Origin of the sequence: Amantichitinum ursilacus (assembly GCF_001294205.1) — a bacterium.
GTDB classification, from domain to species: domain Bacteria; phylum Pseudomonadota; class Gammaproteobacteria; order Burkholderiales; family Chitinibacteraceae; genus Amantichitinum; species Amantichitinum ursilacus.
The window spans coordinates 1-57,671 of sequence record NZ_LAQT01000005.1; the positions used below are offsets into that span (position 1 = coordinate 1).

At 60.9% G+C, this 57,671-nt stretch carries 51 protein-coding genes (1 of these 51 running past the window's edge); 32 read left to right on the forward strand and 19 right to left on the reverse strand.

The window, feature by feature from the left end; genetic code table 11:
• The 3 genes from WG78_RS07410 to WG78_RS07420 form a co-directional block, all read right to left on the reverse strand.
• The coding region (locus WG78_RS07410) for a beta strand repeat-containing protein (protein WP_201782389.1) at positions 1-5,824 on the reverse strand (5,824 nt) is incomplete at its 3' end.
• A 307-nt stretch (positions 5,825-6,131) separates the two neighbouring features.
• Positions 6,132-6,743 (reverse strand): Spy/CpxP family protein refolding chaperone, encoded by a 612-nt coding sequence (locus tag WG78_RS07415; RefSeq protein ID WP_083458862.1) that lies wholly within the window; start codon positions 6,741-6,743, stop codon positions 6,132-6,134.
• Between the two features lie 164 nt (positions 6,744-6,907).
• On the reverse strand, positions 6,908-7,267 hold the full coding sequence (locus WG78_RS07420; RefSeq protein WP_053937173.1) for a hypothetical protein: 360 nt from the start codon (positions 7,265-7,267) through the stop codon (positions 6,908-6,910).
• Between the two features lie 213 nt (positions 7,268-7,480).
• Here WG78_RS07420 and WG78_RS07425 point away from each other — a divergent pair, with 213 nt between their 5' ends.
• The gene (locus WG78_RS07425; protein ID WP_053937174.1) at positions 7,481-8,167 is read left to right on the forward strand and encodes a response regulator transcription factor; all 687 of its coding nucleotides are present in this window, start codon (positions 7,481-7,483) and stop codon (positions 8,165-8,167) included.
• Positions 8,164-9,603: an ATP-binding protein gene (locus tag WG78_RS07430; protein ID WP_053937175.1), complete on the forward strand. Its 1,440-nt coding sequence runs from the start codon at positions 8,164-8,166 to the stop codon at positions 9,601-9,603. The genes WG78_RS07425 and WG78_RS07430 overlap by 4 nt, the downstream gene beginning before the upstream one ends.
• A 102-nt stretch (positions 9,604-9,705) precedes the next feature.
• On the opposite strand, the gene WG78_RS07435 is transcribed toward WG78_RS07430, so the two are convergent.
• From WG78_RS07435 to WG78_RS07470, 8 genes are all read right to left on the reverse strand, one after another.
• Complete coding sequence (locus WG78_RS07435) at positions 9,706-10,161, reverse strand: acyl-CoA thioesterase (protein ID WP_053937176.1); 456 nt, start codon at positions 10,159-10,161, stop codon at positions 9,706-9,708.
• A gap of 7 nt (positions 10,162-10,168) precedes the next feature.
• Positions 10,169-11,134: a lipoyl synthase gene (gene lipA, locus WG78_RS07440; protein WP_053937177.1), complete on the reverse strand. Its 966-nt coding sequence runs from the start codon at positions 11,132-11,134 to the stop codon at positions 10,169-10,171.
• 72 nt (positions 11,135-11,206) lie between these two features.
• Positions 11,207-11,824 carry a lipoyl(octanoyl) transferase LipB gene (lipB, locus tag WG78_RS07445; RefSeq protein ID WP_053937278.1) on the reverse strand — a complete coding sequence of 206 codons (618 nt, stop codon included), beginning with the start codon at positions 11,822-11,824 and terminating at the stop codon, positions 11,207-11,209.
• A gap of 84 nt (positions 11,825-11,908) precedes the next feature.
• Complete coding sequence (locus WG78_RS07450) at positions 11,909-12,220, reverse strand: YbeD family protein (protein ID WP_053937178.1); 312 nt, start codon at positions 12,218-12,220, stop codon at positions 11,909-11,911.
• Positions 12,217-13,095 carry a D-amino acid aminotransferase gene (locus WG78_RS07455; protein WP_053937179.1) on the reverse strand — a complete coding sequence of 293 codons (879 nt, stop codon included), beginning with the start codon at positions 13,093-13,095 and terminating at the stop codon, positions 12,217-12,219. The genes WG78_RS07450 and WG78_RS07455 overlap by 4 nt, the downstream gene beginning before the upstream one ends.
• 213 nt (positions 13,096-13,308) lie before the next feature.
• Positions 13,309-14,832, reverse strand: a complete 1,524-nt coding sequence (locus tag WG78_RS07460; RefSeq protein WP_201782390.1) for an ATP-binding protein — start codon at positions 14,830-14,832, stop codon at positions 13,309-13,311.
• Positions 14,825-15,538 (reverse strand): response regulator, encoded by a 714-nt coding sequence (locus tag WG78_RS07465; protein WP_053937181.1) that lies wholly within the window; start codon positions 15,536-15,538, stop codon positions 14,825-14,827. The genes WG78_RS07460 and WG78_RS07465 overlap by 8 nt, the downstream gene beginning before the upstream one ends.
• The gene (locus WG78_RS07470) at positions 15,513-16,838 is read right to left on the reverse strand and encodes an ABC transporter substrate-binding protein (RefSeq protein ID WP_083458853.1); all 1,326 of its coding nucleotides are present in this window, start codon (positions 16,836-16,838) and stop codon (positions 15,513-15,515) included. Before WG78_RS07470 ends, WG78_RS07465 begins: the two co-directional genes overlap by 26 nt.
• A 462-nt stretch (positions 16,839-17,300) precedes the next feature.
• On the opposite strand from WG78_RS07470, the gene WG78_RS07475 reads away from it, so the two are divergent.
• From WG78_RS07475 to WG78_RS07495, 5 genes are all read left to right on the forward strand, one after another.
• Positions 17,301-18,554 (forward strand): ABC transporter substrate-binding protein, encoded by a 1,254-nt coding sequence (locus WG78_RS07475; protein WP_053937182.1) that lies wholly within the window; start codon positions 17,301-17,303, stop codon positions 18,552-18,554.
• A gap of 284 nt (positions 18,555-18,838) precedes the next feature.
• Positions 18,839-19,753: a carbohydrate ABC transporter permease gene (locus tag WG78_RS07480; protein WP_053937183.1), complete on the forward strand. Its 915-nt coding sequence runs from the start codon at positions 18,839-18,841 to the stop codon at positions 19,751-19,753.
• Positions 19,754-19,763: 10 nt separating this feature from the next.
• Positions 19,764-20,612: a carbohydrate ABC transporter permease gene (locus tag WG78_RS07485; RefSeq protein ID WP_053937184.1), complete on the forward strand. Its 849-nt coding sequence runs from the start codon at positions 19,764-19,766 to the stop codon at positions 20,610-20,612.
• Between the two features lie 58 nt (positions 20,613-20,670).
• On the forward strand, positions 20,671-21,801 hold the full coding sequence (locus tag WG78_RS07490; RefSeq protein ID WP_053937185.1) for an ABC transporter ATP-binding protein: 1,131 nt from the start codon (positions 20,671-20,673) through the stop codon (positions 21,799-21,801).
• A 178-nt stretch (positions 21,802-21,979) separates the two neighbouring features.
• Positions 21,980-22,960, forward strand: a complete 981-nt coding sequence (locus tag WG78_RS07495; RefSeq protein WP_053937186.1) for an aldo/keto reductase — start codon at positions 21,980-21,982, stop codon at positions 22,958-22,960.
• Positions 22,961-23,680: 720 nt separating this feature from the next.
• On the opposite strand, the gene WG78_RS07500 is transcribed toward WG78_RS07495, so the two are convergent.
• Positions 23,681-24,973, reverse strand: coding sequence for a carbohydrate porin (locus WG78_RS07500; protein WP_053937187.1), 1,293 nt, complete (start codon positions 24,971-24,973; stop codon positions 23,681-23,683).
• 853 nt (positions 24,974-25,826) lie between these two features.
• On the opposite strand from WG78_RS07500, the gene gmk reads away from it, so the two are divergent.
• The 4 genes from gmk (at position 25,827) to WG78_RS07520 (ending at position 30,266) form a co-directional block, all read left to right on the forward strand.
• Complete coding sequence (gene gmk, locus WG78_RS07505; RefSeq protein ID WP_053937188.1) at positions 25,827-26,441, forward strand: guanylate kinase; 615 nt, start codon at positions 25,827-25,829, stop codon at positions 26,439-26,441.
• An 84-nt stretch (positions 26,442-26,525) separates the two neighbouring features.
• Positions 26,526-26,732, forward strand: a complete 207-nt coding sequence (rpoZ, locus tag WG78_RS07510; RefSeq protein ID WP_053937189.1) for a DNA-directed RNA polymerase subunit omega — start codon at positions 26,526-26,528, stop codon at positions 26,730-26,732.
• Positions 26,733-26,796: 64 nt separating this feature from the next.
• Positions 26,797-29,007 (forward strand): RelA/SpoT family protein, encoded by a 2,211-nt coding sequence (locus WG78_RS07515; protein ID WP_083458854.1) that lies wholly within the window; start codon positions 26,797-26,799, stop codon positions 29,005-29,007.
• Between the two features lie 335 nt (positions 29,008-29,342).
• Positions 29,343-30,266, forward strand: coding sequence for a DMT family transporter (locus WG78_RS07520; RefSeq protein ID WP_161805082.1), 924 nt, complete (start codon positions 29,343-29,345; stop codon positions 30,264-30,266).
• A 59-nt stretch (positions 30,267-30,325) separates the two neighbouring features.
• Here the strand turns inward: WG78_RS07520 and WG78_RS07525 are convergent, their stop codons facing one another.
• A complete protein-coding gene (locus WG78_RS07525; RefSeq protein ID WP_053937191.1) occupies positions 30,326-31,243 on the reverse strand; it encodes a DUF2628 domain-containing protein in 918 nt (305 codons plus the stop codon).
• Between the two features lie 226 nt (positions 31,244-31,469).
• On the reverse strand, positions 31,470-32,324 hold the full coding sequence (locus WG78_RS07530; protein ID WP_308417194.1) for a YicC/YloC family endoribonuclease: 855 nt from the start codon (positions 32,322-32,324) through the stop codon (positions 31,470-31,472).
• 209 nt (positions 32,325-32,533) lie between these two features.
• Between WG78_RS07530 and WG78_RS07535 the strand changes: the two genes are divergently transcribed.
• The 14 genes from WG78_RS07535 to WG78_RS07600 all read left to right on the forward strand — a co-directional run bounded on the left by WG78_RS07535 (position 32,534) and on the right by WG78_RS07600 (position 43,639).
• Positions 32,534-33,502: a serine/threonine protein kinase gene (locus WG78_RS07535; RefSeq protein ID WP_053937193.1), complete on the forward strand. Its 969-nt coding sequence runs from the start codon at positions 32,534-32,536 to the stop codon at positions 33,500-33,502.
• The gene (locus WG78_RS07540; RefSeq protein WP_053937194.1) at positions 33,499-34,410 is read left to right on the forward strand and encodes a PP2C family protein-serine/threonine phosphatase; all 912 of its coding nucleotides are present in this window, start codon (positions 33,499-33,501) and stop codon (positions 34,408-34,410) included. Before WG78_RS07535 ends, WG78_RS07540 begins: the two co-directional genes overlap by 4 nt.
• A 100-nt stretch (positions 34,411-34,510) precedes the next feature.
• Positions 34,511-35,227 carry a ribonuclease PH gene (gene rph, locus WG78_RS07545; RefSeq protein WP_053937195.1) on the forward strand — a complete coding sequence of 239 codons (717 nt, stop codon included), beginning with the start codon at positions 34,511-34,513 and terminating at the stop codon, positions 35,225-35,227.
• Positions 35,228-35,411: 184 nt separating this feature from the next.
• Positions 35,412-36,464, forward strand: a complete 1,053-nt coding sequence (gene dusA, locus WG78_RS07550) for a tRNA dihydrouridine(20/20a) synthase DusA (RefSeq protein ID WP_269082654.1) — start codon at positions 35,412-35,414, stop codon at positions 36,462-36,464.
• A 104-nt stretch (positions 36,465-36,568) separates the two neighbouring features.
• Positions 36,569-37,162 carry an RdgB/HAM1 family non-canonical purine NTP pyrophosphatase gene (rdgB, locus tag WG78_RS07555; RefSeq protein WP_053937197.1) on the forward strand — a complete coding sequence of 198 codons (594 nt, stop codon included), beginning with the start codon at positions 36,569-36,571 and terminating at the stop codon, positions 37,160-37,162.
• Positions 37,163-37,165: 3 nt separating this feature from the next.
• Positions 37,166-37,387 carry a hypothetical protein gene (locus WG78_RS07560; RefSeq protein ID WP_053937198.1) on the forward strand — a complete coding sequence of 74 codons (222 nt, stop codon included), beginning with the start codon at positions 37,166-37,168 and terminating at the stop codon, positions 37,385-37,387.
• 23 nt (positions 37,388-37,410) lie between these two features.
• Complete coding sequence (locus tag WG78_RS07565) at positions 37,411-38,154, forward strand: metallophosphoesterase family protein (protein WP_053937199.1); 744 nt, start codon at positions 37,411-37,413, stop codon at positions 38,152-38,154.
• Between the two features lie 60 nt (positions 38,155-38,214).
• On the forward strand, positions 38,215-39,408 hold the full coding sequence (gene hemW / locus WG78_RS07570) for a radical SAM family heme chaperone HemW (protein WP_201782391.1): 1,194 nt from the start codon (positions 38,215-38,217) through the stop codon (positions 39,406-39,408).
• A gap of 57 nt (positions 39,409-39,465) precedes the next feature.
• Positions 39,466-40,197 carry an aspartate/glutamate racemase family protein gene (locus WG78_RS07575; RefSeq protein ID WP_308417195.1) on the forward strand — a complete coding sequence of 244 codons (732 nt, stop codon included), beginning with the start codon at positions 39,466-39,468 and terminating at the stop codon, positions 40,195-40,197.
• Between the two features lie 92 nt (positions 40,198-40,289).
• Positions 40,290-40,673: a Rid family detoxifying hydrolase gene (locus WG78_RS07580; RefSeq protein ID WP_053937200.1), complete on the forward strand. Its 384-nt coding sequence runs from the start codon at positions 40,290-40,292 to the stop codon at positions 40,671-40,673.
• A 32-nt stretch (positions 40,674-40,705) separates the two neighbouring features.
• The gene (locus WG78_RS07585; protein WP_053937201.1) at positions 40,706-41,119 is read left to right on the forward strand and encodes a CoA-binding protein; all 414 of its coding nucleotides are present in this window, start codon (positions 40,706-40,708) and stop codon (positions 41,117-41,119) included.
• Positions 41,120-41,186: 67 nt separating this feature from the next.
• Positions 41,187-42,017, forward strand: coding sequence for a diaminopimelate epimerase (gene dapF, locus WG78_RS07590; RefSeq protein ID WP_053937202.1), 831 nt, complete (start codon positions 41,187-41,189; stop codon positions 42,015-42,017).
• Between the two features lie 39 nt (positions 42,018-42,056).
• On the forward strand, positions 42,057-42,746 hold the full coding sequence (locus WG78_RS07595) for a DUF484 family protein (protein WP_053937203.1): 690 nt from the start codon (positions 42,057-42,059) through the stop codon (positions 42,744-42,746).
• A 5-nt stretch (positions 42,747-42,751) separates the two neighbouring features.
• A complete protein-coding gene (locus WG78_RS07600; protein WP_053937204.1) occupies positions 42,752-43,639 on the forward strand; it encodes a tyrosine recombinase XerC in 888 nt (295 codons plus the stop codon).
• A gap of 48 nt (positions 43,640-43,687) precedes the next feature.
• Here the strand turns inward: WG78_RS07600 and WG78_RS07605 are convergent, their stop codons facing one another.
• On the reverse strand, positions 43,688-45,022 hold the full coding sequence (locus WG78_RS07605; protein ID WP_053937205.1) for a DUF6445 family protein: 1,335 nt from the start codon (positions 45,020-45,022) through the stop codon (positions 43,688-43,690).
• A gap of 214 nt (positions 45,023-45,236) precedes the next feature.
• On the opposite strand from WG78_RS07605, the gene WG78_RS07610 reads away from it, so the two are divergent.
• The 5 genes from WG78_RS07610 (at position 45,237) to WG78_RS22370 (ending at position 51,659) form a co-directional block, all read left to right on the forward strand.
• Entirely contained in the window at positions 45,237-47,327 is a 2,091-nt protein-coding gene (locus WG78_RS07610; protein ID WP_053937206.1) for an ATP-dependent helicase, read from the forward strand.
• Positions 47,328-47,481: 154 nt separating this feature from the next.
• Positions 47,482-48,561 carry a calcium:cation antiporter gene (locus WG78_RS07615; protein ID WP_053937207.1) on the forward strand — a complete coding sequence of 360 codons (1,080 nt, stop codon included), beginning with the start codon at positions 47,482-47,484 and terminating at the stop codon, positions 48,559-48,561.
• A 112-nt stretch (positions 48,562-48,673) separates the two neighbouring features.
• Positions 48,674-49,372, forward strand: a complete 699-nt coding sequence (locus WG78_RS07620) for a GNAT family N-acetyltransferase (protein ID WP_053937208.1) — start codon at positions 48,674-48,676, stop codon at positions 49,370-49,372.
• Positions 49,373-49,488: 116 nt separating this feature from the next.
• Positions 49,489-50,931: an aminotransferase-like domain-containing protein gene (locus tag WG78_RS07625; protein ID WP_053937283.1), complete on the forward strand. Its 1,443-nt coding sequence runs from the start codon at positions 49,489-49,491 to the stop codon at positions 50,929-50,931.
• A 524-nt stretch (positions 50,932-51,455) separates the two neighbouring features.
• Positions 51,456-51,659: a hypothetical protein gene (locus WG78_RS22370; protein WP_152969112.1), complete on the forward strand. Its 204-nt coding sequence runs from the start codon at positions 51,456-51,458 to the stop codon at positions 51,657-51,659.
• Between the two features lie 42 nt (positions 51,660-51,701).
• Here WG78_RS22370 and WG78_RS07630 read toward each other — a convergent pair whose 3' ends face one another.
• Entirely contained in the window at positions 51,702-52,394 is a 693-nt protein-coding gene (locus WG78_RS07630; protein WP_053937209.1) for a type VI secretion system tube protein Hcp, read from the reverse strand.
• 242 nt (positions 52,395-52,636) lie between these two features.
• Between WG78_RS07630 and WG78_RS07635 the strand changes: the two genes are divergently transcribed.
• Both WG78_RS07635 and rsgA read left to right on the forward strand, forming a co-directional pair.
• A complete protein-coding gene (locus tag WG78_RS07635) occupies positions 52,637-52,855 on the forward strand; it encodes a DUF1653 domain-containing protein (protein ID WP_053937284.1) in 219 nt (72 codons plus the stop codon).
• Between the two features lie 339 nt (positions 52,856-53,194).
• Positions 53,195-54,265: a ribosome small subunit-dependent GTPase A gene (gene rsgA, locus WG78_RS07640; protein WP_053937285.1), complete on the forward strand. Its 1,071-nt coding sequence runs from the start codon at positions 53,195-53,197 to the stop codon at positions 54,263-54,265.
• Positions 54,266-54,362: 97 nt separating this feature from the next.
• On the opposite strand, the gene WG78_RS07645 is transcribed toward rsgA, so the two are convergent.
• The 3 genes from WG78_RS07645 to WG78_RS07655 all read right to left on the reverse strand — a co-directional run.
• The gene (locus WG78_RS07645) at positions 54,363-56,405 is read right to left on the reverse strand and encodes a M3 family metallopeptidase (RefSeq protein WP_053937210.1); all 2,043 of its coding nucleotides are present in this window, start codon (positions 56,403-56,405) and stop codon (positions 54,363-54,365) included.
• Positions 56,406-56,535: 130 nt separating this feature from the next.
• Positions 56,536-57,459 carry a tetratricopeptide repeat protein gene (locus tag WG78_RS07650; RefSeq protein ID WP_053937211.1) on the reverse strand — a complete coding sequence of 308 codons (924 nt, stop codon included), beginning with the start codon at positions 57,457-57,459 and terminating at the stop codon, positions 56,536-56,538.
• A 23-nt stretch (positions 57,460-57,482) separates the two neighbouring features.
• Positions 57,483-57,671, reverse strand: partial view of a M13 family metallopeptidase gene (locus WG78_RS07655; protein ID WP_053937212.1) — the 3' end only. 1,839 nt of this gene lie beyond the right edge of the window; 189 of the gene's 2,028 nt are visible here — the last part of the coding sequence; its start codon lies off the right edge, out of view; its stop codon occupies positions 57,483-57,485.

Below are 57,671 nucleotides of genomic sequence, written 5' to 3' on the forward strand. Positions count from 1 at the left end.
TCAGGCGGTTGAAGGTCTGGTTGCTGTTGCCCAGCGCCACCGTCGCGCCAGCGGCCACCGTCACCGCGCTGCTCTGCAGGATGCTGTCGGCCATGGCCAGTTGCAACTTGCCCGCGTTGACGACGGTGGCGCCGCTGTAGCTGTTGAGCGCCGACAAGGTCAGCGTGCCCGCCCCGGCTTTGGTCAGCGTCTGGCCATCCCAGCCGGTGTTCGGATTGGCGGCCTGGTTGGCCAGCACCACGTCGACTTCAAACGCATCGGTGGGCTGGGTCAGGGTAAAGCTGCCGTTGGCGGATGCGCCATTGGAGGTCCACGCCAGCGTGGTGCCCACGCTGTAGCTGTTGTTATCAGGCGACTTCGCCCCTTCCACCACCAGATAATCGCCGCCGGCCGACGCGCCACCCAGGTTGACGCTGGCAAAGTCGCCGCTGATGCCACCCGTGGTCTGCAGCACGGTGGTGCGGCTGTCGCCGAGGTCGCTGGCCTTGTTGGAGGTGTCGGCGGCAAAGCCCGCCACATTCAGCGCCGAATTCGCGCCCAGGGTGGCCGTCGCGGCGGTGATCAACGGCGCGCCGGTGGCAACACTCACGCCCAGCGTGCCGTCGATATTGACCGCGCCGGTGGCATTCAGAAACGCCGCGCCCCCGATCGTGGCGGTTGCGCCGGTCGCCACAGTGAGACTGGCCGCGTTAAAGGTGCCCGTCTGCCCGAACGTCAGCCCGCCCGCATTGACGTTGACCGCCCCCTGCGTGCCGACCTGCGCCAGCGTGGTGGTGCCGCTGCCGTTCTGGTTGAACACCCCGGTGCCGGACAACGCCCCGGCCAGCGTATAGGCATCGCTGCGGTTAACGACCAGCGTCGCGGCGTTGTTGATCGCCCCCGCCACGCTGCCCGAGGTGCCGCCGTTGCCGATCTGTAGAGTGCCGGCGCTGACGGTCGTGCCGCCCGTCCACGCGTTGGCCCCGGTCAGGCTGAGCACACCCGCGCCGGTTTTAAGCACATTGCCGCTGCCCGCAATCACCCCGCCAAACGTATCGGCCACCGCGTTGTTAACGGTCAGCGTGGCGCTGCCCAGCGTGACATTGCCCGCCCCGGTCAGCTGCTGCAGGCTCTGATTGAAACCGGCCAGATTCAGCGTTGCGCCACTGGCCACCGCCACGCCGCTGCTCTGCCCCAGATTGTTGGCGACGCCGGTCTTGAGCGTGCCTGCGTTGATCTGCGTTGCGCCGGTATAAGTATTAAGCGCCGACACGTTGAGCGTGCCCGCGCCCGCTTTGGTAAGCGTCTGGCCATCCCAACTGGTGAGCGGATTGGCGCTCTGGTTGGCCAGCACCACATCCACTTCGAAGGCATCACTGGGCTGCGTTAACGTAAACGTGCCATTGGCCGCGGTGCCTGCCGAAGTCCACGCCAGCGCAGTGCCCACGCTATAGCTATTGCTATCGGCCGATTTTTCGCCTTCCAGCACCAGGTAATCCGCAGGCGCGGTCACGCTGCCCAGGTTAACGCTGGCAAAGTCGCCCGTAATGCCGCCGGTGGTTTGCAGCACGATGGTGCGGCTGCCCGACAGCATGCTGGCCTTGTTGGAGGTATCTGCGGCAAAGCCTGCTACCGTCAGCGCCGAACCCGCACCCAGCGTGGCCGAGGCGGCCGTGATCAGCGGGGCGCTGGTTGAAACGCTTACGCCCAGCGTGCCATCAATATTGACCGCGCCGGTGGCGGCCAGGCGCGCGTTATTGCCCAGCGTTAATGTCGTGCCGCTGGCGGCGCTGACATTGGCCGCGTTAAAGCTGCCGGTCTGGCCGAAGGTCAGCGCGCCTGCGTTGACGTTGATATCGCCTTGCGTGCCGACTTGCGCCAGCGTGGTGGCGCCGCTGCCGTTCTGGTTAAACACCCCGCTACCCGACAGCGCGCCCGCCAGCGTATAGGCGTCGCTGCGGTTGATGGCCAGCGTGGCCGCATTATTGATCGCACCCGCCACGCCACCGGACGTACCGCCATTGCCGATCTGCAGCGTCCCTGCCGTCACGTTGGTCTGGCCGCTGTAGTTGTTGTTGCCGCTCAGCACCAAGGTAGCGCTGCCCGTTTTGCTCACACCGCCGGTGCCACTGATTACGCCGGCAAACTCGTCGGCGGCGGCGGCGTTATTGATAGTCAGCGTGGCGCTGCCCAGCGCAACCGCGCCGGTGCCCGTTAACGCCTGCACGCTCTGATCAAAGCCATTGAGATTCAACGTCGCGCCACTGGCCACAGCCACGCCGCTACTACTGGCGATGCTGTTGACGATGCCGGTGCCAAGCGTGCCCGCATTGATCTGCGTTGCGCCGGTGTAGCTGTTGGCGGCGGACAAGGTCAGTGTGCCCAGGCCTGCTTTGGTCAAGGTCTGGCCATCCCAGCCGGTGACGCCATTGGCGCTCTGGTTGGCCAATGCCACGTCCACATTAAATGCGGCACTGGACAGCGGCAGCGTAAACACGCCATTGGCGGCTGGGCCAGCGCTGGTCCACGCCAGGCCGGTGCCAACGCGATAACTTTTGCTATCCGCCGACAGCGCGCCGCTGTTAACCAGATAATTCGCGCCCGGACCGCCCAGATTGACCGTCGCAAAGCTGCCGCTGATGCCGTTGGTGGTTTGCAGCACCAGGGTCTGCGTGGCGGCCAGATCGCTGGCTTTGGCAATCGCGCTGGTCAGACCGCTGACATTAAGCACCGAGGCCGCGCCCAGCGTGGCGCTGTCGGCGCTGATCAACGCTGCGCCACTGGCGGCGGCCACGTTCAGCGTGCCATCCACCGTCACTGCGCCCGTCGCGGCCACGCGTGCAGCGCTGCCCAGTTCGGCGATGGCGCCGCCCGAAACCGCCAGCGTGCCGGTGTTAAATACGCCCGTCTGACCAAACACCAGCTTGCCTGCGTTGGCGTTGATCGCGCCTGCCTGGCCGCCGCTCAACGTGGTGGTGCCGCTGCCCGCCTGGATAAAGCTGCCGCCGCCGAACACCGTGGCGGCATAGTCACTGCTCAGGTCTACGATCAACGTGCCGCTCAAGGTAAAACCCGGGTGGGCCCCGCCGATGCCGCCCGTTGCGCCACCGTTGCCGATCTGCAACGTGCCATCAGCAATATTGGCGTTGCCGGTGGCGGTATTGGCGCCACTCAGGATCATCTTGCCAGCGCCGACCTTGGAGATCGGCCCCGAGCCACTTAATACGCCCGCAAACTCGGTATCCGCCGTGTTGCGCAGCACCGTGGTGTTGCTTCCCCCCACCACGTTGCCTGCGCCACTGAGGTTATTCAGAAACTGATGGGTGTTATTGGTATTCAGCGTCGCGCCGCTGGCGACCACCACCGCGCTGGTGCTGTTGATATTGTCGGCACGGGTTAGCGACAGCGTGCCTGCGTTGACGCGGGTTTCGCCGGTATACGTGTTGGCGGCGGACAGCGTCAGCGTGCCCGCCCCGCCCTTGGTCAAGGTCTGGCCATCCCAACCGGTATTGGCGTTGGCGGACTGGTTGGCCAGCGCCACATCCACTTCGAAGGCATCGGTCGCGTCTTGCAACGTAAACGTGCCATAGCCGGAGGGATCACCCGCGGTCCAGGCCAGGGCGGTGCCGACGCTGTAGCTTTTGCTGTCGCTCGAAAGCTCACCGCGCGCTACCAGGTAATCATGGTTGGCGGTCGCACCATTAAGGTTAACCACGCCGAAGTTGCCGCTGATGCCATTGGTGGTTTGCAGCACCAGAATGCGATCCCCCGCCAGCTCGCTGGCCTTGGCGGGCGAAATGGCGGAGAAGCCGCTGATGTCCAGGATGGAAGAGATGCCCAGCGTGGTCGTGTCGGCCGTCACCAGGGGCACCGCGTAGTTCGACCCCACGGTCAGCGTGCCTTCGAGCGTCAACGCGCCACTAAAGGCCAGTTGCCCGGCGCTGCCCAGCACGGCCTGGCCGCTACTCCCCACATTCATGCTGGCGCCGTTGAATACGCCACTCTGGCCAAACACCAGCTTGCCATCGTTGACGTTGACCGCACCGGCGCTGGTGGCGCGGCTGAGCGTGGTGATGCCGCTGCCGTTCTGGTTAAGCGTGCCAGTGCCGGTGAGCGCGCCGGACAACACGACGGCGTCGCTGCGATTGATAGTGAGCGTGCCGGCATTGACGATATCCCCGGCCACCGCGCCCGTGGTGCCGCCCGCGCCCAGTTGCAGCGTGCCGCTGCTGATGGTGGTGACGCCAGTGGCGGTGTTATTGCCGGTCAGCGTCAGTACGGCGTTGCCGGACTTGGTGAATGCGCCGGTCCCCGCGATCACGCCGTCAAACGAGCCGTCCACATCCGCCGAATCCGTCAGCGTGCCCGAGCCCAGCAGCACGCTGCCGCCGCCTGACAGGTTATGCACGCTTTGCGCTTTGCTGGTCAGGTCCAGCGTCCCGCCAGACGCCACCTGCACACTGCCGCTATTGGCCAGCGCGTCGACTACGCCCAATGCCAGCGTCCCGCCCGCGACGGTGGTCGCGCCGGTATAACTCTGCGCGGTCAATACCGTGAGTGTGCCGGGGCCGGACTGGGTGACATTGCCTGTTCCGGTAATACCGGTGATCAGGCCCATATCCAGGCTGCGGTTAAAGTAGATATCGCCATCGTTGGCGATCGCGCCATTGACCGAGCCGCCGGCCGGGCCATCAACCAGCTTGAGCACACCGCCGGATGCAATGGTGGTGCCGCCGCCGCTGCCGTTTTGCGTAACCGCGCCACCCAGCGTGAGACTGCCTAGCACATTGAGCGTACTGGCGCTGGTGCCGCCCAGGCTGACGTTGCCGGTGAGCGTCCAGTCGCCGCTGGCGGCAACGGTGAGCGACGAAAAACCGTTGGCGGTGGTGTCGCTGGTGAAATCGCCCGCTTGCGTGTTGACGCCAGTCAGCGTGAGGGTATTGCCGGTGCCCTGACTGCGAACATTGACGTTGGACGGGCTGCTGAGCACCGACCCCGCGCCCAAGGTCACGGCATTGTTTGAACCCGTCAGCAAAATAACGGGAACACCCGTCCCGCTGGTCGAAATCGCGCCGTAATTGCTGACCTGGCTGCCGCTAGCCAACATGATCGCTGGCGCCACGCGCGATGAGATTGAACCGCTCACGCTATTGGTCAGTGTGGTGGTTGCCGCATTGGTCAGATAAATGGCCTCACGCCCAGTGGCGATGACGCCGTCGTTCTGCACTACGGTTTGCCCGGCGCTCTGGTTGAGGCCCCGATTGAAGGAATTGGCCGGGCCCGAGTTCATGATGGCGCCAGCGTGGTTATTGATGGTGACCAGATTACTCGACACATCAAGCACGACGTCGGCGGTGCTGGACGCTGGCGCACTCTGGTTGATGGTGCCGTAATTGTCGAATTGCCCGCTGGTATTCGCGCCGTAATACACCGGATTGGAAGATATTGCGTAAATCTCACCGTAATTGATCAGATTGGCATTCAGGCTGCTCATCTGTACCGCGTAGCCGATGCCGCCGATCACGCCGCCGATTTCATTGGTGATTGTGCCTTGCGCCGCCAGTTGCAAACCCGCGCCCAAGCCATAAGTGGCCACCAATGTGCCAGCATTCGAGAAACTGACCGGGGCGACGCCATTGACGATGACGGCGCTATTACCGGAGATGGAGGTGCCCGCCAGCACCTGGTAGGCAGTATCGCTATTGACAGTCTGCTGCCCGCCGCTGGGCAAGGTGGTGATCGCCAACGCCTGGCCGCTGAACTCCACCAGCAAGGCGCTGGAAATGGCGCGCAGGGCAAAATGACGTATGGATGGGCGCGATGCGCGGCGGCTGGTTGTTTTCATGATGCGTCCCGGAAGCGGCTTGTCGCTGTTTGATCGCGAGCACAACCTCGGGCCCGCCAGTCTCTATCCACTTACCATCCACATCAACAGAAAGTAAGTTTTATTGGATAAATTGCGTTATAGCGGCAAATTTTTTGAATTCCAGGGCATTTGCTTGATTTGCGGGCGGTAACGGCCAGCCGATATTCGTAATACTTACAATAGAAATTGCTCCAGTCGCGATTGTTACGAGCGTTGCAGGCATAAAAAAACGGAGCTAACCGGCTCCGTTTTTTTGCGTGGATTACAGTGCTGCGCTCAGATCGACTTAATCGTCGTTGGGCAGATCCTGCGGGCCTTGCGGGCCGCGTGGGCCATCGTTATCGGCACGCTTGTCCCAGCCGCCAGGGCCGCCGTGTTCCGGGCCATGTTCGGCGCGGTCTTTCATGCGCTCTTGCAGCTTCTGCTTTTGCTCCGGCGTCAGCAGCGCCAGCACGGCGCGTTGCGTCTTGATGCGGTTCAGTTCCAGCGTGGCCTGCGCCTGGGCTTGTTGCTGCACCAGTTGCTGCGCCTTGGCATCCGAATAGTCGTTTGATTGCAGCAGATCACGCAGCGCCTTATGCGTTTTACGCAGCGTTTCAAACTGGGTGTGGGCGGTCGGCTCGGCGGCGTAGTGCAGTTTCCAGATCTGGTCGCGCTGGGCATCGGTCAGATCCAGGCCAGCCAGCATCAAGCCGCCACGCGGACCATGTTCGCCACGGAAGCCTTCACGGCCCGGGCCTTCCTTGCCTTGCGGACCACGCGGGCCCCAGCCATGGTGCTCGCCGGCTTGCGGCGCGCTGCCTGCTTGCGGCGGGGGCGGCGGGGTTTGATCAGCCAGCGCCACACCAGCCAGCAACGAAGAAGAAATCAGTGCGGTTGCAAAGAGAGTACGGATCATCATCTTTCACCTCTGAGGGTTTTATGGGTTCGGATCAACCGGGCGAGGCCGCGATGGCGGCGCTGTCGCCAAGTGTTTATTGCTCAGTTCACAGTGTGCACCGGGCGATTGTTAAGGTGGGTTAACTCAATGAAAAGCCTGAGTAAAGTTCTGTGTCGGCTGTATCAGCGACGGTCGTGATCGCGGTGGTCGTCATGGCCGTCGTGATGGTCCCAGCCGTTACGGCCGCGGTCATCAAAGTGGGGCCGACCGCCGTAATAGCCGCCACGCGGTGGGTAATACGCGACCGGACGCGGTTGCACATAGATCGGACGTGGCGCGACGTACACCGGGGCGGGCCGCACATAAACCGGACGCGGTGCGACATAAACCGGTGCGGGCTGATACCCGACCACGACGGGAGCGACGGGCACGCCCAGGCCAATGCTGACGGAAACGTGCGGGTTGGCCATCGATGCGCCTGCGCTCAGACCCAGAACCAGACCCGAAGCAACAAGCAGACGTTTTGCATTCAACTTAAACATGGGGCACCTCCTGTTAGATGGCGGCGGATGGCTGTGCGTTTGTATGCGGCGCCTTGTCCGTTTGCCGTGATGTCACTATGCGACGACGTCTCGTAAACCGGGGTCAACGGAGTGAAAAGATTGCGTAAATGCGGGCCGCTTCACTTGGTGGATTGCAACCGGATCGGCGAAGATGTGAGCGTGATCACTACATAAAAGTCAAAGGACCGCGCCATGCGTATTTTGCTGGTCGATGATGATGTCGAGCTTTGCACCATGCTGGCCGAATACCTCGCCACCGAGGGTTTTGAGGCCGACGCGGTACACGATGGTGAAGCGGGCGTGACGGCCGCGCTTTCGGGCCAGTACGCCATTGCCGTGCTGGATGTGATGATGCCGCGCCAGGGCGGCATTGAAACGCTGCGACATATCCGCGAAAAAAGCCGCATGCCGGTGATCATGCTGACCGCCAAGGGCGACGATATCGACCGCATTATCGGGCTGGAGCTGGGCGCGGATGATTACGTGCCCAAGCCCTGTCAGCCGCGCGAGCTGGTCGCGCGGCTGCGCGCTATTCTGCGCCGCACCGGCAACGTGGAAGTGGCGGAAGACAGCGGCGCACCGTTGCGCTCGGGCCCGCTGGAACTGAACCCCGCCTACCGGCGCGCCGAATGGGCCGGCACCGCGCTTGATCTGACCAGTTCCGAATTCAATCTGTTGGAAATGCTGTTAAAGGCGCAGGGCAAAGTGCTGAACAAGAATGAGCTGTGCGAGCAGGCATTGGGCCGCCCGCACACGCGCTATGACCGCAGCGTGGACGTGCATATGAGCAATCTGCGGCAAAAGCTGGGCAATTACGCCGATGGCCGCTCCCCCATCCAGACCGTGCGTGGCATTGGCTACCAATGGCAGCCCGAATGAAGCCGTTCTCGCCCTCGTTTCTGCCACGCGGCCGGCTGTTCTGGAAGATTTTGCTGCTGTTCTGGGTGACGCTGATTGCGGGCTTTTTTGCCGTGGCCGCAGTGTTTGCCATTTACGACGAGCAACGCAGCGCGGTGGTGCGCGAGGCGTTGGCCACCGATCCACGCGTTTCCAGCATCACCAATTCCGCCGCCGCCGTGCTGCAATACGGCGGCGTGCCCGCGTTGACCGAGGTATCGCGGCATTGGTCCAAGTTCATGCGCGGCAATCTGCTGGTGGTGGATGACAACGACCACGACGTCCTCAGCCGCCCGGTGCCGCCCGCAGCGCTGAAAATGGCACGGCAGATATTGGCCAACCCGACGCAATCGCCGGGGCCGGTGGGCGGGCCGGACGGCCATGATCGCCGCGACCCACAGGATTTCTCCAGCGTCATCCGCGTGACCACGCCGCAAGGCCAGCCGCTGCTGGTGTTCATGACCTACGACGAGAATCGCGCGCGCCGTACGCCGCCGCCCGGTGCGTGGCTGCCACCGCAGATTCTGTGGTTGGGCGGGCTGGGTAGCCTGGTATTTAGCGCGTTGCTGGCGTTCTATCTAACCCGGCCCATCCGCTTGTTGCAGCGCGCGTTTGATCGCGTGGCCAATGGCGATCTGGACGAGCGTATCGCGCCGCGCATGGGCCGCCGCCGCGATGAGATCGCCGATCTGGGCCATGATTTTGATCGCATGGCAGAGCGCTTGAAGCAGCTGGTGAATTCGCAGCAACAACTGCTGCACGATGTGTCGCACGAGCTGCGTTCCCCCTTGGCGCGATTGCAGGTGGCGGTGGGTCTGGCGCGGCAACAGCCGGAGAACATGACCAACAGTCTGGATCGCATCGAGCGCGAATCGCACCGGCTGGATGAACTGGTGGGCGAGCTGCTGACCTTGTCACGGCTGGAAGCCGCAGGCGAAGGCGATCCGGACCATTATTTTGATGTGATTGAATTGCTGGACGCCATCGTCGATGACGCGCGCTTTGAGGCCAACAACGCGGGCGTGCAGATTGATCTGGCGCGCGATGCGGCGCTGGATAGCCGCGAGATTATCTTGCGCGGACGCGCTGAGCCGATGTACCGCGCGGTGGAAAACGTGATCCGCAACGCGATCAAATATTCGACCGCGGGCCAGCGCGTGATTGTGGCGGCGCATTTGCGCGGCGAGGCGTTTCTGGAGATTGCCGTGGCCGACCAGGGGCCGGGCGTACCGGAGGGGCAACTGGAGCAGATGTTTCAGCCGTTTGTGACGCTGGATGGGGCGAACCGCCAACCGGGACACGGACTGGGGTTGGCGATCGCGCAACGCGCGGTGCAAGCGCACGGCGGCAGCATCAAAGCGATGAACCGCCCCGAAGGCGGGCTGCAGATGATCATTAAAATACCGCTGCAGCAATAGGGTGGGTCATGACCCACCGCTCAAAGCCATTGATCAGCATGGTGCGGTGATCTTTGCAGCGGCTTTGGTTGGTGGGTCTGGACGGGGACGCCGAGACCCACCCTATGCTTTTAATCGCGCAGCCCGGCGGGCTTCGGCTTGGGTCCAGCGGGCTTGTTCGATGTCGTTTTCGGGGGTCAGCACCGGCACGGCGGCGGGTTTGCCGGCGTCGTCGAGCGCCACCATGGTGAAGTAGCAACTATTGGTATGGCGCTCAGTGCGTTGGCGCACATTTTCGGCCACCACGCGAATGCCGATTTCCATTGAGGTGCGGCCGGTGTAATTAACGCTGGCCAGAAACGTCACCAGCTCGCCCACATGAATCGGCTGTTTAAAGATCACCTGATCCACCGACAGCGTGACCACATACGTCCCGGCATAGCGGCTGGCGCAGGCGTAGGCAACTTCATCCAGGAGTTTAAGCAGCTGACCACCGTGCACATTGCCCGAGAAATTGGCCATCTCGGGCATCATCAACACGGTCATGGTCAGCTTGTGGCGTGGCAGATCGCTGGTCATGCGGCGATCACAAACCCGCGTGATGCGCTTGTTGGTCGGCGTGGTAACTCGAACGCACCATCGCCCCCACCGCCGCATGCTTGAAGCCCATCTTGTAGGCTTCTTCTTCAAACATCTTGAAGGTGTCCGGGTGCACGTAACGCAGCACCGGCAAGTGGCCATTGGACGGCTGCAGATACTGGCCGATAGTCAGCATGTCGATGTCGTGATCGCGCATATCGCGCATGGTCTGCAGGATTTCTTCGTCGGTTTCGCCCAGGCCCACCATGATGCCGGACTTGGTATTCACCTGCGGATACAGGGCCTTAAAGTCTTTCAGCAGCTTGAGCGAATGCAGATAATCCGAGCCCGGGCGCGCTTGTTTGTACAGGCGCGGCACGGTTTCCAGATTGTGGTTCATCACGTCAGGCAGACCATCGCCGAAGATTTGCAGCGCCAGATCAAGGCGACCGCGGAAGTCAGGCACCAGCACTTCAATCTGCGTGTCCGGGCTCAGCGCGCGCGTGTTGCTGATGCACTCCACAAAATGCTGGGCGCCACCGTCGCGCAAGTCATCACGATCCACCGAGGTCACCACCACATAGCGCAAACGCAGCGCGGCAATGGTTTCGGCCAGGTGCTTGGGTTCTTCAGTATCCAGCGGATTGGGGCGGCCGTGGCCGACGTCGCAGAACGGGCAACGCCGCGTGCAGATGTCGCCCATGATCATGAAGGTGGCGGTGCCTTTGCCAAAGCATTCGCCAATATTGGGACAGGACGCTTCTTCGCAGACCGTGTGCAGCTTTTGCTCGCGCAAAATCTCTTTGATTTCGTAAAACCGGCTGTTCAGGCTGGGGGCGGTCACCCGGATCCATTCCGGTTTTTTCAGCTTTTGTTCCAGCGGCACAATCTTGATCGGAATCCGCGCGGTCTTGGCCTCGCCCTTGTGTTTGACACCTACTGCGTTCGAGGCGGTTTTCAATTCTTCAGTCATGGTCCGTTCCGGCTCCGCCAGGCTTGTGGCCCAGGCGGCACGTTGGGCAAGGGCTGCCCGCACGCGCGTTAATCAGTTGATCTGGTTCAGGATTTTGGCGGCCATTCTAGCAGCCAGCGCTGCGGGTGTCTCGCGCACGCCAAAATCGCAAAGTTGGGCCACTTGCAGCCCGGCATAGCCACACGGGTTGATCCCGCTGAATGGCGTCAGATCCATATCCACGTTCAGCGACAAGCCATGAAACGCGCAGCCATTGCGGATACGCAAACCCAGCGCGGCAATCTTGGCTTCGATGCCGGTCTCGGGCATGCGCACGTACACGCCGGGGGCGTCGACTTTGCCATAGGCGGCGATGTCATAGTCCGCCAGCAGATCGATCACGCTGTTTTCCAGCTTGCGCACCAACTCGCGCACGCCCAGCTTGCGGCGGCGCAAATCCAGCAGGGTGTACGCAATCAACTGGCCGGGGCCGTGGTAGGTCACCTGGCCGCCGCGGTCGATCTTGACCAGCGGGATATCGGTGGCGCCCAGAATGTGTTCGGGCTTGCCCGCCTGGCCCAGCGTGTACACCGGCTCGTGTTCCAGCAGCCACAGCTCGTCGGGCGTGGCGTCGGTCCGTGCCTCGGTAAACGCCTGCATCGCATGCCAGATCGGCTCATACGGCTGCCGGCCCAGCGGTTTGATGCGCACGCCGAAGGCTTCGGTTTCATGCGCAGACCACACACCGCCGTCGGCAGCCAGATTGACGTCATTCTTCAAAGCGGCAATCCTGGTTTACAGCACCATGCGCACCAGCGGATGCGCGCGCAGGGCGGCATCGATGGCATGCACTTGTTCGATGTTGTCAAACGTGATGTCGAGCGTGGCGGCGTGGTAATTGCCTTGGCTGCTGGGGCGGATGGTGACCAGCGCGGCATCAAAGTCAGGGAAATGCGCGACGGTGACTTCCATCAGCGCGCTTTGGAAATCGGCCAGTTCAACCTGCTTTTTGCTGACGGCTTTCACCGGAATCAGCACCGGAAACTCAACCAGATTTTCCAGCTTGGGGACATCAAGATCAGTAAAAGTGGGGGACGGCGTAGTCATGGAACATCCTTTGCGCGCATCACGTCGCGCTTGAAATCGAGATAGTGCTGGTACATGGCACGGTACAGGGGGCCGGGTTGGCCGTTGCCGATTTTCAGATCATCCAGTTCGGTAATCGCCAGCAGTTCCTTGCTGGACGACGACAACCAGAGTTCATCGGCGGCGCGCACCTCGGCGGCGGTGATTGCGCGTTGTTGATAAGCAATCCGGTGCGTTGCAGCCAGCTCCAGCACCAGATCATAAGTAATGCCGGTCAGCATCAGATGCGATGGTGGCGGCGCCAGTAGCTGGCCCTCTTTAACCACGAAGATGTTGCTGGCCGAGCCTTCTATCAAGAGGCCGTCACGGAATAATACGGTTTCGGTCACGCCAGCGTCTGCCGCCATCTGGCGGAGCAACACGTTGGCCAGCAGCGAGGTGGCTTTGACATTGCAACGCAGCCAGCGGATGTCATCGGCGCTGACGGCGCTGACGCCCTGCTGCACCAACGCCGGTGCGGGCGGCAACAAGGGGTCGGCATAGGCAAAGACGGTCGGCTGCGCCACGTTGGGAAACACATGGTTGCGCGGATACGCCGGGCCGCGGGTGACTTGCAGATACACCGACTGGTCTTCAAACGGCTGCTGCGCCACCAGCTTGTGCACCAGATCCAGCCATTGCGCTTCGTTATGCGGATCGTCGATACGCGCGGCGGCCAGGCTGCGGCCCAGACGGCGGATGTGTTCCAGCAAACGGAACGGGCGGCGGCTGTAGACGGGGATGACTTCGTACACGCCATCACCAAACAGAAACCCACGATCCAGCACCGGCACTTGCAGCGTGGCCAACGGCGCAAAGGCGCCATTCAGATAAGCGATCAATTCGGGGACTTGCATGGGCACTCCTGCAGGACAGCCGTAATTATCGCCCGGATTGGCCCGCTCGGCAGCCCCGAGTTTGTGCGCGTCGCCCAACTCAGACCGTTAGCCCGTGCCGCCGTCTCATAGGGTGGGACTCGGCGTCCCCGTCAAGACCCACCATTCAAAGCCGTGGAGAAGCATAATGCGGCGAACTTCTCTGCGGCTTTGCTGGGTGGGTCCAGACCCACCCTATGCCTCATCGATGGCTTCGCCGTGTTTGCCGATGGGCAGCAAGATCGTGGCGACCAGGCCGCCGGTGGCGTGGTTGGCCAGAAACAGCTCGCCGCCATGCGCGTGCACGATGCTGCGCGCGATGCCCAGCCCCAGCCCCATGCCTTGGGTATTAACGCTACGGCCATGCTCCAGCCGCACATACGGCTGGAACAGGCTCGGCAGCGCTTCTTCCGGCACGCCGGGGCCGTAATCGCGAATGGTCAGTTCAACCAGCGCATCGGTGCGCGTAATCAGCACCTCGGCGCGCTCGCCATAAAACAAGGCGTTATCCAGCAGATTGCCCACCGCGCGCTTGAGCGCCAGCGGCCGCGCTTGCACTGTCACCGGCCCCGCCGCAAACGCCACATCGCGCCCGGCCAGATGCGCGCCATCCACCAGCCGCTGGATCAGCTTGTCCAGCCGTACATGCACCGGGTTTTCATGAATATCGCTGTCTTTAACCGATTGCAGCGCGCCTTTGACCATCACATCCAGCTCGTCGAGGTCTTCGTGGAAATCCACCCGATCCTGCTCGTCATCCAGCATTTCGGCGCGCAGTTTCAGCCGCGTAATCGGCGTGCGCAAATCGTGCGAAATCGAAGTAAACAGCCGTTCGCGGTCTTCCAGATAACGCTGGATGCGCGCCTGCATGGCATTAAACGCGCGTGCTGTCTTGATAAATTCGCGGCTGCCCGATTCGGGCAAAGGGACGCCGGTGACGCCTTGGCCAAACGACTCCGCCGCCTCGGCCAGTTGCGCAAACGGCCGCGTCATCCAGCGCACCACCAGCAAACACAGCAGCAACACCACCGCCACCGTGGCCAGCAGCAATCCAAGGCGCTCCACCGGCAGCGGTTTATCGGCATCCAGAAAATACGGATCGGGCATCAGCGCGGCCAGATACACCCAGTTATCGGGCTCGATCTCGGCCTGGATCACCAGAATCGGCGCGGGCCGCGGCTTGACCACCAACGTGTTCTGCACCCAGCCATCGGGCAGCTCGTCCAGCGTTACGCCGTCGTCGCTAACCGGCAATTTATCGGGCCACGCCATGCTGACGCGGTAATCCAGCGCGCGTGGATATTCGTGCAGCAGCGTTTGCGCCACGCGATCACGCACGCGGTCGACCAACTCGTTGCCCATGATGGGATCGATGCTGACCGCGCTGCGATTTACGCTCACAAAAAAACGCGTGCCGCCCATTTCGCGCAACTGGTCGATCAGGATGGGGCGATACGGCGGTGGCAGGCTTTTAAAAAACCGCAGCGCACTGGCCGCGCTGCCGCCTACGTGCGTGGCGGCATCGATGGCTTCGGTCAGCGCTTTTTGCCGCACCTGATTGGCCCACACCAGATTGCCAATCACTTGGCTGATCAGCACGCCTGCCACCATCACCAGCGTTAGCCGCCCCAATAGCGAGGACGGCACCAGCCGGCGCCAGCCGCGTTGGCGCCGTACCAACAACGGTGGCGCGCTTGCGATCACTTCGGCTTCAGCCATGCGCCGTCGAGACCTCGGCCGAGAACACATAGCCCGCGCCGCGTACGGTTTTGATCAAGGCGGGCTGTTTGCCGTCATCCATCAAACGCTGGCGCAAGCGGCTGACTTGCACATCCAGCGAGCGGTCCAGCGGGCCCAGATCGCGGCCGCGCGTTTCCTCGGCCAGCACGCTGCGATCAAGAATTTCGCCCGGATGTTCCACCAGATATTTAAGCAACTGAAAATCCAGCCCGGTCAGTTTGACCACCTCGCCCGCCGGGTCGGTCAGCGTGCGCTCCACCGTATCCAGGCTAAAGCCGTTAAAGCGATAAAAGCGCGGAGGCGCGCCGCTTTCCACGCCCGCGCGCCGGTGCACCGCCTTGATGCGCGCCAGCAGTTCGCGCGGGTTGTACGGCTTGCCCAGATAGTCATCCGCGCCCAGTTCCAGGCCCACAATCTTGTCGGTGTCGTCGGCGCTGGCGGTCAGCATGATCACCGGAATGCTGCTGCGTTTGCGGATATGCGCGCACAGCACAAAGCCGTCGGTATCGGGCAGCATCACGTCCAGAATCACCAGCGACAGATCATCCTTGTAGCGCTCGAATTCGGTCATGAAGCTGGCGCCGTCGTGCGCCAGGCGCACCTCGTACTGGTTTTTTTCCAGATAGGCTTTTAACAGCGCGCGGGTTTTCTGGTCGTCATCAACGACCAGTATCTTGCGGTTCATCGCTTTTTCCTTCTTGCGACAAGGCACGCACCACGTTGGCCAGCCGGCGTTGCAGCTCGGTGGCGGGCATGTGCTCATCGATAAAATAACGTCGGATCAGGCTGACGATGGCGTCTTTCAGCGCTTCGTCAGTGGCCATGCGGTGCACCAGGCTGGGTGCCTGCACCGCGCCGCCGCGGGCAAACGTGGTCCACGACTGGCGCGCACAGCTATCCATGCTGGCGACATCGGCATCGCGCCGCACCGGCACCGAGCCCTTGATGCGGTTATAGCCGGCCTGCACCTGCGGCGAAGTCACCATCGCGGCCATGCGTTCTTGCGCGTACTGGTTGCTGTAGTCGCCGGTAAACATCACCAGCGTGTCGATACTATAGAGGTGCATATCGGCGGTGCCGGGCACGGGCGTACAGCCAAACTGCTCGCCCACGGTCAGGCCCATGGCTTGCAGCTCGCCTTTGGCCCAGTCACCCATCACCCACATCGCGGCGCGGCCTTGCGCCAGATCGCTGGCTTCGTCCTGCCACGGGCGTTCAGTCAGCTGCGACGGCATCCAGCGTTTAAGCTGGCGCAGATGTTCCAGCGCCACGCGCACGCGCGGATCAGCCCACGCATTGGCGTTACGCCGCACCAGCAAATCACGATAGAACGCGGGGCCGGTTTCGCTAAGTAGCAGCGTTTCGAACAGCGTGGTGATCTGCCAGGCTTCGGTACTTTGCGCCAGCGGCGTGTAACCGGCGCGCGAGATTTTGTCCGCCGCGCGCTCGAATTCGGCCCAGGTGCGCGGCGGTTGCAGATTGAGTTGATTAAAGATGCGCTGGTTGTACAGCAGCGTGTTGATGCGATGAATGCCCAGCGGCGCGGCCATCGAATGCCCCCGCAAGCGGATCAGGCCCCACACAGTGGGAAAGAACTTGTCGTTCCAGCCACTGCGGCGCGACACGTTGTCGAGCTCCAGCAGCAAGCCCATATCGCCCCATTCCGAAATGGCCGGGCCAATCAACTGCGCCACATCGGGCGGTTTGCCCGACAACACGCGGCTTTTAAGCACTTTCATCGCGCCGACACCCGCGCCGCCGGGGATAGCGGCGTCTTGCCACGCCAGATTTTCTTCCTGCATGCGCGCGGCCAGGTAATCGGCGGCATGGCGTTCGCTGGCGGATGTCCACCAGTGCAATACATTCAGCGTGTCGGGCGCGCTGGCGGGCATCGACGCCGCGCCCTGCGCCGCAGTACAGACGAACGCGGACAGCAGCAATGCGCAAACGGCGGCACCCGGCGTGCGACGGCGCAATGGCTTCATTCCGGCGGTTCTCCCTCTATAACGGCAATACCTGATCAGCGGATCGGGCGCGCTCTGCGGCGGCTGTAGACGCGACATCATAATTGTTTATTGATGCAGATAAAGCGCTAGCACGCGTTGCGTAACGTTGACCGCTGAATTGTAAAAAAACATTGCAATTGCTTGCGAAACGCGTTGCTCCCTACTGCCGCCGAAACACGCCCGGCATGGCGCATTTGCTGGCCCCAACGCGGTATCGGTCATCGTTCTGTAATGATGCGTAACACGCAGGTGCCGCACAGTGTTGTGTTTTTGCTTATTAATCATGACCTTGCGCATCGATGACACGTTTTTTACAACGCTTTTGTGTCACGTCAAGGCCGATGCTAATTTCTGGCCACCCCCCGACCAACAAACGGGGTTGAAGGGCGCCGCTGGCATCGGCCTGGCTGCCTGTTAAACCGGATCTGAGGAGATCGATCAATGCATAGCAAGAATATTCTGCGCAGTGCTGTAGTAGCAGCCCTGCTGGCAGCGGGCGCAGCGCAAGCCGGCACCCTGACCATTGAAAGCTGGCGTACCGATGACAAGGCACTGTGGGAAGAAGTGTTGATCCCGGCCTTCCAGAAAAAATATCCGGGCGTCACCGTCAAGTTTGCGCCGACCGCCCCCACCGAATACGACTCCAGCCTGAACGCACGTCTGGCGGGCGGTACCGCCGGTGACCTGATCACCTGCCGTCCGTTCGACAAGTCGCTGGATCTGTACAAGAAAGGCCAGCTGGAAAAACTGAACGGCAAGAAGGGTCTGGAAAACTTCCCGGCTTCGGCCAAAGTGGCTTGGGAAACCGATGATGGCAAAGACACCTTCTGCGAACCGATCGCCTCGGTCATCCACGGCTTTCTGTACAACAAAAAGATCTTTAAAGAACTGGGCCTGAACGAGCCGAAAACCACCGACGAATTCTTCAAGGTGATGGACAAGGTCAAGGCGTCGGGCAAATACACCCCGCTGGCGCTGGGCACCAATGACCAGTGGGAAGCCAGCCAGATCGTTTACACCAGCATCGGCGCGCCGTACTGGCACGGTGAAGAAGGCCGTAAAGCGTTGATCAATGGCAAGGCCAAGTTCACCGACGCCGGCTTTACCGAACCGTTTGAAGTGGAAGCCAAATACGGCCCGTATCTGGCCAAGGGCTACAGCGCGCAAACCTACGCCGATACGCAAAACCTGTTTGCATCGGGCAAGGCCGCCATCGTTGCCGCCGGTTCGTGGGATATCGGTTACTACAACCAGAACGCGCAAGGCTTCGAGCTGGGCGCCTTCCCGCCGCCGGTGCCCAAGGCTGGCGACAAGTGCTACATCTCGGATCACACCGATCTGGGTATGGGCGTGAACACCAAGTCGAAGAACAAGGAAGACGCGTACAAGTTTGTTGAATGGCTGGGTTCGCAAGAGTTTGCGGATCTGTACACCAACAAGGTGACGGGTTTCTTCTCGCTGTCCAGCCACACCATCGCCGTTAAAGACCCGGTGGCCAAGGAATTCCTCGACTGGCGCAAGAGCTGCGCGTCCACCATCCGTGTGAACGCCCAGATTCTGAACCGCGGCACGCCGAACATGGAAAACGAGCTGTGGAACATCAACTCGCAAGTCATCAACGGCAAGATGTCGCCGAAAGATGCCGCTGCGCGTCTGCAGTCTGGTCTGGCCAAGTGGTACAAGCCGGCGCAGTAATGCTTTAAACCTGTAAGGCACCGGGTGGCGCACCCCATTGCGCCACCCACCTGCATCGGGGGAGAACGATGCCGGCGGTGTGTTGCGGGGGCTTCATCCTGAACGCTCCATTCAATGTTTTACCCTCGACTGTGAGTTGGGCCGGCGGCCAACGCTGCCGGCCACTTTTTTGTCTGGCGAGGTGGTTTTTGCCTGACCTGTGCACCACCCCACGTAACACGCTCAATACCGAATTCAATACGACCCACGCCGCGCGCGTGGTGTCCGCAAGGGAGTAATCAGCCATGAAACGCACGTTTCCCTGGCATATCGCGGTGTTTCTCGCGCCGGCATTCGTTATCTACGCGGTCTTCAGTGCGTTTCCGCTGATCGACACATTGCGCCTCAGCTTCTTCACCACTAGCGACAGCGGCGCGCAATCGTGGGCCGGGCTGCTCAACTACCATACCTTGCTGGGCGACCCTAACTGGTCAGAAGGGTTCTGGAATGCGATGCGCAACAACGTCAAATTCTTTCTGATCCATATGTGTATCCAGAACCCGCTGGGGCTGTTGCTGGCGGCGCTGATGAGCACCAAGGGCGTGAAGTTTGCCAAGGCCTACCAGACCGCGATTTTTCTGCCGACGCTGCTGTCGGTGGTGATCATCGGCTTTATCTGGCAGCTGATTTTGTCGCCGCTGTGGGGCGTGTCCGAGAAAATGCTGGGCTGGGTGCATCTGCAAGACTTTTTTGCGCCGTGGCTGGGCCAGGAAGAAACCGCGCTGTACACGCTAAGCCTGATGTCGGTGTGGCAGTTTGTGGGTATCCCGATGATGCTGATCTACGCCGCGCTGATTGCCATTCCCGATGAAATCATCGAAGCCGCGTATGTGGAAGGCGCCTCGGCCTGGCGCATTTTCTGGACCATCCGCGTGCCGCTGATCCTGCCCACGCTGGGCCTGACCACCATCCTGACCTTTGTCGGTAACTTCAACGCGTTTGATCTGATCTATTCGGTCAAAGGCGCGCTGGCCGGGCCTAACTTCTCTACCGATATTCTGGGCACGTATTTCTATCGCGCGTTTTTTGGTTACCAGTCGCAGATTGGCAGCCCGACCATGGGCGCGGCCGTGGCCACCATGATGTTCCTGGTCATCCTGGGCGGCGTGGCGGTGTACTTCTACTTTATCCAGCGCAAGCTGCAACGCTTCAGCTTCTAAGGAGCCCATCATGCAAGCAAAACACAATGGGGCTACCCGCTTTGCCACCGCCGGCCTGACGCAGATTGTGCTGGCGGGCTATACGCTGCTGGCGCTGTTTCCGATTGCGCTGATCATCATCAACTCGCTAAAAAGCCGCGCCGGCATCTTTGATGATCCCTTGGCGCTGCCCAATAGCGAAACCTTCAGCCTGATCGGCTTTGAAAAGGTGCTGCATTCGTCGCACTTTACGCTGTACTTCGGCAACAGCCTGATCGTGACGATTACTTCGCTGGTGCTGATTCTGCTGTTTGGCGCGATGGCCGCCTGGGCCCTGGCTGAATATCGTTTTAAAGGCAGCCGCATCCTGGCCCTGTTTTTTGCCTTCGGCATCATGGTGCCGATCCGGCTGGGTACGGTGTCCATCCTCAAGCTGATGGTCAGCCTGCAACTGGTGAATACGCTGACCGCGCTGGTGCTGGTGTATGTGGCGCAAGGCTTGCCGCTGGCGATCATGATCCTGAGCGAATTCATGCAGCAGATTCCCAAAGAGCTGAAAGAGGCCGCGCGCTGTGATGGCGTCGGCGAATTCAAGATCTTTTTCCAGGTGGTGCTGCCGCTGATCCGCCCCGCCGTGGCCACCGTGGCCGTGTTCACCATGGTGCCGATCTGGAACGACTTGTGGTTTCCGCTGATTCTGGCGCCGGGTGACGACACCAAAACCGTCACGCTGGGCGTGCAGCAGTTTATTGGCCAGTACGTGACCAACTGGAACGCCGTGTTGGCCTCGCTGACGCTGGCCGTGCTGCCGGTGCTGATCATGTACGTGTTCTTCAGCCGACAACTGATCCGCGGCATTACCGCTGGCGCAGTCAAATAAATCGCACCCGACAAGAATACCGGCGCGCTCAAGGCCGCCCGCTTTTGGAGTTACACCGATGTCTCATGTTTCGCTGAAAAACCTGACCAAATCGTACGACGGCAAAACCAACGTGCTGTCGGGCATCAATCTGGAAATCAATGACGGCGAATTCGTCGTGCTGGTGGGCCCGTCGGGCTGCGGCAAATCGACGCTGCTGCGCATGGTGTGTGGCCTGGAAGAAATTACCGCGGGCGATCTGGAAATCGATCGCGCCCGGGTTAATGATCTGCCGCCCGCTTTGCGCGGTATTGCCATGGTGTTCCAGAGCTACGCGCTGTACCCGCATATGAGCGTGTACAAGAACATGGCGTTTGGCCTGAAGGTGGCGGGCAAAGACAAGGCCGAAGCCGATGTCCGCATCCGCAACGCCGCCCGCATTCTCAAGATTGACCACCTGCTGGAGCGCTTGCCGCGTGAACTGTCGGGCGGGCAACGCCAGCGCGTGGCCATCGGTCGCGCCATCGTGCGTGAGCCCAAGCTGTTTTTGTTTGACGAGCCGCTGTCCAACCTCGACGCCGCGCTGCGCGTCCAGACGCGTCTGGAAATCGCCAAACTGCATCGCGAACTGCAAGCCACCATCGTGTATGTGACGCACGATCAGGTGGAAGCCATGACGCTGGGCGACAAGATTGTGGTGATGCACGACGGGCTGATCCAGCAAGCCGGGTCGCCGCTGGAGCTGTACCAGCAACCGGCCAATCTGTTTGTGGCCACGTTTATTGGCTCGCCCAAGATGAACTTGCTGGAAGGCGTGGTCGAAGTGGCCGAGGCCGATCATCTGATCGTCAATCTGGCTGGCGGCCAACGCGTGCGCGCAGATGTGTATGGCGGCAATACCGCGGTGGGTGATCGCGTCAACGTCGGCATCCGCGCCGAGCATTTGTGGGAAGACGACAACGGCAGCGAACGCTTTAGCGGCGTAGTCGATCTGGTGGAACATCTGGGCGAATCCAACTTCCTGTATCTAACGCTGAGTACCGGCCAGGCGATGGTGGTGCGCGGTCATGGTGATCGTGAAGTGAAGATTGGCGATGCAATCAATATCAGCGCGCCTTCCGCAGCGTTCCATGTGTTTGATCGCGATGGCAATGCCTGCAAGCGCCTGAAGCCAGGCAATATGATCGCGGCCAAGCGCGTGCACGCCTGACAGGCCGGATTGTCGGCAAAAAAACCGGTGCCTCGCCGTATGCGACGCGCCGGTTTTTTGTTGCCCTTGCGCAGCCGTTTTGTACATCCCGCAGCCGCCCGCTGCATGTGCAAGCGCGCCCTGCCCGCCTACACTGAAGCCCATCGCGCGGCGTCGCCGCTCTCTTTGGGAATACAGCATGCAACAACGTCAATTTGGTAAAACCGGTTGGTCTGTCAGTGAGATTGGTTTTGGCGCATGGGCCATCGGCGGCAGTTGGGGCGATGTGTCGGACCGTGATGCCGAGGCCGCGCTTAACGCCGCGCTGGATGCGGGCGTGACGTTTCTGGATACCGCCGATGTGTATGGCGATGGCCGCTCGGAACGACTGATTGCGCGCGTGCTGAAAAGCCGTGGCCGTGATGGCGTGGTGGTGGCCACCAAAGCCGGGCGCAAGATCAATCCGCATGTGTCGGCGGGTTATACCCCTGCCGCGCTCGAAGGCTATATCGATGCCTCGCTGCGCAATCTGGAAGTGGATGCGCTTGATCTGCTGCAACTGCACTGCCCGCCCACCGACGTGTTCTATCGGCCCGAGATTTTTGCCGCGCTGGACCAGTTGGTAAGCAAAGGCAAACTGAAGGCCTATGGCGTCTCGGTCGAGAAAGTGGAAGAAGCGCTCAAGGCGCTGGAATACCCGATCAGCAGCGTGCAGATCATCTTTAACATGTTCCGCCAACGCCCGACCGAGCACTTTTTTGAACGCGCCCAAGCGCAACAAGTGGCCATCATCGCGCGCGTGCCGCTGGCCAGTGGGCTGCTGACCGGCAAGTTGACCGCACAGAGCAGCTTTGCCCGCGAAGACCATCGCAACTTCAACCGCCATGGTGAAGCGTTTGATGTGGGCGAAACCTTCAGCGGCGTGCCGTACGACGTCGGCCTGCAAGCCGTAGAAGAACTGCGCGCCATCACCGGCAACATCCCGCTGGCGCAACTGGCGCTGCGCTGGATACTGATGTTCGACGCCATCACCGTCGCCATACCCGGCGCGAAGAACCCCAGCCAGGCCCAGAGCAACGCCGCCGCAGCAGCATTGCCCCCGCTTTCCGCAGAACAAATGGCCGCCGTCAAACAGGTTTACGACACGCATATCAAGCCGCATGTGCATCAGCGGTGGTGAGGGTGGCGGGACGGAGGCGCTACGCGTGCAGATGGCGATGGCGTTTTTCTTGATGGCATTGAGTGGTGGGTCTTGACCCACCCTATGAAACAACAGCTTTTGACCTGGCCCCGGCAACAGCGAAGCACATTGCCCCGAATCAAGGTACTTTTTGATGGCTCTGAGTGGTGGGTCTTGACCCACCCTATGAGACAACAGCTTTTGACCTGGCCTCGGCAACAGCGCAGCGCATTGCCCCGAATCAACAAAGCCGTGTCGGGGGCGTTGAAGTGGGGTCAGTTTGCGTACCGCCGGAGCGGAGGGGCCGGAGCGTACATAAGTACGTGAGGACCCCGAGCACCGCCGGGACGCAAAATGGCCCCGCTACAACGCCCCCCTCACAAAAAAAAGATGGGGGGCCAGGAGTCCCCCCACCAATGTGCTTTTATGCTTTTGCTGCATTACCAACCCGGTAACCCGCCAACGACGCGCTTGCTGGCGCGCCGGCAAAATGGGCGGAGAGTCATACACTTCACTTCGATACATCCTTACCGCGCCCGGCTTTCTGTTTAACCTGGCGCTTCTACGCCCACACCAACCCCACCTGGAACAACAGCCGGATGGCCCAGGGCCACGCGGCTGTTGTTTTTGATGCAGTGGTCTGGTCCCGTAGACGGGAACCCGCGAGATGAACGCCTTGCGTTGCCGCCTGGCGCTCACACGCAGATCAGGCCCTGCGACTTACCACCATGCTTCTGCTTGAACGCCGATCGAGCTGCCCGAAGTCGCGCCGTTGTAAACGCTAGCGGTGCCGTCGGAATTGAAGCTGTTCATTGCGCCGTTCTTGGCCGCATCGTTCCACTTGGCGTAGGTGTAGAACAGACGCAGTTCCGGACGGGCATAAGCGCCACGGCCAGCTGCTGCGGTCAGTGCAAACGTCACCTTGCCCAGAGTCTGGGTCGAACCTTGGTCCGGCTTGAACGACTCGTAGCCCACTTCAGTTGCGAAACCGAAGATGTCAGTGAAGTGATACTGCGGACGCGCGCCGATGGCCCACCAGGTGTCATCGCCAGCGGTTTCATACTTGTCTTTGCGATAAACAGCGTGGGCCATCAGGGTCCAGTTGCTGTTCTTCGGCTCAAGCGTGATGTTGTCGAAGATCTGGGTGGTGCTGTCGTCGGTGGTGGCCGACTGGTTCACTTGCGAGAAGTTACCCGTTGCGTTGGCGCCACGGCCGTATTGCAGACCCACGCGGTTGGAGCCGAGGTCGGCAACCGGGTGATCGAATGCAGCGGACAGGTACCAGCCGTTCTTGGCGGCAGCAGTCGGGGTGATCACGCCGTTGGCGTTGGCGGTGTCATCCGCCTTGTCGCCGAAAGTTGCGCCAGCGTTGAAGGTGAACGCGCCCGGGCCAGCCACCACGTTGGAAACCTTGAACAGGTTTTCCAGCCAGGTACGGTTGGTGTGAGCGGTGTCGATCGGGCGCATCAACGCGTAGCTGAACAGCGCGCCGCTGTTGCCCAGAGCGATGTTTTCGATACCAGCGCCATCGCCGTCACCGACCAGGTACTTGTAATCGAGCATGTGCAGGTCAGGACGATCGTAGTAACGACGGCCGGCCCACAGCACTGCGTCTTTCAGCGCGCCGTCACCGAAGTGCGAAACGCTGATGTAGTTTTGTGCGAAGTTGGTCTTGTTGCTGCCCCAATCCGAGTACGGTGCATCCGCCTGGATCATGGTGTGGGCAACCCACTGCGCGCCGTTGGACTGGTTGAATACCGGGATGTCCAGGCCGATTTCGGCGTAGGCATCACATTCGTTACCAAGACGGAATTTAGCGTAGCCCACGCCAAAACATTCAGCGGTGCCGCCCTTGCCAGCGACGCCCCAGCCTGCACGGAAGTAACCCGTGGAGGTAACGCTACCAATGACAGATTGAACGGCGGTAGGAACCACGTCGTCCGCGAAGGACATTGCGCCGGCTACCAGCATCGCTGCAGCGGCGATCTGAGTAATGCGGAACTTGTATGCCATTTTGTAACTCTCTCTTTTCTCGAGTGGAAAACCCGTCTATGCGGGGGCTTCAAATAGCTCGCTTCGCTGCCACGACGCTTGCTAATCGGGTACTTCGGGCTGGCGAAATTACAAAATAAGCCAGCTGTCAGTTCAATCCCGGCGTTGCCATTTGCCTGATTGAGGGGTGCTCGGCAACGACAGGATTCTGTTACTGGCCTCACGGCACAGCCGTGGGGCCTTTATTTTGGGTAAAACCTGAGCGGTCAGTAGCGGGGCGGGCTGTAAGCCATGGCTGCCGGGCGGTGAGGACCTTGCCGTGGTCAAAAACTTTTATCGGCCTGGTCGCTCGGGATTCGTGCACCGCTGGCGTTTCTTTCCCCGAAACTGTGCGTTGAACGATAAGCAGCGGGGGAAGGGGTCGAAATCAGTAGAACACCTGTCGGGGTTTTTGCGTACGGTGTTTGCTGTATGCGATTTAGCGTGGTTTAGGGCCGATTGCACAACAGTTGTGCAAAAAAGGGCTAAAAAGCGGGTGTTTTGCGTAGTTTGTTGCACTGCACTACGAAAAAACGATGTTTGTATCCGCGTTTTATTTATGTTGCATAAATCAAACACTCATCCCCTGAAATCGTCCGTTGGTACTCACGGCCCCGTCAGCGCATGCCGACAATCACCGTCGCGCAACAAATATTGTCCGGGACAATCAGCACGCTTAAGACGGAAACCTGCCGGGTTTTCGCCTATATGACATATATATAAGCAGCCAACCGGATACCGAGACGTTGTCGCCCGATGCGCGCCGTTAGCCGCATCTGAACGTCAGTTCGTTTTGTGCTACCCTGCTACCCAGTTTTCAGACGGATGTTTTTCCATGGCAAAAGGCACCATTTATGTCGTGACCGCCCCTTCGGGCGCGGGCAAGACCACGCTGGTCGCGGCGCTGCTTGCTGCAGACCAGCAGATTCAGCTGTCGATTTCGTACACCTCGCGCCCGGCGCGTTCGGGCGAAGTCGAAGGCAAAGACTATTACTTTGTAGATCGCGCAAAGTTCGAAAGCATGATCGCGTCGGGTGATTTCCTTGAGTGGGCCGAAGTGTATGGCAACTACTACGGCACTTCGCGCGCATGGATCGAATCGGTGATCGAAAACGGCCGCGACATCCTGCTGGAAATCGACTGGCAAGGCGCACAGCAAGTCACCAAGCTGTTCCCCGAATCGGTGGGCATCTTTGTATTGCCGCCGTCGATTGCCACGCTGGAACAACGTCTGCGCGCCCGCGGCAAAGACACTGAAGAAGTAATCCAGCAGCGCATGTCCAAGGCCCGTGAAGAAATGGGTCACGTTAGCGAAGCGCAATACGTGATCATCAATGAGCACATTGATGACGCCGTGCGCGACATCATCAGCGTGGTGCGCGCCGAGCGACTGCGTGGCGAACGCCAGGCCATTCGGCATGCCGCACTGGTCGAGGCGCTCAAAGCCTGACCCCTTCTGCTACAATGCTGACCTCAACGGCCATCACGGATTCGTGCTGGCCGTTTCAGTTTTTCTGGAATCTGGAGATACCCAATGGCTCGCATTACCGTCGATGATTGCCTGCACCGCATCGAAAACCGCTTTGATCTGACGCTGGTGGCCGCTTATCGCGCTCGCCAGATTGCCAATGGCTCCACCCCGCAAGTGGACGCCCCGGGCCGTGACAAACCCACCGTTCTGGCGCTGCGCGAAGTAGCCGCCGGCATCGTGGGCCGCGAAGTCCTGAACCGTCGTACCTGATCTGACAACATAGCTGGGGCGCGCGGGTCTGTTAATCGGGCCCCAGCGCCCCAAACTGTCTGCTATGGAAACGATGCTCGCCGCCGCCGATGTACCCGACCTGGCCATGAAAGCGCCAGCGGTGATTACGGCTGCCAATCACTTTCTGAGTGAGGACACGGCGTACCTGAAGGCGGAGGACCGGATGTTTCTGGCCGCCGCCTTCAAGTTTTCCGAGGCCGCCCACCGCGGCCAGAGCCGCCAGAGCGGCGAGCCGTACATCTCGCATCCGCTGGCGGTAGCCACCATCCTGACCTCGTGGCACCTTGATGCGCAGGCGCTGGCCGCCGCGCTGCTGCACGATGTGATGGAAGACAGCGGCATCACCAAGCTTGAGCTGACCGAAAAGTTTGGCAAGCACGTCGCCGAACTGGTCGACGGCATGAGCAAGATCGACAAGCTTGAATTCCAGAGCAAAGAAGTCGCGCAAGCCGAAAACTTCCGCAAGATGCTGCTGGCGATGGCGCGCGACTTACGCGTCATCCTGATCAAGCTGGCCGACCGGCTGCACAATATGCGCACCATGGACGCAATGCGCGCGGACAAGCAAAAACGCATTGCCCGCGAAACCATGGAAATCTATGCCCCGATCGCCAACCGCATCGGGCTGAATGCCGTGTACCTGGAACTGGACGATCTGTCGTTCAAGTATCTGTACCCGCATCGCTACGACGTGCTGTCCAAAGCGCTGAAAGCCGCCCGTGGCAACCGCCGCGAAGTGGTCACCAAAATCCTTGAAGGCCTGCGCACCAAGCTGGCCGATTCCGGCCTTGAAGCCAGCGTGTCGGGCCGCGAAAAAAACCTGTACAGCATCTATCGCAAAATGCAGGAAAAGCACCTGAGCTTTTCTGAAGTGCTGGATATTTACGGCTTTCGCGTCATCGTCAAAGACGTGTCGTCGTGCTATCTGGCCATCGGCGCGCTGCATGCGCTGTACAAGCCGATTCCGGGCAAGTTTAAAGATTACATCGCCATCCCCAAGGCCAACGGCTATCAAAGCCTGCACACCACGCTGTTTGGCCCGTACGGTATCCCGATTGAAATCCAGATTCGCACGCAAGACATGCATCGCATTGCCGATGCCGGTGTCGCGTCGCACTGGATGTACAAAAGCGGCGATGATGGCTTCTCTGAAGTGCAGCAAAAGACGCACCAATGGTTGCAGTCGCTGCTAGAACTGCAGAGCGAATCGGGCGATGCGGTCGAATTTCTGGAACACATCAAGGTCGATCTGTTCCCCGACCAGGTGTATGTGTTTACGCCCAAGGGCAAGATTCTGAGCATGCCGGCGGGCGCCACCTGCGTCGATTTTGCCTATGCCGTGCACACCGACATCGGCAATCGCTGCATTGCCGCCAAGATCAATCACGAGCTGGTGCCGCTGCGCAGCCGGCTGAAAAGCGGCGACCAGGTCGAGATTGTTACCGCCGCGCACGCCAAGCCCAATCCGTCGTGGCTGACATTTGTGACGACCGGCAAGGCGCGTTCGCATATTCGCCATTTCCTCAAGACCATGCGTTTTGAAGAATCGGTGCATCTGGGCGAGCGCTTGCTGGCGCAGGCGTTTGCCACGCTGCATACGCAATTCAAGCCGCTGGGCGAAGAGGTGTGGGACCGCTATCTGAAAGAAAGCAGCGCCCGTACCCGCGAAGAAGTCCTGGCGGATATCGGCCTGGGCCAGCGGCTGGCCGTGGTGGTGGCCAAGCGCTTGTTGCAGTTGTCGGGCCAGTGGCAGGACGAGGTGCCAGGTTCGGGCGGGCGCAAGATGACGTCGGTGACCATCCGTGGCACCGAAGGTATGGCCATCCAGTTTGCCCGTTGCTGTGCGCCGATCCCGGGCGACCCCATCATCGGGCTGGTCAAAAAAGACCAGGGTCTGGTGATCCACACGCACGACTGCCCGCAGATTTCCGGCCGTGGCCGCATCGATGCCGACAAGTTTATCGACGTGGAATGGGACCCGGAATCCAACCGCCTGTTCGACGTGCCGGTGCGCGTGCTGACCGAGAACGCCCGCGGTGCGCTGGCGCAAATCACGTCGGCCATTGCCGAAGCCGAAGCCAATATCGTCTCGGTGGTCACGCAGCACGCCGAAAGCGAAGGCGACCGCTTTATGCACATCCAGTTTGTGCTGCAAGTGGCCAACCGCGCGCATCTGGCGCGGGTGATGCGCAGCTTGCGCCAGTTGCCCGTGGTGTTCCGCATTCAGCGCATGCGCGGTAACGAGAAAGTCTGATCTTGTGCCGCGCCGGGCCAGGTAGATGGCCTGGCTCACTGCCCTTCCATCGCGATCCGTCGATTTCTGCGCTGGCCACTTTGAGTGGTGGGGCTTGCCCCACCCTATGCCGCCGCTGCATCTGGCCCGCGGCGTTTTTGCGCTCGCGGCTACAGCGCCGCTGTGGGGCTGCGCCACGCCATTCGTCACCATTTAGGACAATGGCATTGACCTAATCGATCGTCATTTCTACACTCCGGGCATGTCGTTTGCTTTATGGCATGCGGGTAACTCCGCTCACGCCTCATGGCCACAAGCCGCCGAGGACTATCGCCAATTTCCTACCGGAAATGATCATGACTTTCAAACTTGCTACACGGCCCGTGCCGCTCGCTACGGCCGCCGCGTTGTTCTGGGCGGGTAACTTTGTTGCCGGCCGCGCCATTAACGGCGAACTCTCTCCCCTCTCCCTGTCTTTTGGTCGCTGGATCCTCGCCTTGCTGTGCCTGGCACCATTGGCTTTGCCGCGTCTGCGTGGGGCATGGCCGCAATTAAAGCAGCATTGGCGCACTGTGCTGGTGCTGGGGTTATTGGGCGTGACCTTGTGCAATACGCTGATTTACCGCGGCGTGGCGCACACCACCGCAGTCAATGCGGTGATGCTGAATGCGTTTGTGCCGATCATGGTGTTGCTGGCTGGCCGCATGTTTCTGGGCCAGAGCATGAGCTGGATGCAATGCATCGGCAGCGCGCTGTCGTTCTGTGGCGTGGCCGTCATCCTCACCCATGGCGCGCCGTCGCAATTGCTTAGCCTTAACCTCAATCCGGGCGATCTGTGGGTGTTTGCTGCGGTCGCGTGCTGGGCGCTGTACACGCTCACCTTGCGCAAAGTCCCCACCGGTATCGACAAGATCGCCATGCTGTTTGCCACCATCCTGGTCGGCACGCTGATGCTGGCGCCAGCCGTGATCTGGGAATGGGCGCATCAAGGTGTGCCGACGCTCAGCGTGCATAGCGCCAGCATTGTGCTGTTCCTCGGCATCTTTCCGTCGGTACTGGCTTATCTGTTCTACAACATTGCCGTGGCGCAACTGGGTGCCGCGCGCGCCAGCAGCTTTATGCATCTGATTCCGGCTTTCGGCGCCATGCTGGCCATGTTGCTGTTGGGCGAGCATGTGCAATGGTGGCATCTGGCGGGACTGGCGAATGTGCTGGCGGGCGTGGCGCTGAGCAACGGCATGTTGCCGCGGCTGAACATGCCGCGCACTGCCCTGCGCTAAACGACCAAGGCGTCCGGACTACCGGACGCCTTTTTTGTTACCGCAGCGTGGATCCCTATTTACCGGCATTCCGGCGGCAGCATCTTGCGCGGAATATCCGGGCTCAGGCAGCGCCAGCTCACCTCGTATTTGGCGTTGGCAGTCGGGCTGAGCAGCAAGCGCGTACCGGTCAGGCGCCCCCCGATGCCAAAGCGCAATTCCAGCTGTCCATTGGCCGTATCCAGATGCAGGTCGGAAACGTCTTCGGGCGGTTGCGCATCAAACCCCGCCGCAGCCAGCGACGGCGGCACCTCGTGATGCTGGCGATAATATTTGCCGATGGCGCTAGCGGCTTCTTGCTCGTACTCCAGCGCGATATCGACGCTGGCGCGGCCATTGATGTTGTCATAGGCGGGCGTCACCACCGCCTGCACCAGGCGCGGCACGATCACCGCCACCAGAATGCCCAGCGCCAGGATGCCCTTGCTGGCGACGCCGCCACGTTGTTCCAGTTCTTCCAGTTGCAGCAGATAGTCAGGCTGGCGCGCCTGCACCGCCGCGATGGTGTTGCGGCAATGGCGGTAATACAGCGCGTTGGCAATTAGCGGCGGCACAAAGCCCAGCGCCAGCACCACCGCCACCATCACGGCAATGCCTGCGGTCTGGTTCAGCATGACCAGAATCAGCAAACCCAGCGTCACCAGCAAGGTCGGCACGATCATGGCGATGCCCGCCCACAGCCACATTTTGCGATACAGCAACCAGTACATCGAAACCAGAAATGCCGCCCAGTTCCAGCTGATGCCAGCCCGACCCTGCTCATCAAAGTTGATGAATTCGGCCACGTAATAGTCTTCGTTTTTCGGCCCGACAAACGCCTTGTACAAGGCTTGCTGCGCTTCGTGGCCGGTTAAAGGCCGCAGAACCGCGCCGCAGCTATAACAGCGATCCGCGGTCGTGTCGTTGACCGTGTCGCATTGCGGGCATTCGATATTCACTTGCAGTTTTCCCTTGGGCTCGCGGCGTCTGGCGCACCGGAGCGATCATGATTTTGGGCAAACATTATGTCCGACCGCATTCCTCTGTATCAAATACGTAAGCTTTTGTAATGCAAAATATACAACACGTTGATCGGCGATAAACGCGGCAGCACGCGGCGGCAGGCAATAAAAAACCCCGCACCGGCGGGGTTGATTCGCGTTGCCGAATACGTGCGTGGCGCGCTTATTCCAGATTCTGGATTTGCTCGCGCATTTGTTCGATCAACACTTTCAGCGCCATCGAAGCGCGGCTGGTCTCCACCGACACCGATTTCGAGCCCAGCGTGTTGGCTTCGCGGTTCAGTTCCTGCATCAAGAAATCCAGCCGTTTGCCGACTGCGCCGCCTTTATCCAGAATGCGCCGCACTTCTTCCACGTGGGCCGACAGGCGCGACAGCTCTTCGTCCACATCAATTTTCTGCGCAAACATCACGATTTCCTGGCGCACGCGGTCGTCATCCAGCGTGCCCATCGCTTCCAGAAAACGCGCTTTCAGGCGTGCTTCGTAGTCTTCCACCAGCTGCGGCACACGCGGTTTGACCTCGGCCACAATCTGTTCCATGCCCGCTACGCGCTCCAGCAAATGCGCTTTCAGCTTCTCGCCTTCGCGGCCACGGCTGGCGGTAAAGTCTTTGATCACTTCCACCAGCAAGCTCAGACAGGCTTCGCCCAGCTCTTCGGCTTGCGGCGCCGCCTGGGTCAGTACGCCCGGCCAGCGCAGCAGTTCGCCCAGCTTCAGGTCGCCGCTTTCGGGTGCCAGCGCCTTGGCCGCATTGGCTGCGGCAATCAAGGCCTGCAGCAGCGGCTGATCCAGTTTCAGTTCACCCACGCTGCCGGCATTGGCATTAAAGCCCACGCGGCATTCCACCTTGCCGCGCGCCACGCCGCCGGTGATTTTCTCGCGCATGGCGCCTTCAAATGCGCGGAATTCTTCGGGGCAGCGCACAGTCAGGTCGAGAAAACGATGGTTGACCGCGCGCAGTTCAACGGTCAGGGTGCCGGCGGGCAATTCGCGTTGCGCGACAGAAAAACCGGTCATGCTGAAAATCATTTCAAATCCTTGTGGGGCAATGCAGGGCGGGCAGAAGTGTTGTCGGATCACGACACAATCCGCGCCCTGACGAGAATGTATGACCGGTCAGCCCAATGCCACGGCCGCCGCGCCAATTCTCGTAAGCATCGCTATTTACTTTAGATAGGGGGCCACTCACAATGCGCGGCAGAGCATGAGTATAACTAATCCCCCGGATGACAACGCCCAGTAATCAACCGCTGGCTCGCGGCTACCAGTTACAGAACTATACGATTGCCAAGCTGTTGTCCGCTGGCGGTTTCAGTATTGTCTATCTGGCGCATGACGAGAACGACTATCCCGTCGCCATTAAAGAATACCTGCCTAATTCGCTGGTATTGCGACGGGAAGGCACGCAAGTACAAGCGACCAGTGAAGAAAACCTGGCGCTGTTTCGGCACGGCCTTAAATGCTTCTTTGAAGAAGGCAAAACGCTGGCGCATATCTCGCATCCCAATATCGTGCGTGTGCGCAATTTCTTTCGCGGCAATGACACCGTGTATATGGTCATGGAATACGAACGTGGCCGCACATTGCAAAAAGAAATCCAGCTCAAGCATGACCGCGAAGGCGTTGACGAAAAACTGATCCGGCACGTGTTCTATCACCTGTTAAATGGCCTGCGCGAAGTCCATTTAAACAAGCTGCTGCATCTGGATATCAAGCCCGCCAATATCTATATCCGCAAAGACGGCTCACCGGTATTGCTGGACTTTGGCTCGGCGCGCCAGGCATTAACGGCCGAACATTCCAAGCTGGCCCCGATGTATACGCCCGGCTTTGCCGCGCCCGAGCAATACGGCAAAAAAGAACCGCTGGGCCCGTGGACCGATATCTACGGCGTGGGCGCCACCATGTACGCCTGCCTGGCCGGCACCGCGCCACCCGCCGCCGACCAACGGCTTAAGGAAGACAAACTGGTTAATCTGACGGAGCGTTACGGCGATCGCTATTCGCCCGAACTGCTGTCGTTGATTGATCGATGTTTGAAGATGGACCAGGATTTGCGCCCGCAAAGCGTGCATCAGGTTCAAAAACAATTGCTGCAACCGGGCTCGCCGCCTGCGCGCAAACGTACTTTGATGAACCAGTTGCGTCGCACCTGGCAAACCTTGACCACCAAGCCCGCACGGGTAAGCGAATGAAATTCAGCGTCTACCAGGACAGCCGCACCGGCGGCCGTAAATACAATCAGGATCGCGTCGGCTATTCCTATAGCCGCGATGCGCTATTACTGGTGCTGGCCGATGGCATGGGTGGGCATTTGCATGGTGAAGTCGCGGCGCAAATTGCGGTTGAACTGGTCACCGATCAATTCCAGAAAAAAGCCCAGCCCGCTTTATCCAACCCGTCGCAGTTTTTAACCGACGCGTTTTTGCGTGCGCATGAAGCCATTTACCATTACGCGGCCAATCATCAATTGGTGGAGATTCCGCGCACCACCTGCGTGGCGTGTGTCATTCAGGATGGCATTGCGTATTGGGCGCACGCGGGCGATTCACGCCTGTATCTGATGCGCCAACGTCGCGTGCTGGCGCAAACGGTGGACCATTCCAAAGTGCGCAAGCTGCTGGACGACGGCAAGATCACTGCTGAAGAAGCCGCCGTGCACCCGGAAAAAAACAAGATTTACAGCTGCCTGGGTGGCTCGTATCCGCCCGAAATCGATGTGGGCGGCAAGATTGCCTTGTCAGATGCCGATGTCATTCTGCTGTGTACTGACGGCTTCTGGGCCAGCGTCACGGAAGACGACATGACGCAGTTCCTCAGCGCCTTTCCGGTGTTGTTTGCCGTGCCGCAACTGATGGATCGCGCCGAGCTGACAGGTGGCAAATTTGGTGACAACCTCACCGCGCTGGCGATCAACTGGCACGAAGAAGATGACGCGGGCGCGTCCAGCACCTCGTTTATCTCGACGCAAAAGCTGGAGCAATCCACCATCGCCACCCACGTCGATGGCATGCATCTCAAAAAGTCCGAAGAAATTACCGAAGACGACATCGAAAAAGCGATTGCCGAAATCCAGTCGGCCATCTCTCGCTACAGCAAATAATGCGACGACATTGTGCCGGGTGCGCTGCCCGGCACCGCCGCCATGCAGGCCCGCCGCAACGCGTATAATCGCCGGCTTCTACCGCAATAAGGCCAGCATCATGCGCGCATCCAACCGTCCCGCCGACCAACTTCGCCCCGTGCGCATTACGCGCCAGTTTACCCGCCACGCTGAAGGCAGCGTGCTGGTGGAGTTTGGCGAAACCAAAGTGATTTGCACCGCCTCCGTCGAAGAAGCTGTGCCCAGCTTTCTAAAAGGCAAGGGCCAGGGTTGGGTCACCGCCGAATACGGCATGCTGCCGCGCTCCACCCACAGCCGCATGCGTCGCGAAGCCGCCCAGGGCAAGCAATCGGGCCGCACTCAGGAAATCCAGCGCCTGATCGGCCGCAGCCTGCGCGCCGTGGTCGATCTGGCCAAACTGGGCGAACGTCAGATCGTGATCGACTGCGACGTCATCCAGGCCGACGGCGGCACCCGCACCGCCAGCATCACCGGCGCTTTTGTGGCGCTCACCGACGCCATCAACGGCCTGATCGCCGACGGCAAGCTGACTGAGAGCCCGATCCGTGAACACATCGCCGCCATCTCGGTGGGCGTGGTGGGCGACACCCCGGTGCTGGATCTGGACTATCCGGAAGACTCCGCCTGCGAAACCGACATGAACGTGGTCATGACCGGCTCGGGCCACTTTGTCGAAATCCAGGGCACGGCCGAAGGCGTACCCTTCAGCCGCGCTGAAATGAACGCGCTGCTGGATCTGGCAGAGAAAGGCATCAAGGAATTGATTGCGCTGCAGAAGACCGCGCTGGCGGGTTGAGCCCCAACGCCTGTTTAAATAGCGGGCTGACCACGGCCCGCTATTTTTATGCGCGCACCGGTTTGCGCCCAAGCGCCGGGCCCGGCCTTTTAACCGGCCGGTTTGACCGCCCCACCCCGCGGATAAGACAATACCGCCCTTTCCGCTTTCTGCCCCGCTGGTTTCGGGCGCGCAAGGACCTCGTTTGAATTCCGCAGCAAAACAACCGGTTACGCCCTCCCGTCGCTACTGCATCGCACCGATGCTCGACTGGACCGACCGCTACTATCGCTACTTTGCCCGCACGCTGTCGCAGCATGCCTGGCTGTACACCGAGATGGTGAACACCGGTGCCATCATCCATGGCGACAAGATGCGGCATTTGCGTTTTGACGACATCGAGAATCCGCTGGCGCTGCAGTTGGGCGGCTCCGAGCCCGCTGATCTGGCGCGTTGCGCGCGTATCGCCGAAGACTGGGGCTATGACGAGGTCAACCTTAACGTCGGTTGCCCATCCGAGCGCGTGCAGTCCGGCAGCTTTGGCGCGTGTTTGATGGCCGAGCCCACGCTGGTGTCCGATGGCGTCAAAGCCATGCGCGACGCGGTGCGCAATATCGATGTCACCGTCAAACACCGCATCGGCATCGACCAGGTGGAGGAATACAGCTACGTGCGCGATTTTGTCGGGCAAGTGGCCGAGGCCGGCTGCCAGACCTTTATCGTGCATGCGCGCAACGCCATTCTTAAGGGCCTGTCGCCCAAAGAAAATCGCGAAGTGCCGCCGCTTAAATATGATTTTGTGTATCAGCTCAAGCATGATTTCCCGCATCTGGAAATCATCATCAACGGCGGCATTACCAGCCATGAAGCCGGTCTGGCGCATTTGCAGCATGTGGATGGCGTGATGATTGGCCGCGAGGCGTATCACAATCCGTTTAGCCTCGCGCAGGTGGATGAGCTGTATTACGGCGCCGCGCCTTCCGCGATTACGCGTGATCAGGCCATGTTGGCGATGCGTCCGTTTATCGAGGCCGAACTCAAAGCCGGCACGCCGTTGCGCTTTATCACCCGCCATGTGCTGGGTCTGTATCAGGGCGTGTATGGCGCGCGTAACTGGCGGCGCATGCTGTCCGACGCCAAATTGCTGAAGAACGCGGACTGGCGTTTGATTGAGCAAGCGATGCGTGAAGTGGCGCCGCGCGAGCCCCAGCCCGCAGAGGCCATCGCCCACGCCGCCACCGCGCCGCTGGCCGAATAAGCCGCCCCGCCTGGTGACACCCGCCCCGATAAAGCGCGAAAATGCCGCCTGCGGCTTTCGCGCTTTTTTCCTTTCGGCCCCGCCACACTGGATGCATCCCACCTATGCAACGCATCGTTCTCGCCAGCAATAACGCAGGCAAAGTCCGTGAATTCCAACGCTTGTTCGCACCGCTCGAACTCCAGATCGTGCCGCAAGGCGAACTCGGCGTGCCCGAGGCCGAAGAACCGTATTTCACCTTCATCGAAAATGCGCTGACCAAGGCGCGCCACGCCGCGCGCATCACCGGCTTGCCCGCGCTGGCCGACGATTCCGGCATTTGCGTGGCGGCGCTCGGCGGCGCGCCCGGCGTGTTGTCGGCGCGTTATGCCGGGGAACCCAAATCCGATGCGGCTAATAACAAAAAAGTGCTGGCGGATATGGCCAACCAGTCCGATCGGCGCGCCTGGTATTACGCCGCGCTGGTGCTGGTGCGCCACGCCGATGATCCGCAACCGGTGATCGCCGACGGCAGCCTGCACGGCGTGCTGCTGAATGCGCCGCGTGGCGAAGGCGGCTTTGGTTACGACCCGCTGTTTTATATTCCCGAACTCGATCGTACCGTGGCCCAGTTGTCCGTCGATGAAAAAGGCCCCATCTCGCATCGAGGCAAGGCACTGGCCGTGCTGATTGAAAAATTGCGTCAGGAAGGTTTTTAAGCGATGAGTGATGAAAAGCGTTGGGCGATTTATCGGCGCGATGATGGCAGCGTGGTGTCGTGCACCGAGAAAGTGAAGGTGATGAACGAAAACCTCGATGAAATCGCTCAGCAAATGCAGGATGCGCTCGAAGACGGGCTGTTGATGGAAGTCTCCGAGAACCAGATGCGCGAACTCCTGCACCAGATGGTCGACCGGCTGGCCAACCCGTGGGCGGGCCGCTGACTGTCGTCCGGCAGGAGGCAAACATGAAGTTCGCACTGGTTTCGGATATCCACGGCAATCTGCCCGCGCTGGAAGCCGTGTTGCGCGACGTGCACCGGCGCGGCGTCAGCACGGTGGTCAACCTGGGCGATAGTTTGTCCGGTCCGCTGTGGCCGCTGGAAACCGCAGAATTTTTGATGCGCCAGCCGTGGATCCATCTGGCGGGCAATCACGAACGTCAGTTGCTGGATTTCGACCCGGCGCGACGTGGCCCGTCCGATGTATATGCGCACAGCCAGTTAACGCCCGCAGTCTTTAAATGGCTGGCGTCGCTGCCACCAACCGCGTGGCTGGGCCCGCAGGTGTTGTTGTGCCACGGCACGCCGCACAGCGATCTGCATTATTTGCTGGAAACCGTGGAGCCCGGCGGCGTGCGTCTGGCCAAGCCCGGCGAGATCAGCGAACGCCTGGGCGACACCGATGCGCATCTGATTGCCTGTGGCCATACCCATGTGCCGCGGGTGGTCAGTACAGCGCGCGGCCAGCTGATTGTTAACCCCGGTAGCGTGGGCTTGCCCGCGTATGACGACGACCAGCCGCATTTTCATCTGATTGAAAACGGCAGCCCGTATGCGCGCTATGCCATTTGCGAATGTATCGAGCACGCCTGGCACGCCGAATTACTGGCTGTGCCGTATGACCACGCCAAAGCGGCGGCCGCTGCCAGCGCGCGTAATCGTCCGGACTGGGCGCACGCCTTGCTGACCGGCTATATGCCGCCGCTGTGATTGCGCTGGAATCCTCCGCCCCTTATTCACCCGCTGTACCGCAAAAGCTGAACCCGCCCCATGCAATCCATTTCGATGCCCGTTTCCAGCAGCACCTGGCAGATGACCGCACTGCCGCCGCTAGCGCTGTATATTCACTTTCCGTGGTGCGTTAAAAAGTGTCCGTACTGCGATTTCAATTCGCACACGCTGCGCGAAGGCGTGCCGGAGGCGCAATACATCGACGCGCTATTACGCGATCTGGAAACCTGTCTGCCGCTGACCTGGGGCCGCCAGGTCAGCACCATTTTTATGGGCGGCGGCACACCCAGCCTGTTCTCGGCAGAAGCGATGGAGCAATTGCTGGCGGGCATCCGGGCGCGCGTACGCTTGCAACCCGATGCTGAAATCACCATGGAAGCCAACCCCGGCACGTTTGAGGCGGACAAATTTGCCGGCTATCGCGCCGCTGGCATCAACCGGCTTTCGATTGGCATCCAGAGCTTTAATGCGGGCCATCTGCAGGCCTTGGGCCGCATCCATAACGATGACGAAGCGCATAAGGCCATCGAAATCGCCAAGCGCCATTTCGATAACTTCAACCTCGACATCATGTATGCCTTGCCGCAGCAAACGCTGGCACAGGCGCTCAGCGATATCGATACCGCTATTGCCGCGGGCCCCACGCATTTGTCCGCCTACCATTTAACGCTGGAACCCAACACGCTGTTCCATCGCTATCCACCGGCCTTGCCCGACGACGACACCGCCGCCGATATGCAAGAAGCCATCGAACAACATCTGGCTAGCGCCGGCTTTGAACATTACGAGACCAGCGCCTTCTGCCGCCCGGGCCGCCAGGCTAAGCACAACCTTAATTACTGGAAATTTGGCGATTACATCGGCATCGGCGCGGGCGCGCACGGCAAGATCAGTTTTCACGATCGCATCATCCGCCAGATGCGCTACAAGCAGCCCGGCGAATATCTGGCGCAAATGGCCGCGGGCAATGCGGTGCAAACCGAAGAACCAGTGACGCTGGAGCAACTGCCGTTTGAGTTCATGCTCAACGCGCTGCGCCTGGTGGATGGCTTTGATCTGGATTTGTTTACCCAACGCACCGGCTTGCCGTTAACACGCGTGATCCACGAAATCGAACGCGCCACGGCCGATGGCTTGCTGGAGCGCGACCCCAACGACCTGCACCGCATCCGCCCCACCCTGCGCGGCCAGCGCTTTCTCAATACCTTGCTGGAGCGCTTCCTACCCGATTGAGCGCAGCCCCGGCGTGCCCAAACGCGCGTTTCCGTGGCAGGATAAGCCGTCATCCACATGGACCACGTCTTTATGCGCACGCTAGGCCTTCTGGGCGGTATGAGTTGGGAATCCACGGTCAGCTATTACCAGACCATCAATCGCATTGTCGGCCAGCGTCTGGGCGCCGTGCACAGCGCGCGGCTGTTGCTGCATTCAGTGGATTTTGCCGATATCGAAACACTGCAACGCAGCGGGCAGTGGGATGAAGCGGGCGCGCTGCTCGCTGCGGCGGCCGTCAAGCTGCAAGCGGCCGGTGCCGAAGGCCTGGTGATTTGCGCCAACACCATGCACAAAGTGGCGCCCATTATCGAAGCCGCTATCGATATCCCGCTGCTGCATATCGCCGATTGCACCGCCGCCGCCGTGGCCCAAGCCGGGCTGGTCAAGCTGGGTTTGCTGGGCACACGCTATACGATGGAACAGGATTTTCTGCACAAGCCGCTGCGCGAAAATGGTTTGCAGATTCTGGTGCCGGATGAAGACGGTCGCGACGTCGTGCATCGCATCATTTATGACGAACTGGTCAAAGGCATCATCGAGCCCACCTCGCGCGCCATCTATCAACAAGAGATCGCCACGCTGACTTTGCAAGGCGCGGAAGGCATCATCCTGGGTTGCACCGAAATCGGTTTGTTGCTGACCCAGGCCGATAGCGCGCTGCCGTTGTTTGATACCGCGCAGTTGCATGCCGAATACGCCGCACGCTGGATGTTGCGCGAGGTTAGCGCGCCCGCCACGGCGATATAGCCTGTCGCCGTTTCCATACGACGAATGCGCCGGGTAAACTGCCTGCTTCTGATCGCTAATCCTTATTTATTCGCACCAAGCCGGAGCCCACCATGAGCAAGACCATCATCCATAGCGACGCCGCCCCCAAAGCCGTCGGCCCGTATTCGCAAGCCGTGCGCGTGGGCGACACCGTGTATTTGTCCGGCCAGATCGGTCTGGACCCGGTCAGCAATGTCTTGGTGGATGGGTTTGAAGCGCAGGCGCATCAGGTGTTCAAAAATCTGCGCGCGGTGGCGCAAGCGGCCGGTGGTGATTTGTCCGATATCGTCAAACTGGGCGTATTTGTCACTGACCTGGCCAACTTTGCCCGCCTTAACGAAATCATGACCGAGTATTTCAGCGAGCCCTTCCCCGCCCGCGCCGCCATCCAGGCCGCCGCATTGCCCAAAGGCGCGGTGGTAGAAGCCGATGCCGTGCTGGTGCTCAGCCGTTAATTTGCCGCGTTAACTCATCCCCGGAGCCCACCATGTTCCGCAATCCGTCCGATGCAGAAATCCGCGCGCTGTTGCAGCGCGTGCACCGTATTGCCGTGGTGGGCCTGTCGCCCAAGCCGGATCGCCCCAGCTACGGCGTGTCGCAAGTGATGCAACGCGCGGGTTATCAGATTGTGCCGGTGCGGCCGCTGGTGGCCGAGGTACTGGGCGAGCAGGCCTATCCCGATCTGTCCAGCATTCCCGGTCCGGTGGATCTGGTTAACGTGTTCCGTCGCGCCGAAGAAATCGACGCGGTGGTGGACGAAGCCATCGCCATTAAAGCGCCGGCGATCTGGATCCAGCTGGGCATCGTTAACGAAGCCGCGGCGCAACGCGCCCAGGACGCCGGGCTGGTGGTGGTGATGGACCGGTGTATCAAGATCGACTATGCCCGGCTGCTTGCCTAGCCGTCGCGCGCAAGACACGGCATAGTTCATACAGATTGTTCTTATTTTCAGGCGACGTTACCCAGCCATGACGCTTTCGTTTACCAAAATGCAGGGCCTCGGCAACGACTTTATCGTGCTCGATGGCATTAACCAGCCGTTTACGCTCACCCCGGAGCAAATCCGGCAGTTGGGCGATCGCCATTTTGGCATCGGCTTTGACCAGCTATTGCTGGTGGAAAAGCCAACCGACCCGGCCCACGATTTCCGCTATCGCATCTTTAATAACGACGGTGGCGAAGTGGAGCAATGCGGCAACGGCGCGCGCTGTTTTGTGCGTTATGTCACCGAGCGCGGCCTGACCGACAAAACCGAAATCTCGGTGGAAGTGGCCACCGGCATCATCAAGCCCAGGCTGGAGGCCAATGGCCTCGTCACCGTCGATATGGGTGAACCGCGCTTTGCGCCGCGCCAGATTCCGTTTGTGGCCGACGAAGATCAGATCGAACATTCGCTGCAAGTGGGCGACGAAACCGTCAGCGTCAGCGTGGTGTCGATGGGCAACCCGCATGCGGTGCAAGTGCTGGCCGATATCGATGATGGCGTGGTCGAACGCCAGGGCCCGTTGATTGAATACCATCCGCGGTTTCCGGCGCGCGTTAACGCGGGCTTTATGCAGGTTCTGTCGCGCAATGCCGTGCGTTTGCGGGTGTTTGAACGCGGCGTGGGCGAAACCATTGCGTGTGGCACCGGCGCTTGCGCGGCGGTGGTCAGCGGCATCCGCCGTGGTCTGCTGGATGAAACCGTCACCGTTACCACGCGCGGCGGCAACGTCGATATCACCTGGCGCGGCCCCGGCCAGCCGGTGCTGATGACCGGCTCGGCCGTCACGGTTTTCCAGGGCACTGTAGAAATCTGAACAAGCGCCCCAGCGCGCAGACCTAACCAGGAACACACCATGCAAGCGCATGAGGTAATGACGTGGTTGCAAAGCAACCCGGGCTTTTTTGACGATTACGCCGACGAAGTCGCCGATATCTTTGTGCCGCACAGCCACCATGGCCAGGCGGTTTCGCTGGCCGAGCGCCAGTTGCAAACGCTGCGCGACAAGAATCGTGCGCTGGAAGTGCGTCTGGGCGAGCTGCTGCAATTTGGTGAAGAAAACGACGTCATCTCGGACATGCTGCACGGCCTGACGGTAAGCCTGATGCAGGCCGATGACCTCGGCAGCATTATCGGCACGCTGGAATACCATCTGAAAGAACGCTTTCTGGTGCCGCATGTGGCGCTGCGGTTGTGGCTCCCCACTGCTGACCGCCATCTGCGCGAATTTGCCCCGGTGGCCGAGGCCGTGCACAAACTGGCCGCCAATCTGGTGTCGCCGTATTGCGGCCCGTATGTGACGGATGAAGTGACGGCCTGGTTTGAAGACGAAGGCGTCGAGTTGCGTTCGTTTGCGCTGTTTGCGCTTAAAACCGGCGAAGAACCGTTTGGCATTATGGTGATGGCCAGCCCGGACGCCGAGCGCTTCTATCCCGATATGGGCACGCTATATCTGCAGCGCCTGTCCGAGCTGGTGTCCGCCGCAGTGCGCCGCGTGGTGCCGCATGCCACGGCGGGCATCCCCGTCGCGGCTGCGGACGAATAAACCTCATGCACGAAGAATTGCTGGCCCGCTTTGATCGCTACCTGAGCGGCGAACGCGGCGCCAGCCTGCACACGCGCGCAGCCTATACGCGCGATGTGCGTCTGCTGTTTGAACTGGCCGGCGAGCGCGATCTGGCCACATTGGGCCCGCTGGAAATCCGCGCTTTTGTGCGGCAACTGGCCTCGCGCAATCTGTCCGCTTATACGATAGGGCGCGCGCTCTCGGCCTGGCGCACGTTCTTCAAGCTGATGACGCGTGATCTGGCCTGGGCCGCCAATCCGGCCGCCAGCGTGCGTTCACCCAAAAAACGCCAGCGCTTACCCAAAACCATGAGCACCGACAGCGCGGCGGGTTTACTCGACCATTTGCCCGAAGACGATGCGATTTCGGCGCGCGATAAAGCCATTTGCGAGCTGGCGTATTCGTCGGGATTGCGCGTGTCCGAGTTGGTGAGCATTACGCTGCCGGAACTTGATTTGCGCAGCGGGCTGGCGCGTGTGACCGGCAAGGGCAATAAAACGCGCCAGGTGCCCATCGGCAGCAAAGCAATCGAGGCGCTGCAGCACTGGCTCACCTATCGCGGGCTATGGGCGTCGCCCGATTGCGCCACGGTGTTTGTCAGCAAGCTGGGTAAAGGTCTGACCACGCGCGCCGTACAAGCGCGGCTTAAAACGTGGGAAGAACGGCTGGGGCTCACCGAACCGTTGTTTCCGCACAAATTGCGCCACAGCTGCGCCACCCATTTGCTGCAAAGCTCGGGCGATTTGCGCGCGGTGCAGGAATTGCTGGGCCACCAGAATCTATCGACCACCCAGGTCTATACGCACCTGGACTGGCAAGTGCTGGCCAAAACCTACGACAGCGCCCACCCGCGCGCCAAACGCAAGCCGTAGCCACGCAACGCAACATTGATCAAATTTGCGTCGAGCCGGGCGCAGCCATCAAACCACATCAAAGAAAAACAACTGCACCAGTCGCCCATCCTGCATGGTCGAGCCAAACACATTGCTCAGCGAGTGGTAGTAATCGCCGCGATACGTCACCAGCCGGTTGGATTGCATCGGCAGCTCGGCAGTCGGCGTCCACGTCGCGCGGCGGGCGGCCAGTTCGTTAAACGGCTGGCTGCGGTCGTTGGATAAACAGCGCGCGTGGAAATCCGCCAGGCCTTCGTAGCCCGCCGCGGCCAGCTCGCTATCCAGCGGGCGCTTTTGCCAGCCGGTTTCCTGGTGCCGCCAGAACATGGTGCCGCCATGGCAATGCTCGGGCGCATTCAGATACAACACGGCGGCGTAGCAGCGGCTGCCATCTTCGGCTTCGTTATCGATGTGGATATCGGTGCGCGCTTCCGATTCGGCAAAGCTGACCCGAAACGCACCGTTATCCGGCGACGACCATTTAACAGTGCGGCCCAGCACATTGGCCAACAACTGCATGGTGGCTTCGGCCGGTTGGCCTTCGGTCTGCACACCGGGGTAGTTCTGGCCCGCATACACCTGGGCGTGGAATTGCTGCGATAACGCATGTTCGCGCCATGCCACCGGGTCGGCGATGACGTTATCAATCACATGCAGATCGCGTTCGGCCACAAATTGCGCCAGCTGTGCGTCATCCATATCGGCTTTTAAGTCAGTCGCCGACAACGTGGTCTCCACCGGCTTGACGCCGGCTTGCGGACGCGCAAAACCGACGCGGAATTTGCCTTCGTCTTCCGGCTTCAGCATGCGCGCACGGGCGGCAAATTCGGTGGCGATTTCGACCTGGTCCAGCTCATAGGCCAGCGCCACAATGCGCTCGGCCAGCGCAAAGTCTTCCGTCGCCAGCCGCCCGGTGCTTAACAACACCTCCAGCGCGGCCGGGGCGTCGGGCTTGGTCAGCAAATGTTCGGCGTAGCCAAGCGCGTACAGCGCATCGGCCGGGGCGATTTCGTGGGCGCGATAAAAATGCGTGGCCGCGGCAAACGGGTCATGCGGGCGCAGAAACTGCGCGGTATTGAAATGGAATTCGGCATGGTCGGGCGCCAGCGCCAGCGACTTTTGCAACAAGGCCGCACCCACCGCCCCCTGCCCCATGCTGGCCAGCGCCAGCCCTTGATAATGGATGGCTTCAGCGTGGTCGGGCTTGATGGTCAGCGCTTTTTGATAAAGCGCCAGCGCATCGGCCAGCCGCCCTTGGCGATGCACCTGCAAACCTTGTACCACCACTTGTTGCGCGCGCTCTGCGGGGCCGGTGGCGACCGCGACATTGCCTGCGGCCAGTTTGCGTTTCTTCTCACCCATGTGATGACCTTGTGCCGTAAGGCGCTGTTCTGCAAAACGCCCATTCTGCTAAGACTGGACGCACCAGTCCATCCACAAAGCACCCGACGTGGCGCGTTTTTTGTAACCAGCGCGCCGCAATGTCAGCAATCCCGGATCGCCCGCCCGATGGTGCGCCGATCAGAGAACAAGCGTTCTATAATGCGCCGTTGCCGCTTACGATAATGTCCCCGCCGTGTCTGATACCGCTACGCTCGCTCCCCACTATCTGGATCGCCTGAACCCGGCACAACGCAGTGCCGCCGAGTTTGGCACCGGCCCCGCCGCGGCGGAAAAAGGCAACGGCCCGCTGCTGGTGATTGCGGGGGCAGGCTCGGGCAAAACCAACACGCTGGCGCATCGCGTGGCGCATTTGCTGATCGAAGGCGCGGCGCCCGATTCGATTTTGCTGCTCACCTTCTCGCGTCGCGGCGCCGAAGAAATGGCGCGCCGAGCCGAGCGCATCGTGCGCCAGATCGGCAATACGCACGCGCGGCTGGCGCAGATCAAACTGAGTTGGGCGGGCACTTTCCACGGCATCGGCGCGCGCTTACTGCGCGAATACGCGCCGCAGATCGGGCTGGATGTGAGCTTTACCATCCATGATCGCGAAGACGCGGCCGATCTGATGAACCTGGTGCGCAACGAGCTGGGCCTGGCCACCAAAGAGAAACGCTTTCCGGCCAAAGCCACTTGCCTGGCCATCTATTCGGCCGTCATCAACACGCGCGCGCCGCTGGCCGATGTGCTGCAACGCAGTTTCAGCTGGGCTGTCGAGTGGGAAAACGAACTCAAGCGCCTGTTTCGCGGTTACGTCGAAGCCAAGCAAGCGCAAAACGTGCTCGATTACGACGATCTGCTGTTGTATTGGGCGCGCATGGTGGCGGTGCCGCAGATTGCCGAGGAACTGGGCACGCGCTTTGACCATATCCTCGTCGATGAATATCAAGACACCAATCCGCTGCAAGCCACCGTACTGCTGGCGCTCAAGCCCGATGGCCGCGGCCTGACCGTGGTGGGCGACGATGCGCAATCGATCTATGCCTTCCGCGGCGCGACGGTGCGCAATATTCTGGATTTTCCCGAGCAGTTTTCGCCGCCCGCGCAGGTCATCAAGCTGGAACAGAATTACCGTTCCACCCAACCCATCCTCGAAGCCGCCAACGCGGTGATCGGCCTCTCCAATGAGCTGTTCAGCAAAACGCTGTGGAGCAAGCGCGAAAGCGCCGAGAAACCACTGCTGGTAACGGTAGGCGATGAGGTCGATCAGGCCGCGTACGTGGCGCAGCAAATCCTGGACCGGCGCGAAGCCGGCATCTCGCTTAAAAACCAGGCCGTGCTGTTTCGCGCCTCGCATCACAGCGCGCGGCTGGAGATCGAACTGACCCGGCGCAATGTGCCGTTCGTTAAATTTGGCGGCCTCAAGTTTCTGGCGTCCAGCCACGTCAAGGATGTGATCTCGGTGCTGCGCTGGCTGGAAAACCCGCGCGATCGTGTTTGTGGTTTTCGCGTGCTGCAAATGCTGCCCGGTGTCGGCCCCAAAACCGCGTCGAACATGCTCGATGCGTTGGCCAGCATGCAAGACGTGCTGGACGGCATTCTGCATCTGGATGTGCCGGGCGCGGCCAGCGAGCATTGGGCGCGCTTTCAGCAGCTGGCGCAGGCCACCTTGCCCGGCGGCACACCGTGGCCCGCTGAATTCGACAGCGTCTGCGCGTGGTACGCGCCGTTGCTGGCGCACAACTACGAAGATGCCGCGATTCGCCAGGGCGATATCGACCAACTGGCGCGCATCGCCGCCACCTACCCCAGTCGCCAACGCTTTCTGACCGAACTGACGCTCGATCCGCCCGACGCCACCAGCGATGAAGCCGGCCCGCCGCTGATCGACGAGGATTATCTGATCCTGTCGACCATCCATTCCGCCAAAGGCCAGGAATGGAACGCGGTGTATCTGCTTAACGCGGTCGATGGGTGTTTGCCGTCCGACCTGGCCACCGGCAGCGAGGCCGAAATCGAAGAAGAACGGCGCCTGGCCTATGTGGCGATGACGCGGGCCAAAGATCATCTCGAAATCATCGTGCCGCAGCGCTTTTATGTGGGCCAGCAAAGCCGTTATGGCGATCAGCATGTGTTTGCCGGGCGCACGCGGTTTATCCCGGAAAGCCTGACGCCGTTGTTTGGCCGCAAAGCCTGGCCGATTCCGGAATACAACGCCGAGAAAACGCCGCAAGGCCGGCAGGCGCTGGTGGATCTGAAAAGCAGCATGCGCGATATGTGGGACTAAATATGTGGGACCAAGAGCCGGGCCCGGCTGCTGACCGGGCGGGCCGCGCACGTAACACTTCGCATTTGCCCGGTAACAGGCTGCCCCCTACACTGCTGTGCAGAGCCGCAACCAGCGGCCGTCACCCTGTCTATCGTCCGGAAAACTCGCATCCATGCTTGACCTGAAACAAGAGAAGTTTCTGCTACTGGCGCTGATTGTCGCGCTGGTGGCGTATCCGCTTGAACACACGTTGTTGAATATGGGCCAGACGGCCGCGCTGATAGGTGCGGTGGTGCTGATTGGCGCCATCTTGCTGGCCGCCCTGCGCGTGGCGCACCACGCCGAAGTGCTTGCCGAAAAAGTGGGCGAACCGTACGGCACGATGATTCTGACGCTGTCGGCGGTGCTGGTGGAGGTGGTCATCCTGGCCATCATGCTCAGCCACGCGCCCTCGCCCACGCTGATGCGCGACACCGTGTATTCGGCGGTGATGCTCGATATCAACGGCATTCTGGGGCTGGCCGCCATTCTCGGCGGCCTCAAGCACGGCGAGCAACCGTACAACCTGGATTCCGGCAATACCTATGTGGTGATGATCCTGACCGCCATGGGCGTGTCGATGATCGTGCCCGAGTTCATCCCCGAGCCACACTGGCGCGCGTGGTCGGTGTTTACCATCATCGTGATGGTGGTGATGTACGCAATGTTCTTGCGCCTGCAAACCGGCAAACACTCGTATTTCTTCAATTACAAATACGGCAGCAAACACGGCCACGCCGAAGAAGAAGGCGAACACGGCAACGTCAAAACCTCGGCCGCGATCATGATTGCGGGCCTGGTGCTGATTGGCGTGCTGGCTGAAGCGATGGCGGTGCTGCTGGATGCCGGGCTAAAAGGCACCGGCGTGCCGCCGATTACCGCCGCGCTGGTGGTGGCAGTGATTTCGGCCAGCCCCGAAATCCTGACCGCATTGCGCGCCGCGCTGGGCAACCGCATGCAGGGCGTGGTCAATATCGCGCTGGGCGCATCGCTGTCGACGGTGATTCTGACGGTGCCGGTGATCGAAGGCCTGGCGCTGATCCGGGGCGAGCCCATCTTTATGGCGCTGACGCCGGTGCAAACCGTGATGGCATTGCTGACCTTGCTGGCGGCGGCGATCAACCTGCATGACGGCGAAACCAATGCCATCGAAGGCCTGACGCATTTTGTGCTGTTTGCCGCGTTTTTGATGCTGGCGGCGATCGGCGTTTAAGCGTTTGCGAGCGCGGCAGCTGTATCAGGGCAAGGCGGGCCTATCTGTGCCGGTGCAGCCCGCCGCGCCGCTGCTAGACTAGCCGCTCCTTTATTTTGCGGCGGCGCTGAGAATGTCCACCTATACCAACGAATTCGGTCAACCGCTGGGCTTTGCCGTGCCGGACTGGACGCCACCTGCGCATCCGCCGCATACAGTACTCAGCGGTTACGGCTGCGACCTGCAACCCTTGAATGCCGCACAGCATGCCGACAGCCTGTGGGACGCCTTTCTGGCCGACCCGGAAGGTAAAACCTGGACTTATCTCACCGTTGGGCCGTTTGCCGATAAAGCCGCCTTTGTCGAGTGCGTGCGCAGCCGCGAAACCTCGCGTGATCCGCAGTATTACGCGATCGTCGATGCCGCCAGCGGCAGGGCGTTGGGCATGGCGGCTTATCTACGCATTGCGCCGGAAGCGGGCAGTATCGAAATCGGCTGGCTCAGTTTTGCGCCCGCGCTCCAACGCAGCAAGCTGGCGACGGCGGCGATGTTTCTGTTTATGCGCAACGCGTTCGCGCTGGGCTATCGGCGCTATGAATGGAAGTGCAACAGCCTTAATCTGCCGTCCAAAGCGGCAGCCGAGCGACTGGGGTTTACCTTCGAGGGCACCTTCCGCCAGGCCACCGTTAACAAAGGTCGTAATCGCGATACCGATTGGTATTCGATGATCGACAGCGAATGGCCCGCCTTGCAGACCGAGTTTGAGCGCTGGCTGGATGACGCCAACTTTGATGCGCACGGCCAGCAGCGCAGCCGCTTGCAAACGCGTTGATACCGCACCGGCCACAACAGATGGCGTAATGCCGCTGGAATACGCCATCTGTTCCGGTCCAATCTCAAATTATCTGTATGTGTGTGGTCTGCTGACGCCAGCCGATAATGAACGCCATGGACCCACTACCGCTCTATCGCCAACTGGCGAGCCACTACCTCAACGCCATCGACAACGGCACGCTGGCCGTCGGCGCGCGCATGCCCAGTGTGCGTACGCTGATGGCGCGCCATAGCGTCAGCCTGTCCACCGCGTTGCAAGCCTGTCGCGAACTGGAACAACAAGGCGTGCTGGAAGCGCGACCGCGCTCCGGCTACTTTGTGCGCGCCCGCACCCGGGCATTGGCACCCGCGGTGGAACCGGTGTTGCATGTGGCCGATCCGGCGCAATACGTGGGCATCCATGAGCGCGTTTCCGCCATTACCGCGCGCAGTCTGCAAGCCGATGTGCAGACCAATCTGGGCGGCGCATGTGGCGCGCCCGAGCTATACCCCAACGAGGCGCTCAGCCGCACCGCTCAACGCGTGCTGCGACAAAAGCCGATGCTGTTTGGCGAAAACGCGCCGCATAACGGCGAGCCATCATTCCGCCTGACGCTGGCGCAACGCGCGCTCACGCACGGCATGCAGCTCACCACCGATGACATCATCGTGGCGCACGGCTGCGTTGAGGCGCTGAACCTGGCCCTGCGCGCAGTGGCGCAACCGGGCGACATCATCGCGGTGGAATCGCCCACGTTTTTTGGCTTGCTGCAGATTCTGGAAACGCTAGGCATGCGCGCGCTGGAAATCCCCACCAGCCCGCAGACGGGCATGTCGCTGGAAGCGTTGCAGCGCGCGGCGGAAACCTACCCGGAGCTGAAAGCCGTGGTGGTGGTGCCCAATTTTCAAAACCCGCTGGGCAGCATCATGCCCGACGCCACCAAGCAAGCGCTGGTGGCATGGTGCGAGCAACGCGACATCGCGCTGATCGAAGATGACACCTATTCCGCGCTCACCAACGACGACGTGCCGCTGCGCGCGCTCAAAGCCTGGGACAAAACCGGCAACGTGATCCATTGCGCCTCGCTGCACAAGGTGGTGTCGCCGGGCATGCGCCTGGGCTGGATTGCACCGGGCAAATGGCTGGCGCGCTGCCAGATGCTGAAATACGCACAGACGCGGCCCAACGAGGCGCTTAACCAGCTGGTGCTGGCCGACTATATGGCCACACCCGCATACGACCGCCATTTGCGCCGCCTGCGCCAGCATCTGCGCACCCAGCGCCTGCAAGTGGCCGATGCGGTGGCGGCGTATTTTCCGGAAGAAACGCGGCTGAGCGTGCCCTCCGGCGGACTGGGGCTGTGGGTGGAACTGCCCGACCAGATTTCGTCACGCGAGGTGTTTGAACGCGGGCTGGATCAGGGCATCCGCATCGCGCCAGGGATGATGTTTTCCAATTCGACGCGGTTTGATCACTTTATCCGGCTGAGCGTGGGGCTGCCGTATACGCCCGAGGTGGAACGGGCGATCCGGGCGTTGGCGCGGATTGTGGACCGGATGGGGCGCGTGGCGGCGTGAGGGGGAAAACCAGGCAAAGTCTTTGCCTGCGGCGCATTTTTGACGTTCGGCATGTGCCGAACAGACCTTAACCGCTTAGCCTGCGGCGCATTTTTGATACCCGGGGGTGCCCGGTAGCACGTTACTTTTCTTTGTCTCGCCAAAGAAAAGTAACCCAAAGAAAGGCGACCCTCCGCGCGGTAAAGCTGCGCAGAAGGGATAAGGGCAAAAGCCGAAACTAACCGTCTGCATAACCAGGATTTGCAGCTGCCGCTCCGCGGACGCGACGTTCAGTCGGAGCCCATAAACCCGGTCTCCTACCTTCTCGCGCTCAGAAGATGCCGCTGGCGTGCCTGTGGCGTTGCCTTGTTGCTGCGCAACGGCGGGTGGGCGTGGTTGTGGTGGGGTAGCATCGAACCAGGTTTTTCTTGCTGATCGCATAAAGACGGAATGCATTGCGGCGGCAAATTGCCGCGGAATTCTCAGGGCTAAGCGGCAAGTACCATGCAAGACTTGGGGTCCAGCATTCCCCCCGATACACCAACATGAAAAAAACTGCCGCCGATTATGGGCTCAAGCCCGTATCCAATAGACCCAAAATCACTTCTGCAAATGCGCACGAATATCGTGCAGAGAATCCCCCTGTACTCGGCTCACAATCGGGCGTATTACCCACGTGCGAGGAATTGGCCGAGCGGATCATCAAGCGCCATATCAAGGTAATCAAGCGTTTGGCTGACGGATCGTAATGTTGAAAACGTTGCCCCCGCAGGGGCAACGCGTCCTCTGGCTTATGCCGTCAATGCCTTTCGGCGCCGCCATTGCCGCGCCGTCAGTGCCACAGCGCCCAGCCCCATCAAAGCCCAGGTTTCGGGTTCGGGCACCGGGGCGGCGGCTTCGAAGGCGAGGAAGGATGCCAGCACATCGCTATTGCCGGTGATGGTGTTTTTGCTGAGGTTCCAGGTGGCGCTGCGCGGGTCGCCGATGCTGCCGTCCGGGTTTTGCGTCCATTGCTTGATGGTGACCACGTTCCACGCAAACGCCCCGGTCACTGCCGCTGCGCCATTGGCGCCATTCAGTTGCAGCGACGAGATGATGACATCGTTAAAAGACATCTCGAACAACGGCGTGTTTTTGGCCTCACCTGCGCCCAGGATGTAGAGGTTGGCTTCAGGCACGTGTTTGCCGCTGACGCTATCTTTGAGCAGATCAATAAACGACGTGCCCAGGCTTTGGCTCCAGCTTAATTTGGCGCCGCTGGCTTTGCCGGCGCCGCCTCCGCCGCCCACGCCGGTGCTGACCGCGTTGGTAACGCCCCATGCAAAGGTGTTGATGCCGAACAAGCCGCTGGGCGCATCGGCCGGTGGTTTGGCCAGTGCCGCGTTGCCTTCCACGCCGCTGATGCTCAGATAAAAGCTGTTAGCCAGCGCGCCGCTCATGCTCAGTGCAAAGGCCGTACCGCCGATCAGGGTTGCGATTTTCATGACTACACTCCACAGGTTGGTAGGGGCACAACCTTTGCAGCGTATGCAGCTGACCCGTGCAGACAGCGCTTTTCACCGTTCTGGAAAGACAGGCGGAGCGCAAGAACATTCTAAATTATTTATATAAATCAAAATTTTGCAGTTATCCTGCCGTCGATAAGCGTGGCTTGCGCGCGCGGTGCTTGCCGTGGTCAGCGCCAGCGGCCATGATGCGCGTTTTGATCTTTGCGGGCCGCCTTGCCATGACTGAAACCGAAGCACGCCAACTTGCCACGCACCAGCATTACAAAGGCGGTTTATACCGCGAGCTGGGCACGGCCACCCATTCCGAAACCGGTGAGGCGATGACGGTGTACGAACATTTGTGGCCGCATACGCGCGCGTTGTGGGTACGCCCGGCCGAGATGTTTCATGGCGATTTGCCTGATGGTTCGCCGCGCTTTCGCGCGCTAGCAGGCTAAGTCGTCCCGGATTATCAACTGTCGCAAAAATACGCCGGTCTGCCTTCATACGCTTGACGCCTCATGTCAGCACCGCGCAGACTGGCCGCTCTTTTCCCCCACGTCCACAGGAGATTGCCATGGTTAATGTTGATCACACCCTCCTGTCGGCCGCTGCCTGATCAGGCACTTGTTTCCGCTTCCGGAACACACGCACTTTTCCTGCTGATCTTGCTGCCTTAGATGGCAGCCCGCCGACTCCCGCTCCCTGGTGCTATGCCCGCGTGATGGCTTTGTCACGTCTGGCGTGGTCAACGCTCGCCGCCGTGCGGGCGCATGAAACGTGGAATCACGCCCATCATGATTGCAATTCAATCTTCCCGACTGCAGGCCATAGGCCTCAGTCACAGTCTGATTAACGCCGTTGCCGCTTTACCTGAAGCCGCGCTGCCCGATATGCATCTGGCGCGCATTATCGAAATCCAGCGTGACCAGCTGACATTGCACGACGGCCTGGCCGAGCATCACGCGCGCACCTTGCCGTGGTTAGCCGCCGAGTTACACCGGGCCGGATGCCCGCTCGCGGTAGGCGACTGGGTGTTGGCGCAGACCAACGCGCTTACCGAAATCTGGGTGGCCGCGCGCGTACCGCCGCTCAACCAGCTGGCGCGTCGCGCGGGCGATGGCAGCCGCCAACCTTTGGTCAGCAACGTCGATACCGCGCTGCTGGTGATGGGCCTGGACCATGACTACAACCCGCGCCGACTGGAGCGTTATCTGGCGCTGACGCATGCGGCCGGCGTGCAAGCCGTGGTGGTGCTCAGCAAAGCCGATATCGGCGAGCTGGTGCCCGAACGCATCGCTGAATTACGCGCCCGCTTGCCCGCGCAGGTGCCGTTGCTGGCGCTCAACGGGCTATCCGGCCAGGCGCGCGCCGAGCTGCAGCCATGGTTGGGCGAAGGCCAGACCCTGGTGTTGTTGGGTTCCAGCGGCGCGGGCAAATCCACGCTCACCAATACGCTGCTGGAAAACGCCAACCAGGCCACCAGCGCCGTGCGTGAAGGCGACAGTCGTGGGCGTCACACCACGACGGCAAGGTCATTGCATCGGCTGCCGGGTGGCGCATGCATTATCGATACGCCCGGCCTGCGCACCTGGCGCGCGGATGCCGATGCGGCCGATGTCAGCGCCAGCTTTGAGGACATCGATACGCTGGCCACGCTATGCCGTTTTCGCGATTGCCAGCACCACGATGAGCCCGGCTGCGCGGTGCGCGACGCGATTGATGCGGACCGCTTGCGCAATTATCACAAGCTGCTGCGCGAGGTGGAGCGTAGCCAGATGACGGCATTGCAACGGCGCGAGGCAGGGCAAAAATGGAAAGCCATCGGCAAGGCAGGCAATGCGCGGGCGCGCGCCAAGCGCATGTAAGCACGCGGCCCTGCCCGCGCGCCCACGCTAAAAAAGCAAAACCCGGCGGTACGCATCAAGCGCGCCGCCGGGCTTTGTTCCAGCCAGCCACTAACAATCAGGCTGTGGTCAGCAAACCGCGCTTGCGCAACATCGGGCCCGCCTGCGGCTCGCGGCCGCGGAAAGCCGCAAAGGCTGCGCGCTGTTCGCGGCTATCGCCCGCGCTGTAGATATAGCGGTACAGCTTTTCCGCCAGCGCCGGGTTAAAAGCGTCGCCGGTCTCGTCGAAGGCGTCAAACGCTTCGGCCTCCAGCACCTCGGCCCACATATAAACGTAATAACCTGCGGCGTAGGCTTCGCCGCTAAAGATGTGGCGGAAGTGCGGCAAGCGGTGGTTCATGCCGGCTTCGTGCGGCACACCCAGGCGTTCGCGTTCTTCGGCTTCAAACACGCCGATATCGATGCGGCTGGGGTCTTCTTGCAGATGCAGCGCCAGGTCGATCAGCGTGCTGGCGGTGTAGCGGACGGTCTCAAAGCCCTGGTTAAACGTTTGCGACGCGCGGATGCGCTCCACCAACGCGGCCGGGATCGGTTCGCCGGTTTGCCAATGCCGCGCGTGTTGCGCCAGCACTTCGGGCACCAGCGCCCAGTTTTCCAGCAACTGCGACGGCAGTTCGACATAGTCTTGTGGCACTTCGGTGCCGGACAAACGCGCGTAGGTGACGTTCGACAGCAAGCCGTGCAAGCCGTGGCCAAATTCATGGAACAAGGTGCGCACGTCATCAAAGCTCAGCAAGGTCGGGCCATCGCCGCCTTTGGCAAAGTTGTTGTTATTGATGACGATAGGCAGCGACTCGCCACCATTGCGATGTTGCACGCGGAAGGTATGCATCCACGCGCCGCCTTGTTTGTTGGGACGCGCGTAGTTGTCGCCAATAAACAGGCCCATCACCGCGCCATTGCGGCTCACTTCCCAGAAGCGTGCATCGGGGTGATACAGCTCGACGTCGTGGCGCTCTTTAAAGCTCACGCCAAACAGGCGATGGGCGCAATCGAATACCGCTTCCAGCATCGCATCGAGGCTGAAGTACGGTTTGACCTCGGCATCTTCCAGCGCAAAGCGCGCGGCGCGGACTTTCTCGGCCAGATAGAACCAGTCCCATTGCTGGATATCAGTCGGTTCGCCCAGCGCGGCGGCTTGTTCCACCAGCGCGCTGCGCTCTTCCGCCCAGCGTGCTTTGGCGGGTTCCCACACCTGGCGCAGCAAGTCATAGACGGCCGACGGCTTGCCCGCCATCCGGTTGGCCAATGCGTAATCGGCAAAGCTGTCAAAGCCCAGCAAACGCGCTTGTTCGATGCGCAGCGTCAGAATTTCGCGTGCGATCGGCGTGTTATTGCGTTCGGGATGCTCACCACGCGTGGTCCAGCCGCGCCATGCGGCTTCACGCAGGTCACGCCGGGTGGAGAAAGTCAGAAACGGCACCACCGACGAGCGCGACAGCGTAATCACATGCCCGTCTACGCCACGTTCTTGCGCGGCGCTGTGGGCAGCCTGGCGCAACCAGTCCGGCAAGCCAGCCATATCCGCTTCGCCCTGCAACGCCAGTTTGAATTCGGCTTCATCGGCCAGCACGTTCTGGCCAAATTGCGTTTGCAGATCGGCCAGGCGCGACACGATGGCGGCAAAGCGTTCGCGATCCGCGCCCTGCAGCAGCGCGCCGGTGCGCACAAAATCCTTGTGGAAGGCGTCGAGCAAGCGGCGTTGTTCTTCCGATAGATCCAGCTGATCGGCTTGCTGGTACACCGCGTTCAGGCGCGCAAAAAAACCGGCGTGCATCGACACCTTGCTGTAATGCTGCGCCAGCAACGGCGCCATCTCGCGCTCGACGGCTTGCAATTCAGCCGGAGACTCGGAGGCCGTCAGGTTCTCAAAGGTAAAGCGCACCGCTTGCAGCTTGCGGCCCGCGCGATCAAACGCGGCCACGGTGTTTTCAAACGTCGGCGCCTCGCTCTGGTTGGCCAGCGCATCGACTTCGGCCAGATGCTCGGCAAACAGCGTCGCAAACGCGGGCGCGAAGTGTGCGGGCTGGATGGCGGCAAACGGCGGAATTTGCCACGGCGTGGTCCACGTTTGCAGCAAAGGGTTGTTCAGATCGGTCATGGTGCGCGGGCCTTTTGGGCGTAACAAACGCAACCGCCATCGGTTACGTTTAAATGACAAATAAATGAGCGCTGACTTTGCCAGCCTGGGTAAGACCGGTCAAAGCGGGTGCGCCCCACTGTGTTTTCAATCAGACAGGCGCAGTCTGGCCGACGGCGCGGGCTTTTTCTTCGGCGAACCAGGTCTTCAGATCGGCCTCGTCAAACGCATCGGCCAACGCCTGGGCATCGGCCAGCGCGTGGCCATAGCCTTCCGGGTTGCCCAGCACGCGCAAAGCGTGCGCGCGGGTCAGCAAGATAAACGCCTGGTCGACGGGCTCGCTGCCATGGGCTTCGATCAGCGCTAACGCCTGGTCGGCGAATACCAGCGCCTGTTGCGCTTGCCCCGCCACATTGGCCACCAGCGCTTGCAGATACAGCGCGCGTTCGTGGTTTACCCATGTGCCGCAGCGCAGCCAGAATTCCAGCGCCACCTGGGCGGCTTGCTGCATCAATTCGCTTTGCTGCGGCGTACGCGTGGACTGCTCCAGCAAGGCCGTGGCCAGGTTGTTGCTGACGATGGCCATCGAGCGTTGCACGTCGCTGTCGTTTTGTTGCCGCGCCGGTAGCAACAGGCCGCGATAGATGGCCGCACCCTCTTCAAAGCGGCCAGTGCGCACCAGCGGGCCGGGCAACTGACCGCTCAGTTTTAGCTGACGCAGGCTGGCCTGGCTGGGCGACAGCGCATGCAAGCGATGTTGATTGGTCAGCGCCGCCATGCGGTCGCCATCCAGCGTCTGCGCCACAATCAACGACGACAACATCTCGGCGATGCCCGGGATTTCGGTGCCGTCGTCGGCAAAGTCTTGCTCAAACCCGGCGGCCACGCGCTCGGCGATGGCCAGCGCTTGTTCCCAGTCATTCAGGTGTTCGCCCAGCACATGGTTGCTCAGCCGCAACAGCGCGGCGGCTTGCAAGGCGGTGGCCGGTTGCGCAGCGGCCACCCGCGCCGCCACTTCGGCGGACGCGCGGGCATGGTCTTTCCAGCCTTGTTCGATCAACACATCAAAGTCCATGCCTGCTCCTTGCGCGCCGTTAATTACCACATGTGGATGCGGTCTTGCGGCGCCTTGTACATCTTGTCGCCGGGCTTGGTGCCGAATGCTTCGGCAAAGCCGTCGCTGTTCATCGAAGCGCCAATCGCGCGGAATTGCAGCGGCGAATGCGGGTCGGTGGCCACCTGGCGCAACAGCGCCGCATCGCGCATCTTGCCGCGCCAGATTTGCGC

Coding starts and splice junctions, on each gene's coding strand:
- WG78_RS07425 (WP_053937174.1), top strand. CDS start 7,481: ATGCGTATTTTGCTGGTCGATGATGATGTCGAGCTTTGCACCATGCTG.
- WG78_RS07470 (WP_083458853.1), bottom strand. CDS start 16,838: ATGAAGCCATTGCGCCGTCGCACGCCGGGTGCCGCCGTTTGCGCATTG.
- WG78_RS07615 (WP_053937207.1), top strand. CDS start 47,482: ATGCTTGACCTGAAACAAGAGAAGTTTCTGCTACTGGCGCTGATTGTC.
- WG78_RS07430 (WP_053937175.1), top strand. CDS start 8,164: ATGAAGCCGTTCTCGCCCTCGTTTCTGCCACGCGGCCGGCTGTTCTGG.
- WG78_RS07540 (WP_053937194.1), top strand. CDS start 33,499: ATGAAATTCAGCGTCTACCAGGACAGCCGCACCGGCGGCCGTAAATAC.
- WG78_RS07455 (WP_053937179.1), bottom strand. CDS start 13,095: ATGCAAGTCCCCGAATTGATCGCTTATCTGAATGGCGCCTTTGCGCCG.
- rsgA (WP_053937285.1), top strand. CDS start 53,195: ATGATTGCAATTCAATCTTCCCGACTGCAGGCCATAGGCCTCAGTCAC.
- WG78_RS07605 (WP_053937205.1), bottom strand. CDS start 45,022: ATGGGTGAGAAGAAACGCAAACTGGCCGCAGGCAATGTCGCGGTCGCC.
- WG78_RS07560 (WP_053937198.1), top strand. CDS start 37,166: ATGAGTGATGAAAAGCGTTGGGCGATTTATCGGCGCGATGATGGCAGC.
- rpoZ (WP_053937189.1), top strand. CDS start 26,526: ATGGCTCGCATTACCGTCGATGATTGCCTGCACCGCATCGAAAACCGC.
- WG78_RS07535 (WP_053937193.1), top strand. CDS start 32,534: ATGACAACGCCCAGTAATCAACCGCTGGCTCGCGGCTACCAGTTACAG.
- WG78_RS07450 (WP_053937178.1), bottom strand. CDS start 12,220: ATGACTACGCCGTCCCCCACTTTTACTGATCTTGATGTCCCCAAGCTG.
- WG78_RS07490 (WP_053937185.1), top strand. CDS start 20,671: ATGTCTCATGTTTCGCTGAAAAACCTGACCAAATCGTACGACGGCAAA.
- WG78_RS07500 (WP_053937187.1), bottom strand. CDS start 24,973: ATGGCATACAAGTTCCGCATTACTCAGATCGCCGCTGCAGCGATGCTG.
- WG78_RS07475 (WP_053937182.1), top strand. CDS start 17,301: ATGCATAGCAAGAATATTCTGCGCAGTGCTGTAGTAGCAGCCCTGCTG.
- WG78_RS07600 (WP_053937204.1), top strand. CDS start 42,752: ATGCACGAAGAATTGCTGGCCCGCTTTGATCGCTACCTGAGCGGCGAA.
- WG78_RS07515 (WP_083458854.1), top strand. CDS start 26,797: ATGGAAACGATGCTCGCCGCCGCCGATGTACCCGACCTGGCCATGAAA.
- lipA (WP_053937177.1), bottom strand. CDS start 11,134: ATGACTGAAGAATTGAAAACCGCCTCGAACGCAGTAGGTGTCAAACAC.
- WG78_RS07625 (WP_053937283.1), top strand. CDS start 49,489: ATGGACCCACTACCGCTCTATCGCCAACTGGCGAGCCACTACCTCAAC.
- WG78_RS07420 (WP_053937173.1), bottom strand. CDS start 7,267: ATGTTTAAGTTGAATGCAAAACGTCTGCTTGTTGCTTCGGGTCTGGTT.
- WG78_RS07530 (WP_308417194.1), bottom strand. CDS start 32,324: ATGACCGGTTTTTCTGTCGCGCAACGCGAATTGCCCGCCGGCACCCTG.
- rdgB (WP_053937197.1), top strand. CDS start 36,569: ATGCAACGCATCGTTCTCGCCAGCAATAACGCAGGCAAAGTCCGTGAA.
- WG78_RS07565 (WP_053937199.1), top strand. CDS start 37,411: ATGAAGTTCGCACTGGTTTCGGATATCCACGGCAATCTGCCCGCGCTG.
- WG78_RS07520 (WP_161805082.1), top strand. CDS start 29,343: ATGACTTTCAAACTTGCTACACGGCCCGTGCCGCTCGCTACGGCCGCC.
- WG78_RS07630 (WP_053937209.1), bottom strand. CDS start 52,394: ATGAAAATCGCAACCCTGATCGGCGGTACGGCCTTTGCACTGAGCATG.
- WG78_RS07580 (WP_053937200.1), top strand. CDS start 40,290: ATGAGCAAGACCATCATCCATAGCGACGCCGCCCCCAAAGCCGTCGGC.
- WG78_RS07650 (WP_053937211.1), bottom strand. CDS start 57,459: ATGGACTTTGATGTGTTGATCGAACAAGGCTGGAAAGACCATGCCCGC.
- gmk (WP_053937188.1), top strand. CDS start 25,827: ATGGCAAAAGGCACCATTTATGTCGTGACCGCCCCTTCGGGCGCGGGC.
- WG78_RS07495 (WP_053937186.1), top strand. CDS start 21,980: ATGCAACAACGTCAATTTGGTAAAACCGGTTGGTCTGTCAGTGAGATT.
- WG78_RS07585 (WP_053937201.1), top strand. CDS start 40,706: ATGTTCCGCAATCCGTCCGATGCAGAAATCCGCGCGCTGTTGCAGCGC.
- WG78_RS07575 (WP_308417195.1), top strand. CDS start 39,466: ATGGACCACGTCTTTATGCGCACGCTAGGCCTTCTGGGCGGTATGAGT.
- WG78_RS07460 (WP_201782390.1), bottom strand. CDS start 14,832: ATGGCTGAAGCCGAAGTGATCGCAAGCGCGCCACCGTTGTTGGTACGG.
- WG78_RS07595 (WP_053937203.1), top strand. CDS start 42,057: ATGCAAGCGCATGAGGTAATGACGTGGTTGCAAAGCAACCCGGGCTTT.
- WG78_RS07635 (WP_053937284.1), top strand. CDS start 52,637: ATGACTGAAACCGAAGCACGCCAACTTGCCACGCACCAGCATTACAAA.
- WG78_RS07620 (WP_053937208.1), top strand. CDS start 48,674: ATGTCCACCTATACCAACGAATTCGGTCAACCGCTGGGCTTTGCCGTG.
- WG78_RS07480 (WP_053937183.1), top strand. CDS start 18,839: ATGAAACGCACGTTTCCCTGGCATATCGCGGTGTTTCTCGCGCCGGCA.
- WG78_RS07485 (WP_053937184.1), top strand. CDS start 19,764: ATGCAAGCAAAACACAATGGGGCTACCCGCTTTGCCACCGCCGGCCTG.
- WG78_RS07645 (WP_053937210.1), bottom strand. CDS start 56,405: ATGACCGATCTGAACAACCCTTTGCTGCAAACGTGGACCACGCCGTGG.
- WG78_RS22370 (WP_152969112.1), top strand. CDS start 51,456: ATGAAAAAAACTGCCGCCGATTATGGGCTCAAGCCCGTATCCAATAGA.
- WG78_RS07435 (WP_053937176.1), bottom strand. CDS start 10,161: ATGACCAGCGATCTGCCACGCCACAAGCTGACCATGACCGTGTTGATG.
- hemW (WP_201782391.1), top strand. CDS start 38,215: ATGCAATCCATTTCGATGCCCGTTTCCAGCAGCACCTGGCAGATGACC.
- WG78_RS07415 (WP_083458862.1), bottom strand. CDS start 6,743: ATGATCCGTACTCTCTTTGCAACCGCACTGATTTCTTCTTCGTTGCTG.
- rph (WP_053937195.1), top strand. CDS start 34,511: ATGCGCGCATCCAACCGTCCCGCCGACCAACTTCGCCCCGTGCGCATT.
- dapF (WP_053937202.1), top strand. CDS start 41,187: ATGACGCTTTCGTTTACCAAAATGCAGGGCCTCGGCAACGACTTTATC.
- WG78_RS07465 (WP_053937181.1), bottom strand. CDS start 15,538: ATGAACCGCAAGATACTGGTCGTTGATGACGACCAGAAAACCCGCGCG.